The sequence below is a fragment of the Sphingomonas sp. 8AM genome, from assembly GCF_902506455.1.
GTDB lineage: Bacteria > Pseudomonadota > Alphaproteobacteria > Sphingomonadales > Sphingomonadaceae > Sphingomonas.
Genome location: NZ_LR733844.1, coordinates 2,287,242 through 2,342,804 on the forward strand (window position 1 = coordinate 2,287,242; position 55,563 = coordinate 2,342,804).

Consider the following 55,563-nt stretch of genomic DNA (forward strand, 5'->3'; position numbering starts at 1 on the left):
TCAGCCTCAACGTCACCAACATCACCGACAAGAAGGCCTATTCGACGATCAGCGTCGGCGCGGCATCGGGGACGTACAATTTCTTCCCGCTCGCGCCGCGTCAGGCGTTCGTCACGCTCAGCGCAGGCCTCTGAGCGTGATGACCCGCCGCGCCGCGCTCGGCTCCGCGATCGCGCTGGGGGTGGCTTCCACCGCCGGCGCGGCGTCGCCCGCGAAGAAGCCGCTGGTGTTCGCGCACCGCGGCGCGTCGGCGCTGCGTCCCGAACACACGCTCGGCGCCTATGCCAAGGCGATCGCGGACGGTGCCGACTTCATCGAGCCCGATCTGGTCCCGACGAAGGACGGCGTGCTGGTCGCGCGGCACGAGAACAACATCGTCGAGACGACCGATGTCGCCGACCACCCCGGATTTGCATCGCGCCGCACGACGAAGACGATCGACGGCGAGCCGCAGACCGGCTGGTTCACCGAGGATTTCACGCTCGCCGAGCTGAAGACGCTGCGGGCGAAGGAACGGCTCGGCACGGTGCGCCCCGAAAGCCGCAGCTATGACGGCCAGTTCCAGATCGTCACGCTTGACGAGGTCATCGACTTCACCGCGGCCGAGGCGGCAGCACGCGGGCGGACGATCGGGCTGGTCCCCGAGCTGAAACATTCGACCTATTTTGCCGGGATCGGGCTGCCGGTCGAGGACCGCTTCCTCGCGGTGATCGCCGCGCACGCCTACACCCGCCGCGCCCCGGTGCAATTGCAGTCGTTCGAGGTCGCGAACCTGCGCTACGTCCGCGGCAAGCTGCCGAAGGTGGGCAACCTCCGGCTCGTCCAGCTCATCGGCGACCCCGCGCAGAAGCCGGCCGATGTGGTGAAGGCCGGCGGCACGCTCGACTATCGCACGATGGTGTCGCCCGCCGGGCTGCGCGAGATGGCGCGTTATGCCGATATCGTCGCGCCGAACACGCGGATGCTGATCCCGCTCGCCGCCGACGGGCGGCTTGGTGCGCCGACCACGTTGGTCGCCGACGCGCACGCTGCCGGCCTCGAGCTCTGCCCCTGGACCTTCCGTCCCGAAAACCGCTTCCTCGCCGCCGACTTCCGCAGCAATGCCGGACCGGACGCGCGTCATGACGCCGGATCGGTCGCCGAGATGCGCCGCTATATCGCGCTCGGTGTCGACTCGTTCTTCACCGACGATCCGGCGCTTGGGCGACTGGCCGTGGACGGCACCCGATAAAGCGGTTGCGCCAACGCCGTCCGGCTCGTATATTGGGATGCGGCTGGTGTAGTCTTTCGCTTCATCGGCTTTCCCGACGGCTCCGCAGCGATGCGGGGCCGTTGTGCTTTGCGCCGGTTTCGGCGTTGTCGTTCCCCAAGGAGAATTTCGCAGCATGGCAGGTTACAAGGCCCCGGACTTCAACCAGCGCGCCGCCTCTGCCCGCGACGCCAAGGCACGCGCGCTTGAGGCGTTGAAGAACAAGGCCGCCCCCGATCCTGCAGAGGTCGCCGCCCGTCTCGCCGCGCGTGAGGCCAAGGAAGCCGCCGAGGCGGAAAAGCGCGAAGAGCGCAAGGCGGCGATCGCCGCCGAAAAGGCCGCCAAGGAAGAGGCGCGCGCGCAGGCCGCTGCCGAGGAAGCCGCTGCCGCCGAAGCCGCCGCTGCCGCCAAGCGCCCACCGGTCATGCCGACCGCGGCCGAGATGAAGGCGGCGCGCGACGCCCGCTACGCCGCGCGCAAGGCTCGCCAGAAGAAGTGATCCGCCCCGAACTGCTCGGCGTCGCAGAGGTGCCGGGCGGGCCGCCGCTACGTCTGTTCCGCCGCGGCGCGGACTTCATGATCGTGCTCGAACGCAATGAACTGATGAGCACGCGGATGAGCGGCTCGGAAGTGGCGCTCGGCACGATGACGTGCGACCGGCTGGCGGACAATCCCGCGCCGCGGCTGCTGATCGGTGGCTACGGTATGGGCTTCACGTTGCGTGCGGTGCTCGCCCGGCTGGGTGCAGCGGCGCAGGTCACGGTCGCCGAGCTGGTGCCCGGCATCATCGAATGGGCGTGCGGGCCGATGGCGGCGCTTACCGACGGCTGCCTCGACGATCCGCGCGTAACGCTCGAGATGGGCGATGTCGGCGCGGCGATCGCCGCGGGCAGCGGACGCTATGACGCGATCCTGCTCGACGTCGACAACGGCCCCGACGGGCTGACCCGCCCCGCCAACGATGGCCTGTACGGCCCGCGCGGACTGGCCGCGGCGCGTGCCGCCCTGCGGCCCGGCGGCGTACTGGCGGTCTGGTCGGCCGCGCCCGACCCCCGCTTCGCCCGCCGCTTCGCCGACAGCGGATTCGCGGTCGACGAGGTCAAGGTCCGCGCGCGCGAGAACGGCAAGGGCGCGACCCACGTCATCTGGTTCGGGACCCGGCGTTAGGCCCGGCCGGCGCTGCTAACCTGACCCGTCATTGGAGCGTAGCGAAGCAATCCAGAGCCGAATCAGGACGCCCTGGATTGCCGCTGCGCTCGCAATGACGAGTGGCATATTCTTCCGCACCTCATCATGATTTAAAGCCAGGCCTCACCCCGGTAGAAGATGCGGTGCCGGGTAGATCAAACCTTCGCGACCAACCCCTGCCAACCGACTGTCACCCGCCGCAGCCTGATGGTAGAGGCCGCCGCATGGGTCACGGGCACAACCACCACCACAATCACGATCACGGCCATGATCACGGCCATTCCCATGCACACGCCACCCCGCCCGAGCGCTGGGACCATGTGTTCGCGATCGGGATCGCACTGAATCTCGTTTATGTCGTCGCGGAAGGCGTCGCCGGCTGGCTGTTCGATTCGGTCGCGCTACTCGCCGACGCCGGGCACAACCTGTCCGATGTCCTCGGGCTCGCGGTGGCATGGGGCGGCGCGGCACTGGCGCGGACCGCACCGTCGAAGCGCTTCACCTACGGGCTGAAGGGATCGACGATCCTCGCCGCGCTCGCCAACGCGCTGCTGCTGCTGGTCGCGATCGGTGCGATCGCACTGGAGGCGGTGCACCGCTTTGGGTCCGCGCCCGCCGTGCCGGGGCTCACCGTCTCGGCGGTCGCCGCGCTCGGCATCGTCGTCAACGCGATCACCGCCTGGCTGTTCGCGCGGGGGCGCAAGGGCGACGTCAACGTGCGCGGCGCCTATCTCCACATGCTCGCCGACGCGCTGGTCTCGGCCGGCGTCGTCGCTGCGGGGGTCGTCATCTGGCTGACCGGTGCGGCGTGGATCGACCCGCTCGTCAGCCTCGTCATCGCGGTGGTGATCTTCTGGCAGACGTGGGGGCTGCTGCGCGAGACGATCGAGATGTCGTTGTCGGCGGTCCCGCGCGGGATCGACTATGACCGGGTCAAGGACGCGCTCGCCGCGCTGCCCGGCGTCGAGGCGGTCCACGATCTCCACATCTGGCCGATGTCGACCACCGAACCGAGCCTGACCGCGCATCTGCGCATCCCGGCGGGGCATCCGGGCGACACGTTTCTGGAAGGCGTGCAGGCAATGCTGCACGAACGCTTCGGAATCGGCCATACGACGGTACAGATCGAAACCGGTACCGCCTGTGCGCTCGCCGATGAGCGCACCGTCTAGGCTATTTTCGCATCAGTTCGCGTCCCAGGAACGCATTCAGCAGCGCCGCGCGGCGCGCATCTTCGGCGTGATCGGCCCCGACCGAATGGCCGCCCTCCAGATATTCGTGGAAGTAAACGGTGTTGCCGTTCTGCTTGAGCAACGCCGCCAGCTTGCGCGCATGCCCCGGGTGAACCCGGTCATCCTTGGTAGAAAGATAAAAGAACACAGGCGGATAGCAAACGCCGGCCTTGACGTTCTGATACGGTGAATACCGCCGGATGAACGCCCAGTCGGCCGGCTTGTCGGGATCGCCATATTCATCGATCCACGACGCCCCCGCGGACAAATGCGAATACCGCCGCATATCCTCCAACGGCGAGCCCGCAATCACCGCGCCATACAGGTCAGGCCGCTGCTGCATCGCCACCCCGACCAGCAATCCGCCGTTCGAACGTCCTGAAATCCCGATCTTTCCTTTGGTCGACACGCCGGTGCGGACCAGATCGTCGCCGACCGCATGAAGGTCATCGAACACGTTCTGACGCTTTTCACGCAGCCCTGCCTGATGCCAGCGCGGCCCATATTCGCCGCCGCCGCGCAGGTTGGCGAGCACATAGGCCCCGCCCTGCTCGACCCAGAACAGTGCCAGCGGCCCGGCGCGATATGGCTGTTCGGTGAGATAAGTTGGCGTCTGCGCGGCCCGGAAACCGCCATAGGCGTGGATCAGCGTCGGCGCGGGAGCGGTCACGCCCTTCCTGGTGACGAGGAAATACGGCACGCGCGTCCCGTCACGCGATGTCGCAAAGCGTTGCACCACCTGATATTTCGTCGCGTCGAACCGTGCCGGGAGCGCCTGTACCGCGCGCGGCTTCTCGCCCGTGCGCACCGCATAGAGCGTCGGCGGGGTGAGCATCCCCTCGACGGTGACGAACGCCTCATCGCTCTTGCCCGTCGTCGCGCCGAGGTGGAGCGTGCTGTTGCCGGGCAGCGCAACCGACGTTTGCGCCCAGCGACCATCCGCCTGTCGCCGCAACGCGAGCAGCCTGCCGGACACGTCGTCGAGCAACTTGACCCACAAGACATTGTCGCTGGCCGAAACTTCCTCGATCGCCTGCGTCGCGCCCGGTGCCATCACCAGTTCGCCCTTGGGGTGGCGCCCGGCGACAATATCGGGGAGCGACCAGGCGACGAGCGCGCCGGCCGGGAAGCCGTCCGCAGGCTTGTTGAGCTTCGCGATCGCGCGTCCGCCGATCACGTCGGTGACGTCGGCGCCCTTGGGCAGCCCCAGCGGAATGAACCTGCCATCCGTCGCCTGCACCAGCAATTCGCGCTCGAAGAAGGTGTGGCCGACGCTGACCATCGGCCAGCGCCGCTGCGCGTCGACAAAGGGTGCCGCGCCGACCTCCACCGCGCTTGCGGGGGACTCGTGAACGGTCGTCGCGGCCGCTAAGGGCGTGCCGCGCCTCCACAATTTCGCGATGCGCGGATAGCCCGAGGTGGTGAGCGCGCCCGCGCCCCAGTCGGTCGCGACCAGCAATGTATCACGATCGACCCACGCCACGTCGCTCTTCGCCTCCGGTAGCGTGAAGCCGTCGTTGACGAAACGGCCGGTGGTCAGGTCGAACTCGCGGACGACCTGCGCATCGGTGCCGCCGGGGCTGAGCCGGACGAGGCAGCGCGCGTAATCGGGCTCGAGGCAGCTCGCGCCGTGCCAGACCCAGCTCTTGCCCTCCGCCTTGCCGAGCGCGTCGACGTCGATCAGCGTGCGCCATTGCGGGCGACCGGCGCGATAGTCGGCGAGCGTCGCGACACGCCACAGCCCGCGGGGATTTTTCGCGTCGCGCCAGAGGTTTGTGACGCGGTCGCCGAGTACCGTGTCGACGTCGGCGATCTGCGCCTCGTCATCGAGGATCGCCTTGGCGCGGGCGCGATCCTGCTCGAAACGCGGGCTTTTGGTGAGCTGCGCCTCGGTTTCGGCATTCCACGCCTTGACCTGCTGGAGCGCGCGGGAGCCTTCGATGTCCTCCAGCCAGAGGTAGGGGTCGGCGGCGGGGGCGGCGGCGAGGACCAGCGGGGCGAGCGCGAGCGGGAGCAGACGTTTCATCGGGGATCAGCGTAGCGGGCAGCGCGGGGGATAGGAAGCGCGGGGGCGGATGTTGGCGATGGTTGCGCCAGACGCGGGGGAGATGCGCGCGTGCGGTTTGAAGCGCACTGACAAGATGCGTGAATGTTGGCTATCGTGGTTTGGAAAGTGTTGTCGATGTTTGCAGTGTGGTGCGCGGTTTGTCGCGGTTGCGCAGGGAAGAAGCAGGATCCCGGGTCAAGCCCGGGATGACGGCGTCAGCCCCCGCGCCGTCGCCCCTGCGGAGGCAGGGGCCTATGGCTGTTTCGTCCGGGTGGGCGGGTTGACACAGGCGCTCCGGTCTTCGTGGCGGCGTTGCGCGCGACGAGACCGACATGGGCCCCTGCCTCCGCAGGGACGACGGCACCGTCCGTCAGTCGCCCGTCACTTTCGCTGGACCCAGGTCGCCCTGCCCGACGGTCGTGCTCGCCATTTCCAGCATTGCGTCGAGGCTCTTCTTGGCCTGCACGCGCAGCCCTTCGTCCATCTCGATCCGCGGGGTGAGATCACGCAGCGCGACGTAGAGCTTTTCCAGCGTATTGAGCGCCATGTACGGGCAGATGTTGCAGTTGCAGTTCCCGTCCGCGCCCGGCGCGCCGATGAAGGTCTTGCCCGGCAGCGCCTTTTCCATCTGGTGGATGATGTGCGGCTCGGTTGCGACGATCAGCGTGTCGCCCAATCCCTGCTGCTCCATCGCCATCGCATATTCGAGAATGCCACGCGTCGAGCCGACATAGTCGGCATGGTCGAGGATCACCGCCGGGCATTCCGGATGCGCGACGATCGGCGCGTTCGGATGCTGCGCACGCAGCTTGAGCAGCTCGGTTTCGCTGAACGCTTCGTGAACGATGCACACGCCCGGCCACAGGATCAGGTCGCGCCCGGTCTTGCGTGCGAGATAGCCGCCGAGGTTGCGGTCGGGGCCGAAGATGATCTTCTGCTCGGGCGGGATCCTGGCGAGGATCGTCTCGGCCGAGGAGGAGGTGACGATGACGTCGCTGAGCGCCTTCACCGCCGCCGAGCAATTGATGTAGGTGAGCGCGATCGCATCGGGATGCTGCGCGCGGAAGGCGGCGAATTGCTCGGGTGGGCAGCTGTCCTCGAGACTGCACCCGGCGTCCATGTCGGGGAGGATCACCGTCTTGTGCGGCGACAGGATCTTGGCGGTCTCGGCCATGAAGCGCACGCCGCAGAAGGCGATGACGTCGGCGTCGGTGGCCTGCGCCTTGCGGCTGAGGTCGAGGCTGTCGCCGACGAAATCCGCGAGGTCCTGGATCTCGGGCTTCTGGTAATAATGCGCGAGGATCACGGCGTTGCGCTCCTTGCGGAGGCGGTCGATCTCGGCGCGCAGGTCGAGGCCCGTCAGGTTCGTCGGCTGTTCCATGCCGCAGCAGATGGCCCGTGTGCGGGGCGCAATCAAGCGAATCAGTGCGGGGCGTCTTGCATCGACAGGCTCAGCACGAACGGTTGGCCATTATCCGCGCGGATCAGGACATACTCCCACGTCCGTCACCCCGGACTTGATCCGGGGCCCCGCTTCTTCGGCGCTGCCCATAGACGAAGAAGCGGGATCCCGGATCAAGTCCGGGATGACGGGTTGAAGGAGGTGGCCGGTAGCGCGGTTTTGCCTACCGCGCGTTGCCGAGCACTTCCTCCAGCGAGCGCGTCAGGTCCCATTGGTCGCGATTGTCGGGGCGCGCCTCGCCGGCGAAACGCACCTCGACGTTGACCGGCAGATTGGCGGCCTCCAGCGTGCCCTCGAACAAGCGTTCGAGCGCGCTGCGGGCGTTCTCGCGCGCCTTGTCGATGTTCTCGGGCTCGCGCGCCTTGGCCGCGACCACTTCGGTCGCCTTGGCCGACACCTTCTTCTGCAACTCGGCCATCGCGCCGCGCGGCGGGAGGACGCCGGTGGTGGTGTCGATCGTCACGCGGCTCTCGTCGATATTGGGCGCGCCGACCGTCACGTCGGGAACCTCGACCAGCAAGCGGCGGCGGCGCCCGTCGTAGCGGAAGTCGCGCGGGCGCAAGCTGCCCAGCGGGACGAAATAATCGACATCATACGGCGCCTTGATGACGCGGACGTATTTCAGCCAGCCCCACATCCGCGTCGCCGCGGCGGTCGACTGGACGGTGCCCGACAGATGGCTGACGCGCAGCTCGTTGCTGCCGTACAGGCGCCCGGCGACGACGCGTGCGACCGCGACGCCGCTCGCATCGGTGGCCACGGTGTATTTCTCGGTGACATAGCGATAGCCGACGAAGGTCGCGACGAGGATCGCGGTCGCGATCGCCAGCGATACCAGCAGCTTGCCGAGCCCGGTCAGATGCTCCGCCATGCGTCCCCGTCCTCCACCACCAGCCCGCGCCGCGCGAGATCGATCAGGTGCGCGAGCACCGAGCGCGACGCCGCGCCCAGCAGCCGCGCGTCGAGCCCGACGTACATGCGCGCGACCATCGCCGCGATCGGCTGCGGCCCTTCGCGCAGCAGCCGCAGTATCTGCCCCTCGCGCTGCTTGCGATGCCCGAGCATCCCGCGCACCAGCCGCTGCGGGCGCTCGACCGCCTCGCCGTGACCGGGGTAATAGATGCGGTCGTCGCGCAGCAGCAGCTTTTCGAGGCTTGCCATGTAATCGCCCATGTCGCCGTCCGGCGGCGAGACGACGCTGGTCGCCCAGCCCATCACATGATCGCCCGAGAAGAGCGCGTCGGTCTCGGCGAGCGCGAAGGCGAGATGGTTGGCGGTGTGACCGGGGGTGGCAATCGCCTGAAGCGTCCAGCCGTCGCCGGCGACCTGCTCGCCGTCCGCGAGCACGCAATCGGGGGCGTAGGCGGCGTCGAAGGCGGCATCCGCTTGCTCGCCGGCGTCGCGCACTACCAGCGGGGCGCAGCCGACGATCGGTGCGCCGGTCTCGGCGGCGAGCCGGCGCGCGGCGGGGGAATGGTCGCGATGGTGGTGGGTGATGAGGATCGCGCGGAGCGGGCGACCGGCGATCGCGCGCACAAGCGCGGCGTGGTGCGCGTCAACGGCGGGACCGGGGTCGATGATTGCGAGATCGCTGGTGCCGACGAGATGCGTCTGCGTGCCGGTATAGGTGTAGGCGGAAGCATTGGGGGCGAGCACGCGCGTCACCAGAGGTTCCAGCGTTATCGCCACGCCGGTGGGGAGGTCGTCTGCCATCTGTGCTTCACATGGCGGCGGGGCGCGGCGGGTGCAAGGGTTGCGGGCCGCTCACTCCCCCGCTCTTCCTCTTCGTCATTGCGAGCGTAGCGAAGCAATCCAGGGTACCGCGCGGAACACTGGATTGCTTCGCTGCGCTCGCAATGACGGAAACTGGTCCTTTAGCCGCCCGTCGGAACGACGCGTCAGTCGCGCTCGGCGATGCGGCGGCGCATATTGGCGAGTTCGCGGTCGAGCGAGGCCATCGCCTCGGTACGTTGCGTATCGCTGAGGTCGCGGTTGCTCGCCAGCCCGGCGCGCGCCTGCTCCAGACCGGCCAGCGCGGTGCGCAGCGACTGGCGGCGCAGATTGTCCGCATCGAGGCGCACCCGCATCGCCTCCATCCGCGCCGCGTAACGCGCCGTCGCGGCGGCCTGACGTTCGATACGAGCCGAGTCGAAGGCGGCGTTGCGCTGGATCTGCGCAGCCTGGCGCTGAAGGCGCGCGGCGTCGATCGACGCGAGCCGGGCGGCGTTGCGCCCCAGTTCGGCGGCATGCGCATTTAGTTCGGCGAGGTCGGCGTCGCCCGGCACCGGCGGAACCGGCGGTATCGGCGGCACCGGGGCGGTGTTCGGCGCGGGAGGCGCGGGCGGTGCCGGGGGCATCGGCGCGGGGTGCGCGGCGAGGTAACGCTCGGCCGCCTCGCCGGTGTAGGTGGTGGTGCGGCCATCGGTCGTCACGGTGACCGTCGTCTCGCGGCCCTTGTGCTGCTGGACGGCGATGTGACGGGTTCCTGGCGCGGTAGCCATGTCCGGCATCGGCGGCATCGGCGGCACTTCCGGAATCTCGGGCAGTTCCGGCAGTTCCGGCATGGTCATCTCGATCCCCGTCGCATCCTCCATCCCGGCGCGGACGCGCTCGGCCGCCTGCGTGCCGGAGGCCGTGAAGGCGAGGCCGCCGATCGCCAGCGCCACGATCGCCATGCTGCCGGCCGCCGTCTGCGTGCGGGTGGCCTTCTTCTTGCCGAGCATCTTCAGTCTCCCTTTCAGATCCTTGACGGTGTTGAGGTGGCAGGCCGGCGACACCGCACGACCGTGCGCGGCCTTGACGATCGCGCAGCCATAAGCGTGGCGCGCCGCGCCGTCGGCGCGCGCCAGCACGCGGGCGTCGTTGGCCATTTCCTGATCGGCGCGGAACGTGCGGAAGGCGGCCCACGCCAGCGGGTTGAACCAGTGGAGCGCGAGCACCGCCAGCGCGACCCAATTGGCGACCAGATCGCCGCGCGCATGATGGCCCAGCTCATGTTCGAGCGCGAGCGCGCGTTCCTCGGCGTCGAAGCGCGCCGCGAAGTCGCGCGGGAAGGCGACGACGCGGTCGAAGACTCCGAAGGCGAGCGGACCGTCGGTGGCGGCGCTTTGCACGACGGTGATCGAGCCGACGCGGTCGACCGCGATCCCGAGCCGCAACACGTTGTAGCGGAAGCGAAGATACCCGACCGCTTGCCACGCGAGCAGCAGCGCCGCCCCGCCCAGCCACAGCGCCAGCGCGATCAGCGGCCAGCCCAGCGCGGTGTGGGTCGTCTCGACCGGCAGGGTGGCGACCGGCTTGCCGAGCATGATGACGAGTGGTTCGGGCGCGGGCAGCACCGGCAGCGCCTCGCCGCGCCAGCCCTCGGGCAGCGGTGGCATCACCATCCGCAGCGCGGGCAGTGCCCAGAGCGCATAGGCGACGCGCGCGCCGAACGCGTTGCGGACCGGCCCGCGCAGGACCATGACGGTCAGCATCAGCAACGCCGACGCCAGCATCGCTTCGAGTGCCCAGCCGGTCATTGCTTGAGCGCCTTCAGGAGGGCTTCGATCTCGCTGATGTCCTGATCGCTGAGCGCGTCACGCTCTGCAAGGTGCGCGACGAGCGGGGTCAGCCGGCCGCCGAACAGCCGGTCGATCAGCCGGTCGGATTCGCGCGCGACATAATCCTCGCGGCGCACCGCCGGGCTGTAGAGGTAGCGCCTCCCGTCGACCTCGTGGCGGACGGCTTCCTTGCCGAGCAGCCGCCCGAGCAACGTCTTGACGGTGGCGGCGCTCCAGCCGCGTTCCGGGTCCACCCGTTCGGCCACATCCTGCGCGGTGAGCGGGCTTTCGTCCCACAGCACCTCCATGACCGCATGTTCGGCATCGCTGATCCGTTCGACCACGACTCGCTCCTTCGTCACGCTCTTCGACTACAGGTGTAATCAAACCGATTACGGTTGTAGTCAATAGCGGCGCGCGAGGGCTGTGGCGTTTTTTCCCTACAACTTGCGCTGCTTGATCGCGGTCAGCGTGGTCGCGGGGGTGATCTGCTCGATATCGGTGCGGCAGTGGAGCAGCCGCACGCCTGATACGGCGCGCAGGCGGTCGAGCGCCGGGGCGAAGTCGGCGGTATGCTCCACCGTCTCGGCGGTCGCGCCGTACGCGCGGGCGAGCGCGGCGAAATCGGGGTTGTGGAGCCGGGTCGCGGCGGGGCGATCGGGATATTCGCGCTCCTGATGCATCCGGATCGTGCCATAGGTGCCGTTGTCGACGACGATCACCAGCAGGTCGGCATTGTGCTGGACGGCGGTGGCCAGTTCCTGTCCGTTCATCAGGAAGTCGCCGTCACCCGCCAGCGCGACGACGCTGCGCCCCGGCCGGCGCAGCGATGCGGCAACCGCGGCGGGCAGGCCATAGCCCATCGCGCCCGCGGTCGGCGCAAGCTGCGTGCCCGGCCCGGCGTAGCGCCAGTAGCGATGCCACCAGCCCGAGAAATTGCCCGCGCCGTTGCAGATGATCGTGTCGGCGGGCAGCGCCGCGCGCATCGCCGCGACGCACGGGCCGAGATCGAGCGCGACGCCGTCGCGCGGCTGCGGCGCTGCCCACGCCTCATAGTCGCGACGCGCCTCGGCGGCGTGCGGGTGCGCGCCGCCGTCGAGCGGGACCAGCGCCTCGGCGAACTCCGCCATCCCCGCGCAGATCGCGAGGTCGGTGGCGTAGACGCAGTGCAGCTCCTGCGGGTCGGGATGGACGTGCACCAGCCGCTGGCCGGGGTGATCGGGGGTGACGAGCGCATAGCCGTCGGTGGTCGCCTCGCCGAGCCGCGCGCCGACGACCAGCAGCAGATCGGCGTCGCGGACGCGCGCGACCAGCGCCGGGTTCGGGCCATAGCCGAGGTTGCCGGCATAGGCCGGGCAGTCGTTGGCGATCGCGTCCTGCCGGCGGAAGGCGGCGGCGACCGGCACGCCGGCGCGCGTCGCCCAGTCGGCGAAGGCGGCGGCGGCGGCGGTGTCCCACCCCGCCCCGCCGACGATCGCCAGCGGGCGTTCGGCGGTGGCGAGCAGGTCGCTCAGCCGGTCGAGCGTGTCGGCATCGACGTCCTGCGACACCCGGTCGACGCGCGCGCGATCGGTCGCCTCGACCGCGTCGAGCAGCATGTCCTCGGGCAGCGCCAGCACCACCGGGCCGGGCCGGCCGCTCACCGCGGTGGCATAGGCGCGCGCGACATATTCGGGGATGCGGCGCGCATCGTCGATCCGCGCCGCCCATTTGCACATGGGCGCGAACATCGCCGCGAAGTCGATCTCCTGAAACGCCTCGCGGTCGCGGGTGCCGCGGTCGACGTCGCCGATGAACAGGATCATCGGTTGCGAGTCCTGATGCGCGACATGGACGCCGATCGCGGCATTGGTCGCGCCCGGCCCGCGCGTCACGAAGGCGATGCCGGGACGATGCGTCAGCGTACCGTCGGCGCAGGCCATGAACGCCGCCCCGCCCTCCTGCCGGCACGTCACCACCTGGATCGCGGGCGTGTCGTGGAGCGCGTCGAGCACCGCGAGGAAGCTCTCCCCCGGTACGGTGAACACGCGGTCGCAGCCCTGTGCGACGAGCTGGTCGACCAGAATACGGCCGCCGGTTCTGAGGCTTGTCATGGGCGCGCAGCCTATCGTGTAGCGAACGACTCGCAAGGGGGTTGTGGTCTAGCCCTGCCACGCCGTCGCCCCGGACTTGATCCGGGGCCCAGCTTCTTCCTGTCGAGCGGGCAGAAGAAGCGGGATCCCGGATCAAGTCCGGGATGACGGAAGAGGCGGCGGGGCCGTTGCCTTCGCCAAGCGCGGCGCTAAGGAGCGGGGTGTGCGCACGGGGCACCGTGGACGCGCGCGATCTGAGGGCCGGACGGGAGTGGGCAAGCCGTGGTCAACAAGGTGTACGACGATGCCGCCGCCGCGCTGGACGGGCTGCTGTTCGACGGGATGACGATCTGCGCCGGCGGATTCGGGCTGTGCGGCATCCCGGAACGGTTGATCGACGCGATCCGCGACGCCGGCACCAAGGACCTGACGATCGCGAGCAACAATGCCGGGGTCGACGGCGAAGGGCTCGGCAAGCTGCTGCGCACGCGGCAGGTGAAGAAGATGATCTCCTCCTATGTCGGCGAGAACAAGGAGTTCGAGCGGCAATTCCTGTCCGGCGAGCTGGAAGTGGAATTCTGCCCGCAGGGCACGCTGGCGGAGCGGTGCCGCGCGGGCGGCGCGGGCATTCCCGGCTTCTACACCAGGACCGGCGTCGGCACGCAGGTGGCCGAGGGCAAGGAAGTGAAGGTCTTCGACGGGGAGGAATATATCCTCGAACGCGGCATCCGCGCCGACCTGTCGATCATCAAGGGCTGGAAGGCCGACGAGAGCGGCAATCTGATCTTCCGCAAGACCGCGCGCAACTTCAACCAGCCGATGGCGACCGCCGGCAAGGTCTGCGTCGCCGAGGTCGAGGAAGTGGTGCCGGTCGGCAGCCTCGACCCCGATCACATCCATCTGCCCGGCATCTATGTGAAGCGGATGATCGTCGGCGCGCCGTACGAGAAGAAGATCGAGTTCCGCACCACCCGCCCGCGCGTGCAGGCCCCGCTCGTGCAGACGGCGTGAAGCGCGCGGGCGTCCTGCTGGCGCTCGCCGCGACGCTCGGCGGCTGCGCGGCGCAGCGGCAGGTGCTGCTGGGGCGGCCGAGCGCGCCGCCGCCCGCGGTCGACCCGCCCGCGCCGCCGGGCGTGCCGCCCGCAATGGCGTGGCTTTATGGTTCGGGCGAGGCGGCGGCTTTGTCGGAGCAAGCGTATAACGGCATGGTCCGCTATGTCCGCGACGTGCTGACCGCCGCGCGTGACCGGCGCGGTCGACTGCCGTCGCAGCGCGCCGCGGGCACGCTACCGCGCTGGCCGGCCTCGGTGGTGCTGGCGCCGGGCGCGACCGCGGCGAGCGCCGAAATGATGCCGTGCGGGACGCTGCCGCCCGCGGTGGTGCTCGACATGGACGAAACCGCGGTGCTCAACCTCGGCTATGAATATGACGATGCACAAACCGCGCGCGGTTTCGACCAGAAACGCTGGGAGCGTTGGGAGAAAGCGGGTGCGACGCGCGTGACTGCGGTGCCGGGCGCGGTAGCGGCGTTCCACGCGCTGCGCGCAATCGGCGTGACGATGGTCATCAACACCAACCGCTCGATCGGCAATGCCGAAGCGACCGCGCAGGCACTGGCGAACGCCGGGCTCGGCGAATTTCGCCACGGCGAGACTTTGTTCCTGAAGGGCGATGCCGACGGCAAGTCGGGCAAGGACGGGCGGCGCGCGGCGATCGCAGCGAAATATTGCGTCGTGGCGCTGGCGGGCGACCAGCTCGGCGACTTTGCGGATCTGTTCAACCCGCCCGGCCCAGCCCCGGCGATCGGGCGGCGGATGCTGACCGCGGTCGCGCCGATCGAGGCACGCTGGGGCAATGGCTGGTTCGTACTGCCCAACCCGGTCTACGGCACCGGGCTCGGCAGCGGCTGGGACGAGACGTTCCCGGCCGACAAACGCTGGAAGGACGTGCCATGACCGACGAACCCACGGGGGCGATCTCGCTGGAGCATGGCGACGTGCTGACCGACCGTTCGGCGGAGGTTGCGCGCATCTGGGTCACCGACGGCGCGGGCGCGTCGGTGTGGATCAACGCGGGTGTGCTGGGTGACGCGCAGGTCTTCGGATATCTTATGGCCGACACGATCCGCCACGCCGCGCGCGCCTATGCCGCGAATTACGGCATGACCGAGAACGAGGCGTTGCAGGCGATCGTCGCCGGGCTGAGCGAGCAATTGCGCGAGCAGGCCACCGAGATCACCACCATCCAGAACGGGAGCCTGAACTGATGTCGCAGGAAGCGAATGCCCCGGAAGCCCGGGGCTGGGATCGCAACGGCATGGCGGCGCGCGCCGCGCGCGAGCTGAAGGACGGTTATTACGTCAACCTCGGCATCGGCATCCCGACGTTGGTCGCGAACAACATCCCCGCGGGGATGACCGTGACGCTCCAGTCCGAAAACGGGATGCTGGGGATCGGGCCGTTCCCTTACGACGACGAGGTCGACCCCGACCTGATCAACGCCGGCAAGCAGACGATCAGCGAATTGCCCTCCTCGGCCTATTTCGGCAGCGAACAGAGCTTCGCGATGATCCGCGGCGGCCATATCGACCTGACCGTGCTGGGCGCGATGGAAGTGTCCGAAGGCGGCGACATCGCCAACTGGATGATCCCCGGCAAGATGATCAAGGGAATGGGCGGCGCGATGGATCTGGTCGCGGGCGTCAAGAAGATCATCGTCGTGATGGAGCATGTCTCGAAAGACGGCAGTCCGAAATTCCTGCCTGCCTGTTCGCTGCCGCTGACGGGGAAGAATGTCGTCGACATGATCGTCACCGATCTGGCGGTGTTCCAGCGCCCGGACCATGACTCGCCGTTCCGGCTGGTCGAGCTGGCGCCGGGCGTCACCGCGGACGAGGTCGCGGCGAAGACGGCGGCGCATTACGAGGTCTGACGCGGATGGCCTACACGCTGATCACCGCGAACCGCAATTATTCGAGCTGGTCGCTGCGCCCGTGGGTGTTGATGACCACGCTCGGCATTCCGTTCGAGGATTGCATCGAGCCGTTCGTGTCGATGGACAATTACGACGCCTTCCGCGCCTTCTCGCCGACCGGGCAGGTGCCGGTGTTGATCGACGGCGCGCGGACGGTGTGGGATTCGCTTGGGATCGCGCTGTATCTGGGTGAGCGGCATGACGGCGTGTGGCCGGTCGATGCGGGCGCACGCGCCTGGGCGATGTGCGCCGCGACCGAGATGCACGGCGGGTTCGGCGCGCTGCGCAATGAGCGGACGATGACGGTCGGGCAGCGGGTGACGCCGCACGACGTGTCGCCCCGACTCGCGCGTGACGTGGCGCGGCTGGCGGAGCTGTGGGACGAGGGGCTGACGCGGTTCGGCGGGCCGTTTCTGGCCGGCGACCGCTTCGGTGCGGTCGATGCGTTCTTCGCGCCTGTGGTGTTTCGGGTGCGGACCTATGGCATCGACGTTGGTTTGGCAGGCGCGGAATGGGTCAGGCGGATGCTGGCGGAGCCGGCGATGCGCGCTTGGGAAGATGCTGCTTTGGCGGAGACGTTCCGCGAGGACTCGCATGAGGCGGAGGTTGCGGCGGTCGGCGAGGTGATCGAGGATCGTCGCGCGTCGCCGTCGTAAGAGGTTGGAAGTCGGGCCCTCCACGCCGTCATTGCGAGCGTAGCGAAGCAATCCAGGGCGTCCTGGTCCGGCTCTGGATTGCTTCGCTGCGCTCGCAATGACGGATATCTCGAACGTGACCACCTCAGCCGCGCCATTTTGTTACGCCCAACCTTGGATGCGCGATGCTTTTCGGTTAACAGCCGCGGATTATGTCCTCCGCTCCCCGCACATTGTACGAGAAGGTCTGGGACGCTCACGTGGTCGAGCGTCGCGACGATGGTTCCTGCCTGATCTATATCGACCGGCACCTCGTCCATGAGGTGACCAGCCCGCAGGCGTTCGAGGGCTTGCGCGCCGCCGGACGGCGGGTGCGGCGCCCCGACCTGACGCTCGCGGTGCCCGACCATAATCTGCCGACCACCGCGCGGGTCGATGCGGACGGGCACGAGCTGCCGATCGCCGACCGCGAAAGCGCCGAGCAACTGGGGGCGCTGCGCCAGAACGTCGCCGAATTCGGCGTGCCCTATATCGACGCGCTGTCGGCGAAGCAGGGCATCGTCCATGTCGTCGGGCCGGAACAGGGCTTCACGCTGCCGGGCACGACGATGGTGTGCGGCGACAGCCATACCTCGGCGCATGGCGCATTGGGCGCGCTGGCGTTCGGGATCGGCACCAGCGAGGTCGAGCATGTGCTCGCGACGCAGACGCTGATCCTGTCGCCGTCGAAGACGATGGAAGTGCGCGTCGACGGCACGCTTGGCTTCGGCGTCAGCGCCAAGGACGTCGTGCTGGCGATCATCGGCAAGATCGGTGCGGCGGGCGGGACGGGCTATGTCATTGAATTCACCGGCGAGGTGATCCGCAACCTGTCGGTTGAGGGGCGGCTGACGGTCGCCAATATGTCGATCGAGGGCGGCGCGCGCGCGGGGATGATCGCGCCCGACGAGACGACCTTCGCCTATCTCAAGGGCCGGCCGCTCGCGCCGCAGGGCGCCGATTGGGACAAAGCGGTCGCGTGGTGGCGGACGCTGCCGAGCGATGCGGGCGCGCGCTACGACAAGAGCGTGGTGCTCGACGCCACCGACATCGCGCCGTCGCTGACCTGGGGCACCAGCCCCGAGGACGTCGTGCCGATCACCGGGTTCGTGCCCGCGCCCGACAGCTTCGCCGATCCGTCGAAGCGCGAGGCGGCGCGGAAGTCGCTCGACTATATGGGGCTGACCCCGGGGATGCGGATGCAGGACGTGCCGGTCCAGCATGTCTTCATCGGCAGCTGCACCAACAGCCGGATCGAGGATCTGCGCGCCGCGGCGGGCGTCGCGAGCGGGCGGCATGTCGCCGACGGCGTGCGCGCGATGGTGGTGCCGGGCTCGGGGCTGGTCAAGCGGCAGGCCGAGGCCGAGGGGCTCGACCGCATCTTCACCGCGGCGGGGTTCGAGTGGCGCGAGCCGGGCTGCTCGATGTGTCTGGCGATGAACCCCGACAAGGTGCCGCCGGGTGAGCGCTGCGCCTCGACCAGCAATAGAAATTTCGTGGGACGTCAGGGACCTGGCGCCCGCACCCATTTGTTGTCGCCGGCAATGGCGGCGGCGGCGGCGGTCACCGGCCGCCTCGCCGACGTACGCGAACTGATGGGCTGAGGATAAGGGGACGCGACATGAAGAAGGTATTCGTTTTCCTGATCGCCGGTTCGGTGCTGAGCGGGGTCGCCGCCTATGCCGCGATCGCGCGCCCCGCGATCCCGGCCAGCCGTCCGGCGCGCTGATGGAACCCGTCACGCGCGTTTCGGGCACCGCTTATCCCTGGGGTGCCAAGAATATCGACACCGACGTCATCATCCCGGCGCACTGGCTGAAGACGATCAAACGCTCGGGGCTGGGCAAGGGCGCGTTCGAGACGGTGCGCGCGCAGCCGGGCAATATCTTCGACGATCCGCGCTATGCCGGCGCGCCGATCCTGGTCGCGGGCGACAATTTCGGCTGCGGATCGAGCCGGGAACATGCCGCTTGGGCGCTGGGCGACATGGGCGTGAAGGCGGTGATTGCGCCGAGCTTCTCCGACATCTTTTCGGGCAATGCGTTCAAGAACGGCATCGTCGCGGTGGTGCTGCCGCAGGCGGCGGTCGACCGGCTGATCGAGGTAGCGAAGACCGATCCGGTCACGGTCGATCTGGAGACGATGACCGTCACCACCCCTTATCAGGACCGCTTTCCGTTCGAACTCGACGCGTTTCGGAGGCGGTGTCTGATGGAAGGGCTGGACGAGGTCGGGCTGACGCTGGCAAAGGATACCGCGATTTCGAAATTCGAGGAGCAGCTCGACGATGAGCGGCCCTGGATCAGGAGAGATGCGGCACATGCGGGCTTTGCTGTCGAGGGCGCCGGGCGGACCTGAAACTCTGGAGGTCGGAGAGCTGCCCGATCCCGTCGCTGGGCCGGGCGAGGTGGTGGTCGCGATCAAGGCATGCTCGATCAACTATCCCGACGTGCTGGTGATCGAGGATCGCTACCAGTTCCAGCCGCCCCGCCCCTTCGCGCCCGGCGGTGACATCGCCGGCATCGTCGCCGAGGTCGGCGCCGGGGTGACGCAATGGCGCGTCGGCGACCGCGTGATGGGCACGGTGCTGATGGGCGGGCTCGCCGAGCGACGCGCCGTGTCCGCCGATGCGCTCTACCCGCTGCCCGAGCGGCGCGGGTTCGAGGAAGGCGCGGCGCTGCTGCTCACCTATGCCACCAGCATCCATGCGCTGGTCGATCGCGGGCGTGTCGCGGCGGGTGACCGCGTGCTGGTGCTCGGCGCGGCGGGCGGCGTTGGCCTCGCGGCGGTCGAGCTGGCCAGGGCGTTCGGCGCGCAGGTGGTCGGCGCGGTGTCGAGCGAGGACAAGGCGCAGGCGGTGCGCGAGGCCGGGGCCGACGAGGTGATCGTCTACCCGCACGCGCCGTTCGACAGGCCGGCCTCCAAGGCGCTGGCGGAGCGGTTCAAACAGGCGGGCGGCGCGCAGGGCTTTCAGGTCATCTACGACGCGGTCGGGGGCGATTATGCCGAGCCGGCGCTGCGCGCGATCGGCTGGGAGGGACGCTATCTGGTGGTCGGCTTCCCGGCCGGCATCCCCAAGCTGCCGCTCAACCTGACGCTGCTGAAAAGCTGTGACGTGTGCGGGGTGTTCTGGGGCGCGTTCGCCGCGCGCGAGCCGGACGCCAATCGCGCGCATATCCTGCACCTGCTCGACCTGTGGGAGGCCGGCCGGATCGCGCCGCGCGTCACCGAGGTCTTCCCGCTCGAACACGGCGGCACGGCGATCGCCCGACTGGGTCAGCGCAGCGCGATCGGCAAGCTGGTGGTGCGCGTTGCCGATTGAGCGACGTTGCCCATTGCCTGACGTTGCCCATTGCCTGACGTTGAATGTCGGCGGCCTGCGCACTATCCATCGGTGATAGAGCACTGGAGCCAGCATGACCCTTTTCGACGATCGTGAACGCGCGTTCGAGGCCAAGTTCGCCCGCGACGAGGAAGTGGCGTTCCGGATCATCGCACGCCGCAACCGGCTGGTCGGGCAATGGGCGGCGCAGCTGATGCAGCTGACCCCCGCCGAGACCGACGCTTACGCCAAGGCGGTGGTGCAGGCCGATTTCGAGGAAGCCGGCGACGAGGACGTGGTCCGCAAGGTCTATGGCGATCTGGTCGCGGCGAATGTCGACGTCGACGAGGCGGCGGTGCGGCAGGCGCTGGCGGACCAGTCCGTCGAGGCGCGCCGCCAGTTGATGCAGCCGGAGTAAGCGCGATGCCGATGGAAGGAACCGAGATCGCGGCGCTCATCAAGGCCGGCATTCCCGATGCCGAGGTCGAGATGACCGATCTGGCCGGCGACGGCGATCACTGGTCGGCGCGCGTCGTGGCGGCATCGTTCGCGGGGATGCCGCGCGTCAAACAGCATCAGGCGGTCTATGCCGCATTGGGCGGGCGGATGGGCGGCGTGCTCCATGCCTTGCAGTTGACGACCGCCGTTCCGAAGTAAGCGCGCAGCGCACGACCGCATTCGCAAGGAAGACGATATGACCGACGATACCAACGCCCGCATCGACGCGCTGGTGAAGAGCAACCCGGTGGTGCTGTTCATGAAGGGCTCGCCGCTGTTCCCGCAGTGCGGCTTCTCGAGCCGCGCGATCGCGATCCTCGAGCGGCTGGGCGTGCAGTTCGAGAGCGTAGATGTGCTGCAGGATCAGGCGATCCGTCAGGGCATCAAGGGTTATTCGGACTGGCCGACGATCCCGCAGCTCTATGTCGGCGGTGAGTTCGTCGGTGGATCGGACATCATGATGGAGATGTACGAGGCCGGCGAGCTGGCCGAGCTGTTCCAGAAGGCAGGCGCGGCGCCGGCCCCGCAGGCTTAAGCGGCCTTCCCCGGCCGGAGCTGGTGGTTGTTGCGGTGGCGGCGGCCCGGATCGGCCGGCGGGGGTTGCGGCGTGAAGGGGACAATGCCCGTCCGTCATTGCGAGCGCAGCGAAGCAATCAAGGGCGTCCTCGCCCGGCTCTGGATTGCTTCGCTGTGCTCGCAATGGCCGGGTTGATGCGATTTCCCCAGATTATTGCGACTGTCCAAGGGACAATCGACATTCAGGGTTTCGAGGCTGACCGCCCTGATTTCCGATCGAGATACCCCCCCGTTCGTCGCCCCGGACTTGATCCGGGGCCCCGCTTTTGCCGACAGAAGGAAGAAGCGGGACCCCGGATCAAGTCCGGGATGCCGAAAGAAGGCAGGTGATCCGTGAAGGTCGATCCGCCCCAGATCGTTACTGGACCAGGTTGGATCATCGCCATCGCCCTGCGTGCGACCGCTGTGAGGCGAGGCGCTTCTGCCGTGATGCGGCGTTGCTCGTCGGTCACGATGCCTCGGCATCGCTCCCTCCTCACGCCTCGCATCACGCCAAAATCACCTCCGCGCCATGATCCAACCTGATCCCGCAACGCCCCAAGAGCCAATCATCTGCCTTCGTCCGTCATCCCGGACCTGGCTTCTTCCTTGAGTGGTCGAGAACAAGCGGGGCGCCGGATTAATTCGGGGCGACGAGGGTCGCGGCTGGAGCGAACAAGCGGATCGCCGTGAAAGCGGCGTATGAGATCGCAGGCCCATCCTGCACTTACCCACACAAAGAAAAGGCCGCCTCGTCTTTGACGAAGCGGCCTCCACTCATATCAGGCGTAGGTACGATCAGATGTCGTCGCCGAGCGCGCCCTTGACCTTACCCTTGAATTGCTCGCCCTTGCCCTCGGCCTGCTGGGCCTTGCCTTCGGCGGCGAGATCGGTGTCGTGGTTGTGGTCGCCAATGGCTTCCTTCACCTTGCCGATCGCTTCGTTGACATTGCCCTTGATCTTGTCGGTCAGCTCGCCCATCGTCGATCTCCTTGTTTGAAACCCTGTGACGACAGAACGGTGCTGCAACGACGCGGTTCCGTAACGGCGGGACAATCCTTACTTTAGATCAACCCCGACAGCGGGCTCGACGGGTCGGCGTAGCGACGTTTGCCCATCCGGCCGGCGCGATAGCTCATCCGCCCGCCCTCGACCGCGGCCTTCATCGCCGCCGCCATCAGCACCGGGTCCTTCGCCTCGGCGATCGCGGTATTCATCAGCACGCCGTCGCAGCCCAGCTCCATCGCCACCGCCGCGTCGCTCGCCTGCCCGACCCCGGCGTCGACCAGCACCGGCACGCCCGCGCCCTCGACGATCAGCCGGATCGTCACCTGATTCTGGATGCCGAGCCCCGAGCCGATCGGCGCGCCGAGCGGCATGATCGCCACCGCACCGGCCTCCTCAAGCTGCTTCGCGGCGATCGGATCGTCGACGCAATAGACCATCGGCTTGAAGCCCTCACGGACGAGCACCTCGGTTGCCTTCAACGTCTCGCGCATGTTGGGATAGAGCGTCCGCGCCTCGCCGAGCACCTCAAGCTTGACCAGATCCCAGCCGCCCGCCTCGCGCGCCAGCCGCAGCGTGCGAATCGCATCCTCGGCGGAAAAACAGCCGGCGGTGTTGGGGAGGTAGGTGACCTTCTTCGGATCGATATAGTCGGTCAGCATCGGCGCGCCCGGATCGCTGACGTTGACGCGACGCACCGCAACCGTGACGATTTCCGCGCCCGACGCCACGACCGCCGCGGCATTCTGCGCGAAGTCCTTGTACTTGCCGGTGCCGACGATCAGCCGCGAATGGAAGGTGCGGCCAGCGACCGTCCACGTATCGTCGGTGATCGGCTGACGCTGGTTGCTGCCGGTCTCGACGGCCGGGTGATCGCCGCCGCCAACGAAGTGGACGATTTCCAGCTCGTCGCCATCCTCGACCACCACCTGTGTCAGCGTCGAGCGCGGCACGACCTCGAGGTTGCGCTCGACCGCCACCTTCTCGGGCACCAGCCCGAGCGACTCCGCGAGCGCGGCAAGGGTGATCCCGGCGGTCACGCGCTTGTGCTCGCCGTTCACGGAAATGGTGATGGTGCCGTCAGTATGTGCCATCCGGCCCATCTAGGCGCGCGGGTGCCGCGGGGCAACGTTGCGCGGCTTCGCGCCGGGTGCGATGGTGCGCGGCGATGACCGATATTGTCTATGTCCTCAACGGACCGAACCTGAACCTGCTCGGCGTGCGCGAGCCCGACATCTATGGGCATGCCACGCTCGACGACATCGCCGGCGCGCTGGAAGACCGGGCGCGCGAGCTGGGGCTGTCGATCGACATGCGCCAGTCCAACCACGAGGGCCATCTGGTCGACTGGCTGCACGAGGCGCAGGCGCATGACGCGCGCGCGGTGCTGCTCAATGCCGGGGCGTTCACGCATACGTCGGTCGCGCTCCACGATGCGATCAAGTCGATAAAAACGCCGGTGATCGAGGTGCATCTATCGAACCCGCACACGCGCGAGGCGTTTCGGCACGTGTCGTTCGTCGGACGCGCCGCGAAGGGCAGCATTGCCGGTTTCGGCGCACTGTCGTACCAGCTCGCGCTTGAAGCCGCGGCGCGCTTCTGACAGGAGCCGCGACCAAAGGTCAGGGATAATCGGGGTTCAATGGCTGACATTTCACACAATAGCGGGTCGATGCAGGTCGACGTCGATCTGGTCCGCCAGCTCGCCGAGCTGCTGGATACCACGCAGCTGACCGAGATCGAGGTCGAGGACGGCGATCGCAAGATTCGCGTCGCGCGCAAGGCGGCGGCGGTGAACGCCGCGCCGGCGATGCATTATGCGCCGGCTCCGGCCGCGCCCGCAGCGCCGGCCGCGCCGCAGGTCGATGTCGCCGGGCCGTCGGCGCCGTCGGACGCCAATGCGGTGCGCTCGCCGATGGTCGGCACCGTCTATCTCGCCGCCGAGCCGGGCGCGAAGCCCTTCTCCACCGTCGGGCAGACCGTCGCCGCGGGCGACACGCTGCTGATCGTCGAGGCGATGAAGGTGATGAACCCGATCACCGCGCCGTCGGCCGGTGTCGTCAAGGCGATCCTGGTCGACAACGGCCAGCCGGTCGAGTTCGACCAGCCATTGGTGGTGGTCGAGTAAGCGGATGCCGCAGATCAAGAAACTGCTGATCGCCAATCGTGGCGAGATCGCGCTGCGCATCCACCGCGCGTGCCACGAAATGGGCATCAAGACCGTCGCGGTCCACTCGACCGCCGACGCCGATGCGATGCACGTCCGGCTGGCGGACGAGGCGATCTGCATCGGACCGCCGGCCGCGGCGGACAGCTATCTCAACATCCCGAACATCATTTCGGCGGCCGAGATCAGCGGCGCGGATGCGATCCATCCCGGCTATGGCTTTCTCAGCGAGAACGCCAAATTCGCCGAGATCGTCGAGCTGCATAATCTGATCTTCGTCGGGCCGAAGCCCGAGCATATCCGCGTGATGGGCGACAAGGTCGAGGCCAAGCGCACCGCGGGCGCACTCGGGCTGCCGCTGGTGCCGGGCTCGGACGGCGCGATTCATGACGTCGCCGAGGCGCAGGCGCTCGCCGAAGAGATCGGCTATCCGGTGATCATCAAGGCCGCGAGCGGCGGCGGCGGGCGCGGCATGAAGGTGTGCCAGTCCGCCGACCAGCTCGAAACGCTGATGCAGCAGGCCGGCAGCGAGGCGAAGGCGGCGTTCGGCGACGCGACCGTCTACATGGAAAAGTACCTCGGCAACCCGCGCCACATCGAGTTCCAGGTATTCGGCGACGGCAACGGCCATGCCATTCATCTGGGCGAGCGCGACTGTTCGCTCCAGCGCCGCCACCAGAAGGTCGTCGAGGAGGCCCCCTCGCCCGTCATCACCGCCGAAGAGCGCGAGCGGATGGGCGGGATCGTCGCCAAAGCGATGGCCGACATGGCGTATCGCGGCGCGGGGACGATCGAGTTCCTGTGGGAAAACGGCGAATTCTACTTCATCGAGATGAACACCCGACTGCAGGTCGAGCATCCGGTGACCGAGGCGATCACCGGGCTGGATCTGGTGCGCGAGCAAATCCGCGTCGCCGAGGGGCATCCGCTGACGCTGCGTCAGGAAGACGTGGTGTTCCGCGGCCATGCGATCGAATGCCGCATCAACGCCGAGGATCCGCGCACCTTCACGCCGTCGCCCGGGCTGGTGAAGCAGTACCACGCACCGGGCGGGATGCATGTCCGCGTCGATTCGGGGTTATATGCGGGCTATAAGGTGCCGCCCTATTACGACAGCATGATCGCCAAGCTGATCGTCTATGGCACCACCCGCGAGGGCGCGCTGCGCCGCCTGCGCCGCGCGCTGGAGGAGTTCGTGATCGAGGGGATGAAGACCACCATCCCGCTGCATCAGGCGCTGCTCGACGATCCCGAGTTCCGCGAGGGAGCGTATACGATCAAGTGGCTTGAGGAGTGGCTGGCCAGGCAGGGGTGAGGTGCGGGCGGGCATTTGCCCGCCCATTGTTGGTTCGTAAGCCACTCACCAATCTGCGTCGCCCCGGGCTTGACCCGGGGCCCCGCTTCCTCTTCCCCTCCGCTATGGTTGGCGGGTGGGTCTACATCATGGCGGGTAGGTACCGCGGCACGATGTACGTCGGGGTCACCACTGATCTGATCTTGCGGGTTGCGCAGCATCGGACTGGCAAGGGCTCCGAGTTTTGCGCGCGTTATGGATTGACCCGGCTAGTATGGGCGGAGTCCAGCGAGCAGATCGAAGCCTGCATTGAACACGAAAAGCGCCTGAAACGCTGGCGACGCGAGTGGAAGTTCGCGCTGATCGAGCGGGACAATCCTGACTGGCTCGATCAGTTCGAGCGTTTCGCCTGAAGAAGCGGGTCCCGGATCAAGTCCGGGGCGACGAAGAAGGCTAGGTCCGGGGTAACGGCTTGGGTGAGGTCAGCCTTGCCCTTCAACCAGCCCCAACAACCGGTCACGCTTGTCGAGCAGCGCCGCCATGTCGCCGGTCGCCGCCACGCGTCCTGCCATCGTCCGGTCGAGCCGCTCCCGCGCCGCCGGCGTGATCTCCCCGAGCCGCGCCGCGATCTCCTCCATTTCCGCCATCCGCGCCCAGCAATCGAGCACCACGTCGCATCCCGCCGCGATCGCACCCGCGGCCTTGTCGCCCGCCGAGCCCGACAGCGCCTTCATGTCGATGTCGTCGGTCATCAACAGCCCGTCGAAGCCGATCCGCCCGCGGATCACCTCCTCGATCACTACCGGCGACAAGGTCGCGGGGCGCTCGGCGTCCCATGCCTGATAGACGATATGGCTCGTCATCCCCATCGGCGCGTGCGCCAGCGTGCGGAACGGCGCGAGATCGTCCTCCAGCTCAGCCGCCGAGGCGGTGACGGTCGGCAGGTGATAATGGGTGTCGACCAGCGCGCGGCCATGCCCCGGCATGTGCTTGACCACGCCAACCACGCCGCCGGCCGCCAGCCCCTCCAGCGTCGCACGCCCCATCGCCGCGACGCGCAGCGGTTCGTGCCCGAAAGCGCGACAGGTGATCGCCTCGGTCGTCTCCGGGCGCGCCACGTCGAGGATCGGGTGGCAGTCGACCGTGATCCCGACCTCCGACAGCATCAGCCCCAGCGCATGACCATTGGCGCGCGCCGCCTCGATCCCCGACATCGGCGCCAGTTCGTAGAGCCGGTCGAAGTCGGGACCGGCAGGAAACGCCGGCCATTCCGGCGGCCCGAGCCGCGCGACGCGTCCGCCTTCCTGATCGACGAGGATCGCGACGTCGTCGCGCCCCTCCAGCTCGCGCAGCGAATCGGTCAGCGCGCGCACCTGCGCGCGGGTCTCGACGTTGCGGCGGAACAGGATGTAGCCGGCGGGGCGCACCGCGTGGAAAAAGGCGCGTTCCGCCGCGGTGAGAACGGGGCCGGACAGGCCGAAGATCACAGGCTTCATGCGCGCGCTTCTAGGGCGGAACGCGCGACGGAGGAAATGACTTTGGAAGTCCGGGCGTCCGGCCTAGCTATGGGCCGATTGCAGGAGAAGACGATGCACGTTTCGGGTTGCCTGGCTTGCCTCTTGGTCGCTGCCCTGCCGCACGCCGCGCTGGCGCAGGATGCGCCGCCGCCGGCCGATCCGGGCGCGCTGCAATCCACCACGCCCGAGGACGTCCCCCCGCCGCGCGTTCCGATGCGCGTGCAGGTCGCCGCCGGACCGCAGTGGCAGCCGTGGTTCCCGGGCGACGACCAGCGGCGGCTGAGCCCGTGGTTCAGCCTCTCGCGCACCCGCGGCGACACGCCGTTCGCATTCGGCGCGCCCGACGACGGGACCAACCTGACGCTGGTCCGCCGCGGGCGAACCGAATATGCGATCGCGCTGCGCCGCGAAGGGCGGCGGCGCGGCGGCGATCTCGTGCCCGGCTTGCCGGGCATCGGCCGGACGCTGGAACTGGGCGGCTCGATCGAAACATGGACCGGCGATCAGGTCCGCTGGCGCGGCGACGTGCGCAAGGGCGTCAACGGCCACAACGGCTGGATCAGCCAGCTCGGCATGGATTATGTCCGCCGCGACGGCGACGACTGGCTGGTGTCACTCGGGCCCCGTGTGCTGCTCGGTGACGGGCGCTACCAGCGCGCCTGGTTCGGGGTCGACGATCGCGCCGCCGCCGCCACTGGATTGCAGCGCTACACGCCCAAGGCCGGACTGCGCTCGGTCGCGCTGACCGGCAGCGCCTCGAAGGAGATTTCCCGCCACTGGGGGATCGAGGCGCAGGCCACCTATGAACGGCTGGTCGGCGACGCTGCCGACTCGCCGATCATCCGCCGTGTCGATTCGGCCACGCAGCTGCAGGTCGCGATCGGGATGCACTACACCTTCTCGGTACGGCTGCCCGATCGCGGCGTGTTCCGGCTCATCCGGTAACGAAACAGCCCTCGCCGGCCAGCTTCAGCCGCGCGCAGAGATCGGCGGCGGTGGCAGCGTTGCCGGCGTTGACGCGCAGGCGATAGACGGTGCGGCCCTTCACCACCGCGGGCTGCACGACCTTCTCCAGCGTCGCGACATAGCCGAAGCGGCGTGCGATCTGGCTCCATGCGCCGTTCGCGACCGCCTGGCTGGGGAAGGCGCCGAGCTGGACCATCGCCCCGCCCGATGACGCGCCCGACACCTGCGTCGCGGGCGCGCTGACCGGGCGCTGTGCCCGCAGCGGCGCAGCGGCTTGCGGGACCGCGACGCTGGCGGTCGGCGCGCCGCTAGCGGTCGTGCTGGCGCCCGGCACCGGCGTCGTCGCGCGTGCCACGGGCGCTTCGGGCACCTGCGCGAGATCGATCGCGGCATCGGTATGGCTGCCCGCGCTGGCGGCAATTGCCGAATCGCCCTCGCCGATCACTTTCATGCCGCCGGGCTCGTCGGGGCGGACCTTATAATCGCCAGCTGGCGCGGCGATCAGCCGCCCGTCGCCGCCACTGCCTGCAAACTGCCAGCGGTACAGTCCGAACAGGATCGCACCGAGCACCAGCAGCCCGATCGCAACCAGCGCAACGATCCGCCCCACCGGCACCGCATAGGGATCATCGGCCTCGACGGTGTCGAGCCACGGCAGGCGATCCGCGTCGCTCATCCGGCCGATCGGCTCCCCCTCACGCATCAGTGCATCTCCGCCACCGCCTCTACCCCCATGATGGCGAGGCCGTTTCGAATAATCTGGCCGATCGCGGCGGCCAGGGACAGCCTCGCTGCGGTGACGGCGTGATCGTCGGGTACGAGAAAGCGGCGATCGGGGCGATCGTTGCCGGCATTCCAGAGCGAGTGGAATTCGGCCGCCAGATCATAGAGATAAAAGGCGATGCGATGCGGTTCGCGCGCCGCCGCGGCGGTTTCCACGACGCGCGGGAACTGGCTGGCGAGCCGAACCAGCGCCAATTCTTCCGTGTCGAGACGGGACAGATCGGCATCCTGGGCCGAAATACCTGCCTCCGCCGCGCGGCGGTGCAGCGAATGGACGCGGGCGTGCGCATATTGAACGTAGAAAACGGGGTTTTCCTTCGATGCCTCGACCACCTTGGCGAAGTCGAAGTCCATCTGCGCATCCGAGCGCCGCGTCAGCATCGTGAAGCGCACGACGTCCTTGCCGACCTCGCGCACCACATCGGCCAGCGTCACGAAATTGCCCGCGCGCTTCGACATCTTGACCGGCTCGCCGCCGCGCAACAGCCGCACCATCTGGACGAGCTTGACGTCGAAGCGCGTCTTGCCCTCGGTCAGCGCAGCGACCGCAGCCTGGATGCGCTTGACGGTGCCGGCGTGGTCCGCGCCCCAGATGTCGATGAGCTGATCGGCGCTTTCGGCCTTCTGGAAGTGATACGCCATGTCGGCGCCGAAATAGGTCCAGCTGCCGTTCGACTTGCGGATCGGGCGATCCTGATCGTCGCCGAACTGCGTCGAGCGGAACAGCGGCAGCTCGACCGGCTCCCAATCCTCGGGCGTCTCGCCCTTGGGCGCTTCGAGCACGCCGTCGTAGATCAGGTCGCGCGCGCGCAGCACCGCCTCGGCCGCCTCGGGCTTCTTCGCCGCCTGCAACTCGGCCTCCGACGAGAAGAGGTCGTGGTGGATGCCGAGCAGCGCGAGATCGTCCTTGATGAGCACCAGCATCGCCGCGACCGCGCGGGTGCGGAACAGCGCCAGCCACTCGCCCTCGGGCGCGGCGGCGTAGCGGTCGCCGAATTCCTGCGCCAACGCCTGCCCGACCGGGATCAGATAATCGCCCGGATACAGCCCCTCCGGCACCGCGCCGACCGCCTCGCCGAGCGCCTCGCGGTAGCGCAGGTGCGTCGAGCGTGCGAGCACGTCGACCTGCCCGCCGGCATCGTTGACGTAATATTCGCGAATGACCTTGTTGCCCGCGAACTCGAGCAGGCTGGCGAGCGCATCGCCGACCACCGCGCCGCGGCAATGCCCCATGTGCATCGGCCCGGTCGGGTTGGCGGAGACATATTCGATGTTCACCGACACGCCCTGCCCGCGCGTCGAGCGGCCGTAGTCGCCACCCTCGCCAATGATCGTCGCGATCTCCTTGCGCCACACGTCATCGTGGAGCCGCAGGTTGATGAACCCCGGCCCGGCGACCGACACCTCGGCGACCTCGGGCAGTACGCGCAGCTCGCCCGCGAGCGCCTCGGCGAGCGCGCGCGGGTTCGTACCGGCCGGCTTGGCAAGCACCATCGCGGCGTTGGTCGCCAGATCGCCATGTGTTGCGTCACGCGGCGGCTCGACCGTGACGTTGCGGCGGTCGAGATCGGCCGGCAGCGTGCCGGCAGCGGTCAGCGCGTCGAGCGCGGCATCTACATGGGCGGTGAAACGGGTGAAGAGCGTCATGCGCGCCGCTTAGCCCAAGGGGCGCGCGGACGCAAAATGCGCGGCGCGGCGGCTAATTGCAGCAATCGCAACCACGAATGTCCGACCAGCAATTGCGCTGTTGCAGCGCAGCATGGATGCTGCACCGCATCATCTCCACACAAGGAACCGACCCATGCGCTCCTCGATCGCCATCGTCCTGACCGCCGCCGCGCTGATCCCCGCCGTTGCCGCCGCCGCGACGTCCGAGCGCAGCTTCACCCGCGACGGGCACACCTATGTCTACTCGCTGACCCCGAACCAGGACGGCACCACGCTGATCCAGGGTCATGAAGTCGGCAGCAGCGCCGGCCGCTTCCGCCTGACCGTCAAGGGTACGCGCGTTTCGGGCCAGGCCAACGGACGCGACGTGTCGTTCCGCACCGCCCGCCCGCTGGCGCCGGTGTCGGTCGCCGCGAACTGATCTGAGGTCTTTGTCGTCCCGGGCGTGACCCGGGAGGCGGACGGCTGAAATAGCCCGTCATCCCGGGCCTGACCCGGGATCCCGCTTCTACCGGCGCGGCCAGAAGAAGAAGCGGGGTCCCGGATCAAGTCCGGGACGACGAGAGGTTCACGTCATTGCGAGCGTAGCGAAGCAATCCAGGGCGTCCTGATCCGGCCTTGGATTGCTTCGCTACGCTCGCAATGACGCTGTGCTTAAAAGCCCTCGGGCAGATCGATCTCGCCGACCGTCTCGCGATAGCGGGACACCGCATACCGATCGGTCATCCCCGCGATGAAGTCGGCGATATGGCGGCTGACCCCGGGCTCGCTTTCGGGCAGCCGTTCCCGCCACTCCTCCGGCAACAGCCGCGGATCGTCGCGATAGGCGGCGAACAACCCCGACACCACGCGCTGCGCCGCGGTCGCCGCCGCCAACTGCAGCGGGTGATGGTAGAGATTGGCGTACATGAAGCGCTTCAGCTCGCGCTCGGCGGCCGCCATCGCCGGCGAGAAGCCGATCAGCGCGCGTCCCGCCGCGCGCACGTCCTCGACGCTCGCGACCCCCGTTTCCGCGATCCGGGTTTGCGACTCGGCGATCAGGTCGTTGACCATCGCGCCGATCTGGCTGCGGATCAGCTCGCCGGCCAACCGGTCACGCGGCAGATCGGGGAAGCGGGCGGTCACGCGCCGCCAGCCGTCCGCCACCAGCGGCACCGCCGCGATCTGGTCGAGCGTCAGCAGCCCGGCGCGCAAGCCATCGTCGATGTCGTGATTGTCATAGGCGATGTCGTCGGCCAGCGCCGCGACCTGCGCCTCCAGCGACGCATGGCTCGTGAGGTCGAGCGCCGCCTCCGCATCCGCCTCGGCCAGCGCCCAGGCGGGCACCGCGATCGGGCCATTGTGCTTGGCCAGCCCCTCCAGCGTCTCCCACGTCAGGTTGAGCCCCGGCCAGCGCGGATAGGGCCGTTCGATCAGCATCAGCGTGCGCAGCGTATGGCCGTTGTGATCGAACCCGCCCGCTGCGCCCATCGCCTGCCGCAGCGCATCCTCGCCGGCATGGCCGAACGGCGGGTGGCCGATGTCGTGCGCGAGACACAGCGCCTCGGTCAGATCCTCGTTGAGCCCCAGCACGCGTGCGATCGTCCGGCCGATTTGCGCGACCTCGAGGCTGTGGGTCAGGCGGACGCGGAAATGGTCGCCATCCGGCGCGAGGAACACCTGCGTCTTGTGCCGCAAGCGGCGGAAGCTGATCGAATGGATGATCCGGTCGCGATCGCGCTGGAATGCGTCGCGCGGGCCGCGATCGGCACTTTCCTCGGGGTGGAGCCGCCCGCGGCTGCGCGCCGGATCGGCCGCCCACGGCGCCAGCGCGGCCATGTTACTTGCCGCCAAGTTTCGTCAGCTTCTGCCCGGCCTCACTGGTGAAGGTGAAGGCGGACAGTCCCTGCTTCTTGAGCGTGTTGACCATCGCGCGCGCCTCCGCCTCGGTCTTGTACGGCCCGGTGACCAGCCGGTTCGTCGCGCGGTTCGACACCGAATAGGCGCGCTTGCCGGCGAGCGCGTCGGCCTTGCCCTGCGCGTTCTTCCACGCCTTGGGCAGATCGCCTTCGTTGGCGCCGCTGGCAACCTGCACCCAGATCCGCTCGGGCTCGGCACGCGCAGCCTTCTTCTCGGCGGCTTCCTTGGCGGCAGCCTCCTTTTTGACCTTTTCGGCGGCGAGTTCCCTAGAGCGCGCCTTGCGATCGACCGGCTTGGCGGCTGGCTTCTCCGCATTATCTTCCGCAGCGACCTGCTTGCGCCCCTTCTCCGCGACGAGTTCCTTCGCGCGCGCCGCCCGACCGGGCGGCTTTGCAGCGGGCTTCTCTTCCGGCTCCTCCGCGGCGGCGATTGCCTTTTGCGAGAGGCGCTTGGCGGCGGCAAGCTTGGGGCGCTTCTGCTCGTCCGCCGCGGCGTTGCGTTCGGCGGTCTGCGCGGCCTCGTCGAGCGTCGCGGCGGCGGGCGCCGGCGGGGCGACCACGGGGACGCGCTGCGCGCCCGGCATCGGCGCGACCCCCAGCTCGGCCGCCGGGACCGAGATGCCGGCGACGATCCGCGCGAGGATTGAATCCTCGCTGATCCGCGGCGGACTGACCCGCAGCGGCGGGGCGCGGTGCGTTACCGCTGGCTGCGGCGGCGTGATGTTCGCGGCGGCGAGTTGCGGCGCCGGCGCCAGGGTCCGCGTTGGAAGTGGCTGGGTCTGCGCCACGGCGACCGGCGCGGGCGTCGGTGTCTGCGGCTGCGGCTGCGGCTGCGGCGTCGCGATCGGCGTCCGTGCTACCTGCGGCGCGGGTGCGGGCGTCGGGATCGACCGCGGGGTGATCGCGGCAACGACTGGCGCAGACGTCTGAGTCGGGATGGGGGTCTGCGTCGGGACCGGCGCGCGCCGGTTCGCCGCCGCCAGCTGCGCCTCCGCGCGATCGCGACGGCGCTGCTCGCTGCGCGACAGCTTCCTCTGCGGTGCCGACAGCGGCTGGACGGTCGGCGCGACCGATGCGACCTGCGTGCGGGCGGGTGTGCCGACCAGCGGCGTCATCGGCGGGACCATCCGCGCGTCCGCCAACCGCGCCGCGGTCGGCGCGACCTCGCCGAAATGCACCGCAAAGGCGCGGTCGACCGGCGACAGCGTCGGCAGCCGCTGGAAGAATGCCGCCAGCCCGCCCGCCATGCCGCGTGGCATCATGCTGGAGGCGATCTTGTTCGCCCCCGACACGTCGCCGTTCATCGCCAGGATGAAGGCCCGCGCGCGCCACGCGCCGCGATCCTGACGGCGCAGCAACGGCTCGATCTGCGCCAGCGCTTCTTCCTGACGCCCCGAAATGCCGAGCGACAACGCGTAGCGGCGGCGGATCTCGTCATCCTTCGCCGCCTCGCGCCCGCTCTGCGCCAGCGCGAGGCGATAGTCCTGCTGCGCGCGCTCCTGCTCGCCGATCAGATCGTAGGCGAGGCCGCGGTCGTCGGCATATTGCGGCATCGGCGCACCGTGGCGCTGCGCCTGCTCAAAATAGCGCAATGCCTCGCCCGGCCGCTCACCGTTGACGAGGATGCGCGCGATACCGGCCTTTACCCGGCCGTCGTTGGGGTCGACCGCCTCCGCCCGCTTGTACAGCGCCGCGGCAGCCGTAGCGTCGCCGAGCGCGAACGACAGGTCGCCCGCCTCGATCAGCGCGGACAGATCGCGCGGCGCGCTGCCCAGCCGGCGCACGACGTCGGCGAGCCGATCGGCATCGGGATTGGGCGTGGCGACCACCTCTTGCGCCGCCGCCGACACCGCCATCGTCATCGATCCGGCGGCGAGCACCACGGCAAGGCAGTTGGCGAGGTAGAAGCGTCCCGATCGCGATCGAGCGACATGGGTCATGCGTAAAGCTCCCCGCCACGACCCACGAGCAGGCCGGACGGACCGGAAGAAAGAAATGTCGAAACCCTCCGCAGCGCCTTCATCCCCCGAAAGGCCGCACGCCCGGCGGCAACAAGGATGAACGGACGAGCGATCATCGCGCCATAGAGCCGTTCGGCGCTGAACCGGCAATGACACGGCCCGTCCGCCTGCGACGAAGCGAGCCTGAACGGCGGCGCACGGTCGAGCCGCGCACCGCCGATGACTAGATTACTGGTTGTTCTGGCGGTGCAGGAAGCGCGGCAGGTCGCCCGGCTCGCGCCCGTCGTCCTCGGCCGCACGGCCACCGGCGTTGCGGGTGGCGTTCTGCATCCGCTCGAACAGCGTCCCGCCCAGCTTGACGCGCGGCGCGGCCGGCGCCGGCGTTTCTTCCTCGGGCGTGCCCGGCGACAGGAAGCGGCGGCGCTGCGCGTCGCCGGCCGGCGGGGTCGCGGCGGCCGCGGGCATCAGCGACTCGGCGCCCAGCACCAGTTCGTCCTCGGCCGGACGCGCCGGCGACGGGTCGATGCCGGCACCGGCATTGGCGGGCGGCACGCCCTCGGCCATCGCGCTCGCGGCGGCGCCGCTCGGCTGCTGCGGCGGGACCGCCGGAGTCGGCTCATAGGCGACCGGCTGCGGCACGGGCGTCGGGACCGGCGCGGGGGCGGCGGCCGCCGGTGCAGGCGCAGCCTCGTTGCGGCGCGGCGCGGAGAAGCTGAAGGTGCGCGGCGGCTCGGACGGTGCGCTGGCGGCGGCAGGGGCGGTCGCCTGACCGACACTCTCTATACCGGTCGCGACGACCGAGACGCGGATCTTGCCTTCCAGCTCCGGGTTGAACGCCGAACCCCAGATGATGTTCGCGTCCGGGTCGACCAGCTCGCGGATGTGGTTCGCCGCCTCGTCGACTTCCAGCAGGCGCATGTCGTCGCCGCCGGTGATCGAGACGATCACGCCCTTCGCACCCTGCATCGACACGCCGTCGAGCAGCGGATTGGCGATCGCCTTCTGCGCCGCGATCAGCGCGCGGTCGTCGCCTTCCGCCTCGCCGGTGCCCATCATCGCCTTGCCCATCTCCTGCATCACCGAGCGGACGTCGGCGAAGTCGAGGTTGATGAGGCCCGGCATGACCATCAGGTCGGTGATGCCACGCACGCCCTGTTGCAGGACCTCGTCGGCCATTTCGAACGCCTGCTTGAACGTGGTGTTCGCATTGGCAACCAGGAACAGATTCTGGTTGGGGATCACGATCAGCGTGTCGACGAACTTCTGCAGCTCCTCGATGCCGGCGTCTGCCGACTTCGAGCGGCGGTTGCCCTCGAAGCTGAACGGCTTGGTCACGACGCCGACCGTCAGGATCCCCATGTCACGCGCCGCCTTGGCGATGACCGGGGCCGCGCCGGTGCCGGTGCCGCCGCCCATGCCCGCGGCGATGAAGCACATGTGGCTGCCCTCGAGCAGGCGGCCCAGCTCCTCGATCGTCTCTTCGGCGGCGGCACGGCCGATCTCGGGGCGGCTGCCCGCGCCCAGACCCTGGGTGATCTTCGCGCCGAGCTGGATCTTCTGCTCCGCCTCCGACTGCTTCAGTGCCTGCGCGTCGGTGTTCGCCACCAGGAAGTTCACGCCCTGCACGTCCGCGCGCATCATGTTCGCGATGGCATTGCCGCCGGCCCCGCCGACGCCGATCACGGTGATCCGCGGGGTCAGGTCGTCGAGATCGGGCGTGATGAATTCGATGCTCATCGCAACATTACTCCGTCCGCCCGCGTCGCTGGTTTCATAACGGGCCGTTTACACCGATGTGCAACATGCGGGCGCGCGGTGAAAGAGGAAACACCGTGAAACGCCCTGTTGTCGCGTCAATAATTCGCCTTTGCGGCCTGAACGAGCTTCCAGAAGCCCCGCAGACCGCGCTGGCGGTGGACCATCTGCTGCGTCGGCGCGAGGCCGCGCAGGTCGATGGGATCGCTCGCGGCGAAGAACGCCAGACCGGCCAGCGTCGCAAAGCCGGGACCGGAATGCGCCTCCGGCAGGCCGGTCAGCCCGCGCGGGCGTCCGATCCGCACCGAGCGGCCCAGCGCCTGCTGCGCATAGTCCGCAATGCCCTTCAGTTCCGCGCCGCCACCGGTCAGCACCACCTGCCGACCAACCGGCCCCTCGAACTTCAGTTCCTTCAGCGCGCTCTGGATCTCGCCGACCAGATGCTCCAGCCGCTGGCGGATCACCGCAATCAGCGCCGCCTTGGTGATCTGGAGCGCCTCCGAATCCTCCTCCTGCGTCCGCTCCCGAATCGTGACCATCTCGTGATTGTCACGCGGGGACGCATTGGCCGAGCCGTGGAAGCATTTGATCCGCTCGGCCTGCAACCGCGTCGTCCCGAACGCGGAGGCGATGTCGTCGGTGATATCGGCGGCGCCGAACGGGATCGACTTCAGCCCGACCAGCATCGAGCCCGCGAACAGCGAGACGTTGGTGATCCCCGCGCCGATCTCGACCAGCGCGACGCCCAGATCGCGTTCCTCATAGGTGAGACAGGCCAGCCCGGTCGCGACCGGCGAGGCGATGATCGACTTCACCTCCAGATGCGCCGAGCGGACGCACAGGTCGAGGTTGCGCACCGGCGACCCATCGGCGGCGATGACATGGATATGGACGCCGAGCCGGTCGGCATGGAGCCCGAGCGGCTTCTTGACCCCGGTCAGCCCGTCGAGCGTGTAGAGCGCGGGCTGCGCATGGAGCACCATCCGCCCCTGCGGGTCGATCGACTGCCGCCCTTCGTGGAGCAAGGCGTCGATATCGGCCTGTTCGATGCGCATCCCGCCCAGCTCGGCCTCGATGAACGCCTCGTCGCTGACCAGCCCGCCCGCAGAGAAGCCCGCCCAGACGTTCTCGATATTGAAGCCGGCGATCCGCTCCGCCTGTTCGACCGCCTCGCGCACCGCCACCTCGGTCGCGCCCATGTCGGCGATATAGCCGCGCTTGACGCCGCGGCTCTCGCGCTGGCCGGTGCCGAGCACGTTGAGTTCGCCGCCGTCGCCTTTCTGCGCGATCATCGCCGATACCTTGGACGATCCGATGTCCAGCGCAGTAATCAGGCCGTCGGGTGCCACCTTCGCCATCGCTCTACCCCCTCATGCTTCGCCGGAGCGCAACGCTTCCCCGGCGCGCGCCTCGATCGTTCGGTCGTTGTCGCCGATCACGTTGTTGCCCGTCGCCGCCGCGGCATCGGCGGGCGGATCGTTGCGGCCGTCATCCGCGACCTGTTGCTTGTCCTGCCCGGCGCGGCGCGCATACATCTTGGCGGGATCGCGCAAGTCGAACCGCAGCCAGCCCTTGCCGAGCAGCGTGTCCGCGCCATCCATCTGCGCGAACTTGATGAGCGCCTGCGGCGCGCCGTCCTGCGGCAGCGCCAGCGTCTCGCCGGTTGTGAAGGTCAGGTCCCAGCGGCGGTTGCCGACCCAGGTCGCAGCGCGAATGCGCGGGCGCAACGCGGGTGCGGCGGCGAGCAGCGCCTGATATCCCGGCTCCTGCTGGTTCGCGCCGGGGCCGATCACCAGCGGCAGATCGGGCATGTGCGACGGCGCGACGGGCGCGAGCAGCCGCCCGGTCGCGTCGATCAGCGTCAATTGCCCCTTGTCCTGCCAGATCGCCGCCGGCTCGCGCTCGGTGATGTGGATCACCAGCCGGTCGGGGAGCCGCCGCGCGACATAGGCATCGGATATCCAGCCATAGGCGAGCAACCGGTCGCGGACACGCTCCAGATCGACCCGCAGCATCGCGCGCGACGACTGATCCTCCAGCGCGACCGCATAGACCGTCTCGCGGTCCATGCGCTTGAGCCCGGTGATGTCGACCTGTTCGACGCGCAGACCGGCACGTCCCGCCGCCTCGGCGACGCCCGCGCCGATCGCCTGCGGCACGCCGAGCAGATTGGCGACGAACAGCGTCGCGATGCCGACGCCGCCCAGCACCGTCCACGTCACCGCCCTGCGCAGCGTATCCTCGCTGATCGGCATCCTGGCGAGCAGCCGGTCGCCGAGCGACGCCTTCGGCACGCGGCGGCGGTTCGGCGTCGGGCGGCGGCCCGGCGGCGCAGCGCCGCGCTTGATCGTGCGGCTCATGAGCGTAGCGCCTCATCGACGATCGCCTGCACCAGCTCGGGGTAGCTCAGGCCGATATGCCGCGCCTGTTCGGGGACGAGGCTCAGCGGGGTCATGCCCGGCTGGGTATTCACTTCGAGCAGGAACAGTCCGTCGACGCCGCGCTCGTCATCCCAGCGGAAGTCGGATCGGCTGGTGCCGCGGCAGCCGAGCACGCGATGCGCCTGCAACGCCAGCGCCATGCACGCCTGCGTGATTTCGTCGGGGACCTCGGCCGGGAAGATATGCTCGGTCATCCCGTCGGTATATTTGGCGTCGTAATCGTACCAGCCCGACTTCGGGCGCAGTTCGGTGACGCCGAGCGCACGGTCACCCAGCACAGCGGTGGTCAGCTCGCGCCCGCGAACATAGGGCTCGGCGAGCAGCTCGTCGAATTCCTGCCACGGCCCGGTCGCGTCACGCGCGATCGGGTTGCCGTAATTGCCTGCATCGGTGACGATCGCGACCCCGACCGACGAACCTTCGTTGACCGGCTTGAGCACATAGGGGCGCGGCAGCGGATCGGCGCCGTGGACGTCGGCGCTTTTGACGATCCGCCCGCCGGGCATCGGCACGCCAGCGGGGACGAGCACCTGCTTGGTCAGCACCTTGTCGATCGCGATCACCGAGGTGGCGAGCCCGGAATGGGTGTAGCGCAGCCCCATCAGGTCCATCAGCCCCTGCACGCTGCCGTCCTCGCCGGGCGTCCCGTGAAGGGCGTTGAAGACCAGATCGGGTGCGGCCGCCGCAAGCTTCGCGGCGACGTCCGGCCCCATGTCGATGCGGGTCACGCGGTGGCCAAGCGACTCGAGTGCGTCGGCGACGCCGTTGCCCGAGGAGAGCGACACTTCGCGCTCCGCCGACCAGCCACCCATGAGGACCGCGATGTGAAGCGCAGTCATGCTGCCCCTCCGTGATCGGACGCCACGCCCACGCGCTGGATCTCCCATTCCAGTTCCACCCCGCTCGCCGCCTTCACGCGCGCGCGGACATCCTCACCCAGCGCCTCGATATCGGCGCTGGTCGCGCTACCGAGGTTGAGCAGGAAATTGGTGTGCTTCTCGCTGACCTGCGCGTCACCGCGCCGCAAGCCGCGACAGCCGGCTTCATCGACCAGCGCCCACGCCTTGTGCCCGTCGGGGTTCTTGAAGGTCGACCCGCCGGTCTTCGAGCGCAGCGGCTGCGACGCCTCGCGCGCGGCGGCGATCCGGTCCATCTCCGCCTGGATCGCTGCGGATTCGCCGGGTTGTCCGCGGAAGGTGGCGGCGATCACCACCGCGCCCTCCGGCAGGTTGGAGTGACGATAGGTGTAACCGAGGTCGGTCGCTGCCAGCGTCCGCCGCTCGCCCGAGCGCAGCGCCACCTCGGCCTCGACCAGCACATCGGCGGTCTCGCGCCCGTACGCGCCACCGTTCATCCGCACGAACCCGCCGACCGTGCCGGGGATCGAGCGCAGGAACTCCAGCCCGGCTACGCCGGCATCGCGCGCGGTCGAGGACACCAGAATGCCGCTCGCTCCGCCCCCGCAGCGCAGCGTCACCTCGTCGAGCGCGGTCGCGGTGGCGAACGGCTTGCCGAGCCGGATCACCACGCCCGGCACGCCGCCGTCGCGGACGATCAGGTTCGAGCCGAGCCCGAGCGGCAGCACCGGCACCGCCGGATCGAGCGCGGCGAGAAACGCGCACAGATCGTCGGCATCGGCAGGCTCGAACAGCCACTCCGCCGCGCCACCCGCCTTGAACCAGACGAGCGGTGCCAGCGGTGCGTGCGGCGTCAGCCGCCCGCGGACCTCGGGGAGCGCGCTCACCACGGCCCGGCCCGCCACAATTGCGCCCGTGCCTGCCACGCCGCCAAATTCGCCTCGCCCGCACGCCGCGTCGCCTCCTGCGCCGCGATCAGCGCCGCACCCGCGTCGGTGACCTGCCGGCCGGCGTCCAGCGCGTTGCGCTGCGTGTCGAGCAGCTGCTTCTGCCAGCCGATCGCGGCGTCGAACCAGTTGGTCATGCGCGGTCACCGATAGCAGTGGCGAGCCCGGCCGCCCATTTGGTGATGTCGCCCGCGCCGAGGCAGATCACCTGATCGCCCGTGCGCAATTCGTCCGCCAGCACCGCGGCGAGCGCGGCGGCGTCCGCCACCACCGACGCCTGACGATGCCCGCGCTCCTGCAACCCCGCGACCAGCGCCTCGGCATCTACCCCGGGGACCGGTGCCTCGCCCGCGGCATAGACCGGGGTGACATACACCTGATCCGCGTCGTTGAACGCGCCGCGGAAGTCCTCCATCAAATTGCCGAGCCGCGAATAACGATGCGGCTGGACGACCGCGATCACGCGCCCCTGCGCACTCTCGCGCGCGGCGGCGAGCACCGCGCGGATCTCGACCGGATGGTGGCCGTAATCGTCGATGATCGTCGCGCCACTTACCTCACCGACCTTGGTGAAGCGGCGCTTGACGCCCGAGAAGCGCTCGAAGCCCTTCTGGATCGTCGCGTCGTCGATGCCCAGCTCCAGCGCGACGCCGATCGCGGCGAGCGCGTTCTGGACGTTGTGGCGGCCGGGCATCGGCAGGTCGATCCCCTCGATCGAGCGCACCGCACCGTCACGCGACCGGATCAGCGCCTCGAAGCGGTTGCCGCCCGGATAGGGCGTGACGTTGACCCCGCGCACATCCGCCGACGCCGCGAAGCCATAAGTGACGATCCGCCGGTCGCGGACGCGCGGGATCAGCGCCTGCACCTCGGGGTGGTCGAGGCACAGCAGCGCCGCGCCGTAGAAAGGCACGTTCTCGACGAACTCGACATAGGCGTCCTTGGCGCGGTCGAAGCTGCCGTAATGGTCGAGATGCTCGGGATCGATGTTGGTGACGACCGCGATCGTGCCGTCGAGCCGCAGGAAGCTGCCGTCGCTCTCGTCGGCCTCGACCACCATCCAGTCGCTCGCGCCGAGCCGCGCGTTCGAGCCATAGCTGTTGATGATCCCGCCGTTGATGACGGTCGGATCGACACCGCCGGCATCGAGCAGCGCGGCGACCATCGAGGTCGTGGTGGTCTTGCCGTGCGTCCCCGCGACCGCGACGGTCGACTTCAGCCGCATCAGCTCGGCGAGCATCTCGGCGCGGCGCACGACGGGGATGCGGTTGCGCAGCGCCGCCTCGACCTCGGGGTTGCCGCGCTTCACCGCCGTTGAGGTGACGACCACCGCGACGCCCTCGACGTTGGCGGCATCATGCCCGATCGTCACGGCGATGCCGCGTGCGCGCAGCCCCTCGATCACATAGCCCTCGGCGACGTCCGAACCCTGCACTTTATAGCCGAGATTGTGCATCACCTCGGCGATGCCCGACATGCCGATCCCGCCGATCCCGACGAAGTGGATCGTCCCGATGTCGGTGGCGACGCCTTTCATGCGAACGCCTTCCGCGTCTGTGCCTTGCCGACCATCACCCGCGCACGAGGCGCGTCGAGGCTCTCGACAAGATCGGCGAGGTCGGTGACGGCATTGGGCGCGCCGCACGAACGCGCGCGCGTGGCGGCGTTGCCGAGCGCTTCGGGATCGAGTCCGAGTTTCTGCATCTGCTTGGCGAGTTCCGTCGGCGTGAAGGCGGTTTGTTGAATCGTGCGCGCGCCGCCCGCGGCGGTGATCTCGCGCGCATTGGCGGTCTGGTGATCGTCGGTCGCGGACGGGAGCGGCACGAGAATCGCAGGGCGACCGGCGGCGGTCAGCTCGGCGATCGTCGACGCGCCAGCGCGCGCGATGACGAGGTGCGACCAGCCGAGTTGCTCCGGCAGGTCGGGAAGATAGGTGGCGAGATCGGCGGCGATGTCGAGGCTCGCATATCGCTCGCGCACCGCGTCGATGTCCTCGATCCGCGCCTGATGCGTCACCTGCAGGCGGCGGCGGAACGCGACCGGGAGCAGCGCGAGCCCGTCGGGCACCACCTGGCTCAGCACCGACGCACCCTGGCTGCCGCCGGTTACCAGCACGCGGAAGATCCCGTCCTCGTCGGGGACCGGATAAGGCTTCGCGCGCAACGCCAGCACGCTTTCGCGCACCGGATTGCCGATCAGATGCGCCTTGGCGCGGTGGCGCGGGGTGAGCCGTTCGGTCTCGGCATAGCTGGTCGCGATCGCATCGACGCGCCCCGCCACCAGCCGGTTGACGCGCCCCAGCACGGCATTCTGCTCGTGGATCGCGGTCGGGATCTTCTCGGCGAACGCCGCCGACAGCGCCGGGAAGGCGGGATAGCCGCCGAACCCGATCACCGCCGCGGGCTTGAAGGTGCGGTACAATTCACGCGCCAGCGCCCGCCCCTGCACCATCAGCCGTGCCGCCTTCGCCCAGCCGAGCGGCCCGCCCGCGAACCGCCCGGCGGGGATGATGTGCGTCTGCACGCCCTCGAACAATCCGGGGAAGCGTACCCCCCGTGCGTCGCTGACCAGCGCGACGCGGTGGCCGCGCTTCATCAGCTCGGCGGCGAGCGCGGCGGCGGGCACCATATGCCCGCCGGTGCCGCCGGCGGCGAGCACGTAATGGCGGGGGCGGAAGTCGCGGACCTGCGTCATTCGGCGCTCCAGCGTTGCTGCGCGATATACGGGCTGCGCAGCAGGAACGGGTTGCGGCGTGTGAACGCGAGCAACAGCCCCATCCCCATCGACAGCGCGACCATCGACGATCCGCCGTAGCTGATGAACGGCAACGTCATGCCCTTCGACGGCGCCAGCCCGGTGTTGACCGCCATCGAGATCAAAGCCTGCGCGCCGAACTGCACCGCCAGCCCCGAGGCGGCGAGCAGGCGGAACGGGTCCTGCTCGTCGAGCAGCTTGACGAATACGCGCACCACGATCGCGAGGAACGCCAGCCCGACGATCATGCACGCCAACAGCCCGAATTCCTCACCGATTACCGAGAAGATGTAATCGGTATGCGCCTCCGGCAGCCCGTATTTGACCGTCCCCGCGCCCGGCCCGGTGCCGAACCAGCCGCCCGAGGTCAACGTGTTGTGCGCGGCATTGGTCTGGAAGTGATCGGCGGCGCCCTCGCCCTCGACGCCGGGGAACAGGAAGGCGTCGATCCGCTTCCGCGCGGTGCTGTAGAACAGATAGGCGGCGATCAGCGCGATCGGCACCATCGACAGGAAGCCGACAATGACGCGCGTCGGCGTCCCGGCGATCGTCACCAGCGCCAGCCAGATGACGCAGAACATCACGGTCTGTCCGAAATCGGGCTGCAACATCAGCAGCATCGCGATCAATCCGGTCAACGCCGCGGTGATCGCCGTCACCGGCAACTCGGCATCGCGCGACTTGAACGACAGCAGCCACGCGACCGTCACGACGAAGAACGGCTTGAGGAATTCGGACGGCTGGAATTGCGCGAAGCCGAACCCGACCCAGCGCCGCGCGCCGTTGACGCTGACGCCGACGAACGGCACCAGCACCATCAACGCGACGCACACCGCCGCACCGATCAGCGACATGCGCCGTGCCATCGTCAGCGGCAGCATCGACACGCCGAACAGCACCGGCAGCGACACCGCCACCCACATCACCTGCCGCCAGAAATAATGCAGCGGCGCGAAATGGAGATGCTCGCCCGAATAGCGCGTCGCGCTGACCGGCGAGCCGGCGGCGACCGCGATCAGCCCGATCGCGATCAGGAAAAGCGCGAGCAGCAACAGCACGCGGTCGATGTCCCAGAACCATGTCCCCAGCGGCGACGGATCGCCGCGCCCGCCGCGATTGCGCAGCGATACGCCGGGACGCGCCGGCTCGGTTCGGGTCGCGCTCATGCCAGCTCCTCCACCGCCGCGCGGAACGCGGCGCCACGCTGCTCGAAATCGCGGAACTGGTCGAACGAGGCGGCGGCGGGCGACAGCAGCACGACATCGCCGCGCTCCGCCTCCTGCGCCGCCAGCTTCACCGCGCGCTCCAGCGTCTCGACCTCGGCGACCGGCACCTGTCCGCGCAGCACCGCCGCGAAGCGCGGGCCGCCCTCACCGATTGTATAGGCGCGCACGACGTTGCCGAGGTGCGGCACGCACGCGTCGAGATCGTCGCCCTTCACCTTGCCGCCGACGATCCAGTGGATGCGCGGGAAGGCGGCGAGCGCGGGGGCGGCGCTTTCGGGATTGGTCGCCTTGCTGTCGTTGATCCACGCCACGCCGTTCAGCGTCGCGATCCGCTCCATACGGTGCGGCAGGCCGGTGAACGTTTCCAGCGCGCGCTCGATCGTCTCCGCATCGACGCCCAGCGCCTCGGCGACCGCGACCGCGGCCCTGGCATTCTGTTCGTTGTGCGGGCCTTGCAGCGACGGCCAGCGCGCCTGCTCACCGGGCAGCGGCACGCCGTCGATGAAGCGGACGTTGAGCCCCGCGGGCGCGTCGGCGAGCACGTCATGCTCGGCCTCCGCCTCGTAATCGACCACCGCGACATGCGCGGGCGACTGCATCGCGAACAGCCGCGCCTTGCTGGCGGCGTAGGCGTCGAAGCCGTCGTAGCGGTCGAGATGATCGGGGGTGATGTTGAGCAGCACCGCGACATCGCAATCGAGCGTCTGCGTCAGGTCGATCTGGTAGCTCGACAGTTCAAGCACATAGACGCCGCCCTCCGGCAACGGCTCCTGCGCGAGGATCGGCAGCCCGATGTTGCCGCCCATCCGCGCGGGGATACCGGCGGTGTCGAGGATGTGGTGGATCAGCGCGGTGGTAGTCGACTTGCCGTTGGTGCCGGTGATCCCGACGACCTTGTGCGCGGGCAGGTCGGCGCTCGCCTGCGCGAACAGCTCGATGTCGCCGATGATCGGCACGCCCGCCGCGCGCGCCTTTGCGGCGAGCGGATGGGTGTTGAGCGGCACGCCCGGCGAAACGACGAGGGCGTCGACAGTGGCGAGGTCGAATGTGTCGAGATCGGCGAAGGTCGCGCCATCAAGATCGACCCGCTTCTCCGCATCGCTATCCCACGCCGTCACCCGCGCCCCGCCCGCGACGAGCGCACGAACGGTCGCGGCGCCCGAGCGTGCCAGCCCGAGCACCGCATGATGTTTCCCCGCCCAGGCGCGCGCGACGATCATCGCAGCTTCAACGTCGAGAGCCCGGCCAGCGCCAGCACCAGCGAGATGATCCAGAAGCGGATCACCACGGTCGGCTCGCTCCACCCCAGTTGCTCGAAATGATGGTGGATCGGCGCCATGCGGAAGATGCGCTTGCCGGTCCGCTTGTACCAGAACACCTGGATGATGACGCTCATCGCCTCGACCACGAACAGCCCGCCGATGATACCCAGCACGATCTCGTGGTGCGCGACCACCGCGATCGTGCCGAGTGCGCCGCCGAGTGCAAGGCTGCCGGTATCGCCCATGAACACCGCCGCGGGCGGCGCATTATACCACAGGAAGGCCAGCCCCCCGCCGATCACCGCCCCGCAGAAGATCGCCAGCTCGCCCGCGCGCGGCACGTGCGGGATGCCGAGATAGTCGGCGAACTTCACGTTGCCGGCCAGATAGACGATCAGCAGGAATGCGACGCTGGCGATGATGACCGGCATCGTCGCGAGGCCGTCGAGCCCGTCGGTCAGGTTCACGGCATTGCCGAACGCAACGATCGTGAAGGCGGCGAAGATCGGGTAAAAATAGCCGAGGTCGATGAAATAGCGGCTGGTGAACGGGAAATAGAGGCCGGAGCCATTCTCCTGCATCACGATCCACGCCGCCACACCCGCGATGGCGAATTCCAGTAACAGCCTGACGCGCCCGGAGACGCCCGCAGTGCTGGCTTTACGCACCTTGTCGTAATCGTCGAGGAAGCCGATCGCGCCGAAACCGAGCGTGACGAACAGGCACGCCCAGACGAACGGATTGCGCAGGTCCATCCAGATCAGCACCGACAGCACGAGGCTGGTGAGGATCATCAGACCGCCCATCGTCGGGGTGCCGCGCTTGGCGAGGTGCGTCTGCGGGCCGTCGGCGCGGATCGGTTGCCCCTTGCCCTGCCGCACGCGCAGCCAGCCGATGAAGCGCGGGCCGATGATCAGGCCGATCAGCAACGCGGTCGCGATCGCCGCACCGGCGCGAAACGTCTGATAGCGGATCAGGTTGAACCCGCCCGCGAAACCGAGTTGTTCGGCGATCCAGTACAGCAACTCAACTCATCCCGTTGGCAAGACCGCTGACCAGTCGCGACAGGCCGACGCCGTTCGATCCCTTGACGAGCAATGTGTCGCCCGGCCGGATCAGCGCCCGCACGCGCTCGAGCGCCTGGCCGGCATCGGGCACATGGACGAAATCCACCCGCCCCTCAAGCGCCGCGGCCAGCGGGCGCATCGCCTCGCCGACCAGTACGGCCGCTTCGACGTGCGCGGCGACGACGTCGTCGGCCAGCCCGGCATGGAAATCCGCCGAGCCCTCGCCCAGCTCGCGCATCTCGCCGAGCACCGCCACGTGCCGCCCCGCCGCCTGCGCCAGCACCGCCAGCGTCGCGCGCATCGATGCCGGGTTGGCGTTGTAGCTCTCGTCGATCACGGTCGCCTCGCCGTCGCCGACGCGCACCGTCAGCCGCGCGCCGCGTCCCGGCAGGCCACCCAGCTCGCCGAGCGCAAGTCCGGCAAGCGCCAGATCGGCCCCGACCGCGTCCGCCACCGCCAGAACGGCGAGCGCATTCGACACCCAATGCCGCCCGGGCTGCGCGATCGTGAAACTCAGGTCACGCCCGCCGACGCGCGCGGTGACGAACGTGCCGCCGCTGCGCACCACCATTGCGTCGCTGGCGCCCACATCGGCCTCGCGGTCGATCCCGAACGTGATGATCCGACCGGCATACGGCTTTGCGGCCTCTATCAGACGGTCCCGGTGGGGGCTGTCGTACGGCACGATCGCGATACCGCCGGGCACCAGTCCGCGAAAGATTTCGCCCTTTGCGTCCGCGATTGCGCTTTCGTCGGGGAAGAATTCGGTGTGCGCGGGCGCGATCGCGGTCACCAGCGCGACATGCGGTCGGACCAGCGTGGTCAGATGTGCCAGTTCGCCGGGATGGTTCATCCCCATCTCTAACACCGCGAAATCGGTATCGGCGGGCATCCGCGCGAGGCTGAGCGGGACACCGGTATGGTTGTTGTAGCTCTTGACCGAGCGATGCGCGCGGACGCCGGGCGCACGGTCGAGCGCCGCGAACAGCGCCTCCTTGGTCGAGGTCTTGCCGACCGATCCGGTCACGCCGATCACCTTGCCCGCCACCCGCGCGCGGGCAGCACGGGCGAGGTTTTCGAGCGCCGCGAAGGTGTCATCGACGCGCACCGCCGGATGCGCGGTGGGCTGCGACGCGATCGCGCCCCCCGCCCCCTGCGCGAACGCCTGATCGAGAAAGCGATGGCCGTCGGTCGTCTCGCCGGTCAGCGCGACGAACAGGTCACGCTCGCCGACCTCGCGCGAATCGAACGCGACTCCATCGACGGTAAAGTCGGTGGAGGCGGTACCGCCGGTGGCGGAGGCGATCTCCGCGGCGGTCCACAGCGTCATGCCGACACCTCGCGCGCGACCGTCACGTCGTCGAACGGCAGCACGAGGTCGCCGACGATCTGCCCCTGTTCATGACCCTTGCCCGCGATCAGCACGATGTCGCCGGCCCTCGCCTCCGCCACCGCTGCGGCGACCGCGGCCCGCCGGTCGCCGATCTCGCGCGCGCCGCGGGCACCGTCGAGCACCGCGTGGCGGATGACCGCCGCGTCCTCCGTCCGTGGGTTGTCGTCGGTGACGATCACCAGATCGGCACTCGCCATCGCGACCTGCCCCATTGGCACGCGCTTGCCCGCGTCGCGGTCGCCGCCGGCCCCGAAGACGAGGATCAGTCGCCCCTCGACATGCGGGCGCAGCGCGGCACATGCTGCCTCGATCGCATCCGGCGTATGCGCGTAATCGACATAGACCGGCACGCCGTCCGCGGTGATCGCGGCGCGCTCCAGCCGCCCGCGAACCGGCTGCAACCGGGCAAGCCCCGCGAGCGTCGGCGCGACGTCGCCCCCGGTCGCGATCACCAGTCCCGCCGCAATCAGCGCATTGGCCGCCTGGTAGCCGCCGATCAGCGGCAGCGCGACCCGGTGATCGACACCCTTGGCGCGGATCGTCAGCCCTTGTCCCAGCAAGGTCGGATCGCGCGCGACCAGGCGCAGGTCGTCGCCATGTTCGCCGACGGTAAAGACGCGATTGCCGCGCTCGCGCGCGATGTCGATCACGCGTTCCGAATTGGCGTCGTCGACCCACACCACAGCGGTGCCGTCATCCGCCAGCACCTGCGCGAACAGCCGCAGCTTGGCGGTAAAATAGGCCGCCATATCGCCATGATAGTCGAGATGATCGCGGCTGAGGTTGGTAAAGGCCGCCGCGCGCACCGGCAGCCCCTCGGTACGATATTGGCTCAGCCCGTGGCTCGACGCCTCGAAGGCGAGATGCGTGACGCCCTCGCGTGCCAGCCCCGCGACGTTCGACAGGAAGGTGACGACATCCGGGGTGGTCAGCCCGGTCACAACGCGCTCGTCGGCCGTGGCGACGCCCAGCGTTCCGATCGAGGCAGCGTGATGCCCCGCCATCCGCCATAGCTGCCGCGTCATCTCAACGGTCGAGGTCTTGCCGTTCGTGCCGGTCACCGCGACCGCGGTCTCCGGGAAGGGCGCGAAGAACCGTGCCGCCAGCCGCGCAAAGGCCTCGCGTGGCGTGTAGTCGCGGATGTGCAACGCGCCCTCGACACGCGCGCCGGGTCGCGCGACCACCGCCACCGCGCCGGCCTCGATCGCGGCCGGGATGAAGTCCTCGCCATTGACGCGCGCGCCCTCGAACGCGCCGAAGATCGTGCCCGGTGCGACCTTGCGATGGTCGATCGCGAACCCCGTGACCGCCTGCTCGCCGCCGCCCTCGACCAGTTGCGACAGCTTCATGCCACGATCCTCACTGCCCGCCGCTCTTCGGCGCGCGATCCGGATCCTGCCACAGCGTCGGGACGATGTCCGAGACGTCGATGTCGTGGTGGTCGTCGGGGGTCACGCCCAGAATCGCGCCGACACGCGCGATCGTGCGACCGACGACCGGGGCGACGTTCCACGCGGCGGTCTTCAACCCGAAGGTCTCCTTCGTTCCAAGCGGCGAGTCGAGCATTGCCACCACCACATAGCGCGGCGCGTCCATCGGGAAAGCCGCCGCGAAGGTCGCGACGTTCCGCGACCGGTCGTAGCCGCCCGCCACCGCCGCCTCGGCGGTGCCGGTCTTGCCACCGACCCGGTACCCCGGCGCGTCGCCCTTGCGCCCGGTGCCGCGCAGCACGACCAGTCGCAGCATCTGGCGCATCCGCGCGCTGGTCGCCTCGCCGATGACGCGCCGTCCCGCAACCTCGTGGCCCGGCTGCACCTTGAGCAACGTCGCCGGGCGCCACGTCCCGCCGTTGACCAGCGCGGCATAGGCGTTGGCGAGGTGCAGCGGCGTCACCGCAATACCGTGGCCGTAGGCGGTCGTCATCGTCGTGGTGCGCGCCCAGAAGGTGGGCCACAGCGGACGACCCTTCTCGCGGATCTCGATGTCCGGGCGGGTATCGAAACCAAGCTTGCGGAACATCTTCTGCATCCGCTCCGGCCCGACCTCGTCGGCGACCCGCGCGGTCGCGACGTTCGAGGAATAGATCAGCGTTTCCGCCATATTGAGCCAGCGCTTCGGATCGCCGCGCTCGTCATGGATCGTGTAGCGACCAACCTGCAATGGATGCGTCGCGTCGAAGCGTCGCTCCATCGAGGTGACGACGCCATTGTCGATCGCCGCCGCCATCGTGATCGGCTTGAAGGTCGAGCCCAGTTCGAAGACGCTCTGCGTCGTGATGTTGCGGAGCTGCTCGCTGCCCGACATGCCGACGCGATTGGGGTTGAAGGTCGGCAGCGACACCATCGCGACCACCTCGCCGGTGTGGACGTCGAGTACGACCCCGCCGCCGCCGCGCGCGGAGAAGGTCGTCATCGCGCGACCCAGCTCGCTCTCCATTGCCGCCTGCACCCGCGTGTCGATCGACAGCGTCACCGGCTGGTTGATCGTCGCAGGATTGGTGAGCCGCTCGTCGAGCGCGCGCTCGATCCCGCTCATCCCATGCCCACCAGTGATGAAGCCGAGCACATGCGCGCCGAGCGTCGATTGCGGGTAGAGGCGCTGCGTCTCGCGTTCGAAGACGATGCCGGGCTCGCCGATCGCGTTGACGGCCTCGACCAGCGCGGGGCTCGCGCGGCGATTGAGATAGGTGAAGCTGACCGGACGCGTGATCTGCGCATAGAACCACGCCTGATTGCCGCGATCCGGCATCAGGTCGGCGAGCTTCTGGGCGATCTGCGACGGGTCGCCGAGCAACTTTTTCGGATGGACGCCGATCGTCCACGCGTCGATCGTCCGCGCGAGCGGCGCGCCGTTGCGGTCGACGATATCGCCGCGCGGCGCGGCCAGCACCGGCGCGAAGCCGCGCTCGCCACCCTCGGTCAGCCCGAGCATGGCCAGTCGCCCGATCACGATCAGCACCGCCGCCGCGAACAGCAGCATCAGCATCATCAGGCGCAGATGTTGCGTCGCCAGCATCTGCTGGCGCTGGTCGCCCGAACGGCCGGCGCGAAGGGGTCGGGCGACCAGGGTGGTCACCGCAGGCGGCTCCGTTCGACGCGCGCGCCGCTCAGCAGGTCACCCAGCGTATTGTCGCTGAGCAGACCGCGATCGAGCATCGCCACCTTGGCAACCTTGACCGGCGCGGCTGCAGCGCGGGTCGCCACCCGCGTGGCGGCGGCCGGGGTGGCGGCGGCGGCGACCTGCACCGCGGCAACCTTGACGATGGCAGGCGTGGCGGTCGCGGTGCTGGCGGTGGCGACGGCGGGGACAATGGCGGCGACCGGCGCGGCAGGGACGATCAGCTGCGCGGTCTGCACCGGCACGTCACGGCCGGGAGCAGGCAGGCCCGGCAGCGGCGACAGCGCCGCCAGCGCACGCTCGTTCGCCACGAATTGCTGCGCGGTCGGCACGGTCAGCGCCAGCGTGTTGCCGTTCCAGCGTTCGAGTTGCGCGAGGTTGGCGCGCACGTCGAACTCGGTTTCGAGCGCACGGATGTCGCGCTCGGCCGAGGAGATACGGCGGTCGACCTGCTCGAGCCGCTTGCGCTCCGCCGCGACCTGCGACGACACGAGGTAGAAGCCGATCGCCACGATCGCGCAGCCGCTCAGCCACCCGAGTCCCTTCAACCGATATATCGCCGCCATCGTTACGCCTCCAAACGCCAAGGTGCCGCCCCGGTACGCCGGGCAGTGCGAAGTGTGGCGGAGCGGGCGCGCGGGTTTGCGGCCAGCTCCGCATCGCCCGCACGGATTGCGCGGGCAGTGATCTCGAAGGTCGGTTCGCGCACGGGCGCGGTGACCGGCATATGCCGCGACCCGCCGGGTGCCGCCCCCGACCGGTCGCGCAGGAAGCGTTTGACGATGCGATCCTCCAGCGAGTGGAAGGTCACGATCGCCAGCCGCCCGCCGGGCTTCAGCACGCGTTCGGCGGCCTCAAGCCCCTGCGTCAGCTCGTCCAGCTCGCCGTTGATGTGGATGCGCACCGCCTGAAAGGCCCGGGTCGCCGGGTCCTTCTTGTCATGCGGGCGATGACCGAGCGCCTTGCGAACGACGTTCGCGAATTGCGCGGTGGTTTCGAGCGGGCGCGCCGCGACCACCGCGCGCGCGATCCGCCGCGACTTGGGCTCCTCGCCAAAGCGGTAGAGCACGTCGGCGATCGCTTCCTCATCGGCCTCGTTGAGGAAGTCGGCGGCGGACATGCCCGCCTGGCTCATCCGCATGTCGAGCGGGCCGTCCGTCTGGAAGGAAAAGCCGCGCGCCGCCTGATCGAGCTGCATCGACGACACGCCGATATCCATCGTCACGCCGTCGACCGGCACCGCATCGCGCGCCGCCAGTTCCGCCTCCAGTGCCGAGAAGGTCGCCGCCACGAGCGTCAGGGCGGCTTCTTCCTCCAGCGCGCGACCGCTGGCGATCGCATCCGGATCGCGATCGAACGCGATCACCGCCGCGCCGGTCGCGAGGATCGCGCGGGTATAGCCGCCGGCGCCGAAGGTCGCGTCGACGTGGCACTCACCGGGGGCAGGGGCGAGCGCGGCGACGACTTCGTCGAGCAGGACGGGGATGTGCGGGGCGGCGGCGCTGCTCATGACAGGGGGATCCCCTTGTCCTCGCAGGTGAATTCCACATACTCCTTGAGGAAGGGGTCGATCCCCGGCGTCTCGATGAGGACGTTCGGGGCCCAGATGGTGATCCAGTTGAACGCGCCCAGAAACACCGCCGCGCCGTGGATACGGGCGTAGCGGCGCTCGAACGTCGGCATGATGAAGCGGCCCGAGCCGTCGAACGGCAAAGGCTCGGCCCCGCCGGCGCGGTCGAGGATGTTGTAGTCGGTGCGGCCGCTGGTCGCGAATTGCGCGGCATCCAGCGCCTCAAGCTTGGCCTTCCAGAACGGCACGAAGCCGGGATCATAGGCAATGAGGCAGCGATGTTCGGGGTGCGGCGCGATGATGACGGTGCCGCCATCCTTGCCGTCTTCACGCGGGGCGTTCTTGGCCAGCGTCGCCCGCAGGGTGTTGGGAATCGCGACCCGGCCCTTGTCGTCGACAAGACCGAGACCCTTTCCCTGATAATCCACCCTGTCGACCACGCCCACCTCGCACCCGGAGCGCACAACCACCCTGCCCGACGCGCGGCCATCGCCGCACGCCGACGTTGCTGTCAGCAAACAACAGTGGTTCTGCCCCCAATGTCGTCGAGGATAGGTAACAGGGTTGAGTGGGGATGAGAAGGGATTTTAGGGGAAATTCGGGGACAAGCTACGTTGCTGTCGGAATTTCCCCGGATTCCATGGCGGAGCATGGGCGCGCCGCCGCAACAGCGGCGGGCCAACCGCATCAACGCGGGCGACGGGCCGAAATTTTGCTTAACGAGGGGCGAATTCCCCGGAATTCCCCGGCACCGCCGCCACAAGCGGACCGCCTGCGCGGGCGAGCGAACCGCCTCCACGATGGCTGCCGGGCGAATCGGCGAGCGGCACGTAACGGGTCGATCTACCGCGGGCGCGGGCCGCGGCGCGGCGCTCACAACATGCCGTTGGTCGAGGACGAGTCCGGCGCGGGTTGTTGCTGAGCGGGCGATTCGGCGGCCGAGGGCGTCGGCGCCGCGCCGGGGGTGACACCCATTTCGGCGAGCGGCTCGTTCGGAGGCGCAGCGGTCGGCGCAGATGCCGGCGCGCTCATGTTGGCGACCAGTTCCGGTTGCGCGGCACCGCTCACGCTGACCGGCTGCTGCTGATTGACCGAAGAAAAGATCGCACTTGCCAGACCGATCAACAGCACGACCGCCGCCAGACCGATCATTCCGACGCGCACGCGCTGCCGGGTCTGTTCCGCCTGTTGCCGTTCGACGGCGGCCTTGTCTTTGATAGGAGCCTTCATCGGTCACGCAATTCTAACCGATCGTCGCGGGAGTGTCGATCAATTCGTTAACGGCCGATCGTGCACCTGGCCGCGCACCAGCCCCTTCGAGGCCAGCCAAGCCGGATCGTAGAGCGTCGAGAGATAGCGGAACCCGGTATCGCACAGGATCGTCGCGATTCGCTTGCCGGGCCCGAGCTGCCGCGCCAGCCGCACTGCGCCCGCGACATTGATCCCCGACGACAGGCCGAGGCACAGCCCCTCCTCGCGCAGCAGCCGGTCCGTCCAGTCGAGCCCTTCCTGATCGGGGATGCGGAACTGCGCGTCGACCGGCGCGCCCTCCAGATTGGCGGTGATCCGCCCCTGCCCGATCCCCTCGGCAACCGACGAGCCTTCGGCGCGCAGCTCGCCACACGCATAATATTCGTAGAGCGCCGCGCCGTGCGGGTCGCTGAGCGCGATGCACACGTCCGGGTCGTGCGCCTTCAACCCCAGCCCGACCCCGGCGAAGGTGCCGCCGGTGCCGACCGCGCAGGTGAAGCCGTCAATCCGGCCATCCATCTGCGTCCAGATCTCCTCGGCAGTGCCGACGATATGCGCGCGCCGATTGGCGATATTGTCGAACTGGTTCGCCCAGATCGCGCCCGGAGTCTCCTCCGCGATCCGCCGCGACGTATGGACGAAATGCGCCGACGACGAATAAGGGGCGGCCGGCACCGTCACCAGCTCGGCACCGAGCGCGCGCAGCGTGTCCATCTTCTCCTTGGACTGGGTGTCGGGCATCACGATGATCGTGCGATAGCCCTTGGCATTGGCGACCAACGCCAGCCCGATGCCGGTATTGCCCGCCGTCCCCTCGACGATCGTCCCGCCGGGCGCGAGCACCCCGCGCTCCTCGGCATCGGCGACGATGAACAGCGCGGCGCGATCCTTCACGCTCGCGCCCGGATTGGCGAACTCGCACTTGCCGAAAATGTCGCAGCCGGTGGCCTCGCTCGGCCCCTTCAGCCGGACGAGCGGCGTATTGCCGATCAGGGCGAGGGTATCGGTGGTCGTATGCATGGCGGCGTAGATGCGGGCGCGCCGGGCGATGCGCAAGCGATTGAAACTATCTGTCGCCCTCTCCCGCCTTCATCGCGCTCGCCAAGCCACGATTAAGCTGTCATGTTCTCGTTTCGTTTTCTCAGCCGAGTCGCCCCAAGTCGCCCATGCCCGACCTGCCGCCCCGACCGCTGCGCTGGCTGTTCCTCGACCTGAACAGCTATTTCGCGAGCGTCGAGCAGCAGTTGCAGCCCAGTCTGCGCGGGCGGCCGGTGATCGTCGCGCCGGTCGGCACCGACACGACGGTGGCGATCGCCGCCTCGGTCGAGGCGAAACGCTACGGCATCTCGACCGGCACGCCGGTGTGGGAGGCGAAGCAGCGCTGCCGCGAACTGGTCGTCACCCCGGCGCGGCACGAGCGCTATGTCGAATTCCACCATGCGATCGTCGCCGAGATCGAGCGGCACATTCCGGTCACGAAGGTCTGTTCGATCGACGAGGTCGCGTGCCGGCTGCTCGACAACGAGAACAATCGCGCGCACGCCGAGGCGCTGGCGGTGCGGATCAAGCGCGGCATTCGCGAGAAGGTGGGCGCGTGCCTGACCTCCTCGGTCGGGATCGCGCCCAACCGGCTGCTCGCCAAGCTCGCCTCCGACCTGCAGAAGCCGGACGGATTGGTGGTGTTCGAGGCAGCCGATCTGCCGCACGCGCTCTATCGCCTGTCGCTGCGCGACATCAGCGGGATCGGCGCGAAGATGGAACGGCGGCTGGCGCGCGACGGGGTCAACGATATCCAGCAATTGCTCGCGCGGCGGCCGCGCGATGCCGGTCATGCCTGGGGCGGCACCAAT

Annotated in this window: 56 protein-coding genes (2 of these 56 running past the window's edge); 23 read left to right on the forward strand and 33 right to left on the reverse strand. The window is 68.9% G+C overall.

Annotation, left to right across the window (positions count from 1 at the left end):
• From BACI71_RS10645 to BACI71_RS10665, 5 genes are all read left to right on the forward strand, one after another.
• Nucleotides 1-134 carry the 3' end of a TonB-dependent receptor gene (locus tag BACI71_RS10645; RefSeq protein ID WP_159758428.1) on the forward strand. The gene continues 2,290 nt to the left of window position 1, outside the view, so the window shows 134 of its 2,424 coding nt (coding positions 2,291-2,424); the start codon falls outside the window, past its left edge; the stop codon is at nucleotides 132-134.
• A 5-nt stretch (nucleotides 135-139) separates the two neighbouring features.
• Nucleotides 140-1,231, forward strand: coding sequence for a glycerophosphodiester phosphodiesterase (locus BACI71_RS10650; RefSeq protein ID WP_159758430.1), 1,092 nt, complete (start codon nucleotides 140-142; stop codon nucleotides 1,229-1,231).
• A 154-nt stretch (nucleotides 1,232-1,385) separates the two neighbouring features.
• Nucleotides 1,386-1,748 (forward strand): DUF6481 family protein, encoded by a 363-nt coding sequence (locus BACI71_RS10655; RefSeq protein ID WP_159758432.1) that lies wholly within the window; start codon nucleotides 1,386-1,388, stop codon nucleotides 1,746-1,748.
• Entirely contained in the window at nucleotides 1,745-2,416 is a 672-nt protein-coding gene (locus tag BACI71_RS10660; protein WP_159758434.1) for a spermidine synthase, read from the forward strand. The genes BACI71_RS10655 and BACI71_RS10660 overlap by 4 nt, the downstream gene beginning before the upstream one ends.
• Nucleotides 2,417-2,661: 245 nt before the next feature.
• Nucleotides 2,662-3,609, forward strand: a complete 948-nt coding sequence (locus BACI71_RS10665) for a cation diffusion facilitator family transporter (protein WP_159758436.1) — start codon at nucleotides 2,662-2,664, stop codon at nucleotides 3,607-3,609.
• Between the two features lies 1 nt (nucleotide 3,610).
• Here the strand turns inward: BACI71_RS10665 and BACI71_RS10670 are convergent, their stop codons facing one another.
• The 7 genes from BACI71_RS10670 to BACI71_RS10700 form a co-directional block, all read right to left on the reverse strand.
• On the reverse strand, nucleotides 3,611-5,695 hold the full coding sequence (locus BACI71_RS10670; RefSeq protein WP_159758438.1) for a prolyl oligopeptidase family serine peptidase: 2,085 nt from the start codon (nucleotides 5,693-5,695) through the stop codon (nucleotides 3,611-3,613).
• A gap of 391 nt (nucleotides 5,696-6,086) precedes the next feature.
• Nucleotides 6,087-7,097, reverse strand: coding sequence for a quinolinate synthase NadA (nadA, locus tag BACI71_RS10675; RefSeq protein ID WP_159758440.1), 1,011 nt, complete (start codon nucleotides 7,095-7,097; stop codon nucleotides 6,087-6,089).
• A 244-nt stretch (nucleotides 7,098-7,341) separates the two neighbouring features.
• The gene (locus BACI71_RS10680) at nucleotides 7,342-8,049 is read right to left on the reverse strand and encodes a DUF4230 domain-containing protein (RefSeq protein ID WP_159758442.1); all 708 of its coding nucleotides are present in this window, start codon (nucleotides 8,047-8,049) and stop codon (nucleotides 7,342-7,344) included.
• Nucleotides 8,034-8,891, reverse strand: a complete 858-nt coding sequence (locus tag BACI71_RS10685; RefSeq protein ID WP_159758444.1) for an MBL fold metallo-hydrolase — start codon at nucleotides 8,889-8,891, stop codon at nucleotides 8,034-8,036. Before BACI71_RS10685 ends, BACI71_RS10680 begins: the two co-directional genes overlap by 16 nt.
• Before the next feature lie 185 nt (nucleotides 8,892-9,076).
• Nucleotides 9,077-10,699 (reverse strand): M56 family metallopeptidase, encoded by a 1,623-nt coding sequence (locus BACI71_RS10690; RefSeq protein ID WP_159758446.1) that lies wholly within the window; start codon nucleotides 10,697-10,699, stop codon nucleotides 9,077-9,079.
• A complete protein-coding gene (locus tag BACI71_RS10695) occupies nucleotides 10,696-11,064 on the reverse strand; it encodes a BlaI/MecI/CopY family transcriptional regulator (protein ID WP_159758448.1) in 369 nt (122 codons plus the stop codon). The genes BACI71_RS10690 and BACI71_RS10695 overlap by 4 nt, the downstream gene beginning before the upstream one ends.
• 96 nt (nucleotides 11,065-11,160) lie before the next feature.
• Nucleotides 11,161-12,813, reverse strand: a complete 1,653-nt coding sequence (locus tag BACI71_RS10700) for a thiamine pyrophosphate-binding protein (RefSeq protein ID WP_159758450.1) — start codon at nucleotides 12,811-12,813, stop codon at nucleotides 11,161-11,163.
• 261 nt (nucleotides 12,814-13,074) lie between these two features.
• Between BACI71_RS10700 and BACI71_RS10705 the strand changes: the two genes are divergently transcribed.
• The 11 genes from BACI71_RS10705 (at nucleotide 13,075) to grxD (ending at nucleotide 20,794) form a co-directional block, all read left to right on the forward strand.
• Complete coding sequence (locus tag BACI71_RS10705; protein ID WP_159758452.1) at nucleotides 13,075-13,803, forward strand: CoA transferase subunit A; 729 nt, start codon at nucleotides 13,075-13,077, stop codon at nucleotides 13,801-13,803.
• Nucleotides 13,800-14,747, forward strand: coding sequence for a 5'-nucleotidase, lipoprotein e(P4) family (locus BACI71_RS10710; RefSeq protein WP_236552952.1), 948 nt, complete (start codon nucleotides 13,800-13,802; stop codon nucleotides 14,745-14,747). The genes BACI71_RS10705 and BACI71_RS10710 overlap by 4 nt, the downstream gene beginning before the upstream one ends.
• Nucleotides 14,744-15,058: a DUF5076 domain-containing protein gene (locus BACI71_RS10715; protein WP_159758454.1), complete on the forward strand. Its 315-nt coding sequence runs from the start codon at nucleotides 14,744-14,746 to the stop codon at nucleotides 15,056-15,058. Before BACI71_RS10710 ends, BACI71_RS10715 begins: the two co-directional genes overlap by 4 nt.
• Nucleotides 15,058-15,723, forward strand: a complete 666-nt coding sequence (locus BACI71_RS10720) for a 3-oxoacid CoA-transferase subunit B (RefSeq protein ID WP_159758456.1) — start codon at nucleotides 15,058-15,060, stop codon at nucleotides 15,721-15,723. Before BACI71_RS10715 ends, BACI71_RS10720 begins: the two co-directional genes overlap by 1 nt.
• A 5-nt stretch (nucleotides 15,724-15,728) precedes the next feature.
• Nucleotides 15,729-16,421 carry a glutathione S-transferase family protein gene (locus BACI71_RS10725; RefSeq protein ID WP_159758458.1) on the forward strand — a complete coding sequence of 231 codons (693 nt, stop codon included), beginning with the start codon at nucleotides 15,729-15,731 and terminating at the stop codon, nucleotides 16,419-16,421.
• Nucleotides 16,422-16,612: 191 nt separating this feature from the next.
• Nucleotides 16,613-18,043, forward strand: coding sequence for a 3-isopropylmalate dehydratase large subunit (gene leuC / locus BACI71_RS10730; RefSeq protein ID WP_159758460.1), 1,431 nt, complete (start codon nucleotides 16,613-16,615; stop codon nucleotides 18,041-18,043).
• Nucleotides 18,044-18,167: 124 nt separating this feature from the next.
• On the forward strand, nucleotides 18,168-18,797 hold the full coding sequence (gene leuD / locus BACI71_RS10735; RefSeq protein ID WP_159758462.1) for a 3-isopropylmalate dehydratase small subunit: 630 nt from the start codon (nucleotides 18,168-18,170) through the stop codon (nucleotides 18,795-18,797).
• Nucleotides 18,760-19,761, forward strand: coding sequence for an NADPH:quinone oxidoreductase family protein (locus tag BACI71_RS10740; protein WP_201297357.1), 1,002 nt, complete (start codon nucleotides 18,760-18,762; stop codon nucleotides 19,759-19,761). Before leuD ends, BACI71_RS10740 begins: the two co-directional genes overlap by 38 nt.
• A 94-nt stretch (nucleotides 19,762-19,855) precedes the next feature.
• A complete protein-coding gene (locus tag BACI71_RS10745; protein ID WP_159758464.1) occupies nucleotides 19,856-20,179 on the forward strand; it encodes a DUF1476 domain-containing protein in 324 nt (107 codons plus the stop codon).
• 5 nt (nucleotides 20,180-20,184) lie between these two features.
• Nucleotides 20,185-20,418, forward strand: a complete 234-nt coding sequence (locus tag BACI71_RS10750; protein WP_159758466.1) for a BolA family protein — start codon at nucleotides 20,185-20,187, stop codon at nucleotides 20,416-20,418.
• Nucleotides 20,419-20,455: 37 nt separating this feature from the next.
• The gene (gene grxD / locus BACI71_RS10755) at nucleotides 20,456-20,794 is read left to right on the forward strand and encodes a Grx4 family monothiol glutaredoxin (RefSeq protein ID WP_159758468.1); all 339 of its coding nucleotides are present in this window, start codon (nucleotides 20,456-20,458) and stop codon (nucleotides 20,792-20,794) included.
• 818 nt (nucleotides 20,795-21,612) lie between these two features.
• Here grxD and BACI71_RS10760 read toward each other — a convergent pair.
• A complete protein-coding gene (locus BACI71_RS10760; protein ID WP_159758470.1) occupies nucleotides 21,613-21,795 on the reverse strand; it encodes a CsbD family protein in 183 nt (60 codons plus the stop codon).
• A gap of 83 nt (nucleotides 21,796-21,878) precedes the next feature.
• Nucleotides 21,879-22,913 (reverse strand): sulfur carrier protein ThiS, encoded by a 1,035-nt coding sequence (gene thiS / locus BACI71_RS10765; protein WP_159758472.1) that lies wholly within the window; start codon nucleotides 22,911-22,913, stop codon nucleotides 21,879-21,881.
• A 74-nt stretch (nucleotides 22,914-22,987) separates the two neighbouring features.
• Between thiS and aroQ the strand changes: the two genes are divergently transcribed.
• The 4 genes from aroQ (at nucleotide 22,988) to BACI71_RS10785 (ending at nucleotide 25,693) form a co-directional block, all read left to right on the forward strand.
• Nucleotides 22,988-23,422 (forward strand): type II 3-dehydroquinate dehydratase, encoded by a 435-nt coding sequence (aroQ, locus tag BACI71_RS10770; protein ID WP_159758474.1) that lies wholly within the window; start codon nucleotides 22,988-22,990, stop codon nucleotides 23,420-23,422.
• A 39-nt stretch (nucleotides 23,423-23,461) separates the two neighbouring features.
• Nucleotides 23,462-23,947 (forward strand): acetyl-CoA carboxylase biotin carboxyl carrier protein, encoded by a 486-nt coding sequence (gene accB, locus BACI71_RS10775; RefSeq protein WP_159758476.1) that lies wholly within the window; start codon nucleotides 23,462-23,464, stop codon nucleotides 23,945-23,947.
• Nucleotides 23,948-23,951: 4 nt separating this feature from the next.
• Nucleotides 23,952-25,301: an acetyl-CoA carboxylase biotin carboxylase subunit gene (gene accC / locus BACI71_RS10780; protein WP_159758478.1), complete on the forward strand. Its 1,350-nt coding sequence runs from the start codon at nucleotides 23,952-23,954 to the stop codon at nucleotides 25,299-25,301.
• Nucleotides 25,302-25,405: 104 nt separating this feature from the next.
• Entirely contained in the window at nucleotides 25,406-25,693 is a 288-nt protein-coding gene (locus BACI71_RS10785; protein WP_159758480.1) for a GIY-YIG nuclease family protein, read from the forward strand.
• Between the two features lie 69 nt (nucleotides 25,694-25,762).
• Here the strand turns inward: BACI71_RS10785 and BACI71_RS10790 are convergent, their stop codons facing one another.
• Entirely contained in the window at nucleotides 25,763-26,776 is a 1,014-nt protein-coding gene (locus tag BACI71_RS10790; protein ID WP_159758482.1) for a glycoside hydrolase family 3 N-terminal domain-containing protein, read from the reverse strand.
• Nucleotides 26,777-26,899: 123 nt separating this feature from the next.
• Here BACI71_RS10790 and BACI71_RS10795 point away from each other — a divergent pair, with 123 nt between their 5' ends.
• Nucleotides 26,900-27,742 carry a MipA/OmpV family protein gene (locus BACI71_RS10795; RefSeq protein ID WP_159758484.1) on the forward strand — a complete coding sequence of 281 codons (843 nt, stop codon included), beginning with the start codon at nucleotides 26,900-26,902 and terminating at the stop codon, nucleotides 27,740-27,742.
• Here the strand turns inward: BACI71_RS10795 and BACI71_RS10800 are convergent.
• Nucleotides 27,732-28,466 (reverse strand): SPOR domain-containing protein, encoded by a 735-nt coding sequence (locus tag BACI71_RS10800; protein ID WP_236552954.1) that lies wholly within the window; start codon nucleotides 28,464-28,466, stop codon nucleotides 27,732-27,734. The two genes, BACI71_RS10795 and BACI71_RS10800, sit on opposite strands and share 11 nt — an antisense overlap.
• Nucleotides 28,466-30,193 (reverse strand): arginine--tRNA ligase, encoded by a 1,728-nt coding sequence (argS, locus tag BACI71_RS10805; RefSeq protein ID WP_159758486.1) that lies wholly within the window; start codon nucleotides 30,191-30,193, stop codon nucleotides 28,466-28,468. Before argS ends, BACI71_RS10800 begins: the two co-directional genes overlap by 1 nt.
• 154 nt (nucleotides 30,194-30,347) lie before the next feature.
• Between argS and BACI71_RS10810 the strand changes: the two genes are divergently transcribed.
• Complete coding sequence (locus BACI71_RS10810; RefSeq protein ID WP_159758488.1) at nucleotides 30,348-30,635, forward strand: hypothetical protein; 288 nt, start codon at nucleotides 30,348-30,350, stop codon at nucleotides 30,633-30,635.
• A 233-nt stretch (nucleotides 30,636-30,868) separates the two neighbouring features.
• Here BACI71_RS10810 and BACI71_RS10815 read toward each other — a convergent pair whose 3' ends face one another.
• The 21 genes from BACI71_RS10815 to BACI71_RS10915 form a co-directional block, all read right to left on the reverse strand.
• Nucleotides 30,869-32,032: a deoxyguanosinetriphosphate triphosphohydrolase gene (locus BACI71_RS10815; RefSeq protein WP_159758490.1), complete on the reverse strand. Its 1,164-nt coding sequence runs from the start codon at nucleotides 32,030-32,032 to the stop codon at nucleotides 30,869-30,871.
• A gap of 1 nt (nucleotide 32,033) precedes the next feature.
• A complete protein-coding gene (locus tag BACI71_RS10820; protein WP_159758492.1) occupies nucleotides 32,034-34,052 on the reverse strand; it encodes an SPOR domain-containing protein in 2,019 nt (672 codons plus the stop codon).
• 249 nt (nucleotides 34,053-34,301) lie between these two features.
• Nucleotides 34,302-35,810 carry a cell division protein FtsZ gene (ftsZ, locus tag BACI71_RS10825; protein ID WP_159758494.1) on the reverse strand — a complete coding sequence of 503 codons (1,509 nt, stop codon included), beginning with the start codon at nucleotides 35,808-35,810 and terminating at the stop codon, nucleotides 34,302-34,304.
• 116 nt (nucleotides 35,811-35,926) lie between these two features.
• Complete coding sequence (ftsA, locus tag BACI71_RS10830) at nucleotides 35,927-37,186, reverse strand: cell division protein FtsA (protein ID WP_159758496.1); 1,260 nt, start codon at nucleotides 37,184-37,186, stop codon at nucleotides 35,927-35,929.
• A 12-nt stretch (nucleotides 37,187-37,198) separates the two neighbouring features.
• The gene (locus BACI71_RS10835) at nucleotides 37,199-38,188 is read right to left on the reverse strand and encodes a cell division protein FtsQ/DivIB (protein WP_159758498.1); all 990 of its coding nucleotides are present in this window, start codon (nucleotides 38,186-38,188) and stop codon (nucleotides 37,199-37,201) included.
• Nucleotides 38,185-39,108 (reverse strand): D-alanine--D-alanine ligase, encoded by a 924-nt coding sequence (locus BACI71_RS10840; protein WP_159758500.1) that lies wholly within the window; start codon nucleotides 39,106-39,108, stop codon nucleotides 38,185-38,187. Before BACI71_RS10840 ends, BACI71_RS10835 begins: the two co-directional genes overlap by 4 nt.
• Nucleotides 39,105-40,013 carry a UDP-N-acetylmuramate dehydrogenase gene (gene murB / locus BACI71_RS10845; protein WP_159758502.1) on the reverse strand — a complete coding sequence of 303 codons (909 nt, stop codon included), beginning with the start codon at nucleotides 40,011-40,013 and terminating at the stop codon, nucleotides 39,105-39,107. The genes BACI71_RS10840 and murB overlap by 4 nt, the downstream gene beginning before the upstream one ends.
• The gene (locus BACI71_RS10850; protein WP_159758504.1) at nucleotides 40,010-40,210 is read right to left on the reverse strand and encodes a hypothetical protein; all 201 of its coding nucleotides are present in this window, start codon (nucleotides 40,208-40,210) and stop codon (nucleotides 40,010-40,012) included. Before BACI71_RS10850 ends, murB begins: the two co-directional genes overlap by 4 nt.
• Nucleotides 40,207-41,610: a UDP-N-acetylmuramate--L-alanine ligase gene (gene murC, locus BACI71_RS10855; RefSeq protein WP_159758506.1), complete on the reverse strand. Its 1,404-nt coding sequence runs from the start codon at nucleotides 41,608-41,610 to the stop codon at nucleotides 40,207-40,209. Before murC ends, BACI71_RS10850 begins: the two co-directional genes overlap by 4 nt.
• Nucleotides 41,607-42,767, reverse strand: a complete 1,161-nt coding sequence (gene murG / locus BACI71_RS10860) for an undecaprenyldiphospho-muramoylpentapeptide beta-N-acetylglucosaminyltransferase (protein WP_159758508.1) — start codon at nucleotides 42,765-42,767, stop codon at nucleotides 41,607-41,609. The genes murC and murG overlap by 4 nt, the downstream gene beginning before the upstream one ends.
• Nucleotides 42,764-43,993: an FtsW/RodA/SpoVE family cell cycle protein gene (locus BACI71_RS10865; RefSeq protein ID WP_159758510.1), complete on the reverse strand. Its 1,230-nt coding sequence runs from the start codon at nucleotides 43,991-43,993 to the stop codon at nucleotides 42,764-42,766. The genes murG and BACI71_RS10865 overlap by 4 nt, the downstream gene beginning before the upstream one ends.
• Nucleotides 43,990-45,273, reverse strand: coding sequence for a UDP-N-acetylmuramoyl-L-alanine--D-glutamate ligase (gene murD / locus BACI71_RS10870; protein WP_159758512.1), 1,284 nt, complete (start codon nucleotides 45,271-45,273; stop codon nucleotides 43,990-43,992). The genes BACI71_RS10865 and murD overlap by 4 nt, the downstream gene beginning before the upstream one ends.
• Entirely contained in the window at nucleotides 45,270-46,340 is a 1,071-nt protein-coding gene (mraY, locus tag BACI71_RS10875; protein WP_159758514.1) for a phospho-N-acetylmuramoyl-pentapeptide-transferase, read from the reverse strand. The genes murD and mraY overlap by 4 nt, the downstream gene beginning before the upstream one ends.
• Nucleotide 46,341: 1 nt before the next feature.
• Nucleotides 46,342-47,712, reverse strand: coding sequence for a UDP-N-acetylmuramoyl-tripeptide--D-alanyl-D-alanine ligase (locus BACI71_RS10880; protein ID WP_159758516.1), 1,371 nt, complete (start codon nucleotides 47,710-47,712; stop codon nucleotides 46,342-46,344).
• Nucleotides 47,709-49,124 (reverse strand): UDP-N-acetylmuramoyl-L-alanyl-D-glutamate--2,6-diaminopimelate ligase, encoded by a 1,416-nt coding sequence (locus BACI71_RS10885; RefSeq protein ID WP_159758518.1) that lies wholly within the window; start codon nucleotides 49,122-49,124, stop codon nucleotides 47,709-47,711. The genes BACI71_RS10880 and BACI71_RS10885 overlap by 4 nt, the downstream gene beginning before the upstream one ends.
• Before the next feature lie 10 nt (nucleotides 49,125-49,134).
• On the reverse strand, nucleotides 49,135-50,850 hold the full coding sequence (locus BACI71_RS10890) for a peptidoglycan D,D-transpeptidase FtsI family protein (protein ID WP_159758520.1): 1,716 nt from the start codon (nucleotides 50,848-50,850) through the stop codon (nucleotides 49,135-49,137).
• Nucleotides 50,847-51,458, reverse strand: a complete 612-nt coding sequence (locus BACI71_RS10895; RefSeq protein WP_159758522.1) for a hypothetical protein — start codon at nucleotides 51,456-51,458, stop codon at nucleotides 50,847-50,849. The genes BACI71_RS10890 and BACI71_RS10895 overlap by 4 nt, the downstream gene beginning before the upstream one ends.
• A gap of 2 nt (nucleotides 51,459-51,460) precedes the next feature.
• Nucleotides 51,461-52,402: a 16S rRNA (cytosine(1402)-N(4))-methyltransferase RsmH gene (rsmH, locus tag BACI71_RS10900; protein ID WP_159758524.1), complete on the reverse strand. Its 942-nt coding sequence runs from the start codon at nucleotides 52,400-52,402 to the stop codon at nucleotides 51,461-51,463.
• Nucleotides 52,399-52,908, reverse strand: a complete 510-nt coding sequence (locus BACI71_RS10905) for a division/cell wall cluster transcriptional repressor MraZ (RefSeq protein ID WP_236552955.1) — start codon at nucleotides 52,906-52,908, stop codon at nucleotides 52,399-52,401. The genes rsmH and BACI71_RS10905 overlap by 4 nt, the downstream gene beginning before the upstream one ends.
• A gap of 427 nt (nucleotides 52,909-53,335) precedes the next feature.
• On the reverse strand, nucleotides 53,336-53,692 hold the full coding sequence (locus tag BACI71_RS10910; protein ID WP_159758526.1) for a hypothetical protein: 357 nt from the start codon (nucleotides 53,690-53,692) through the stop codon (nucleotides 53,336-53,338).
• A 39-nt stretch (nucleotides 53,693-53,731) separates the two neighbouring features.
• The gene (locus tag BACI71_RS10915; RefSeq protein ID WP_159758528.1) at nucleotides 53,732-54,733 is read right to left on the reverse strand and encodes a cysteine synthase A; all 1,002 of its coding nucleotides are present in this window, start codon (nucleotides 54,731-54,733) and stop codon (nucleotides 53,732-53,734) included.
• Nucleotides 54,734-54,879: 146 nt separating this feature from the next.
• On the opposite strand from BACI71_RS10915, the gene BACI71_RS10920 reads away from it, so the two are divergent.
• On the forward strand, nucleotides 54,880-55,563 hold the 5' portion of the coding sequence (locus BACI71_RS10920) for a Y-family DNA polymerase (RefSeq protein ID WP_159758530.1). 600 nt of this gene lie beyond the right edge of the window; 684 of the gene's 1,284 nt are visible here — the first part of the coding sequence; it begins with the start codon at nucleotides 54,880-54,882; its stop codon lies beyond the right edge, outside the window.

Excerpts from the sequence above, each read along its gene's own strand:
- rsmH (WP_159758524.1), bottom strand. The coding sequence starts at position 52,402 with ATGAGCAGCGCCGCCGCCCCGCACATCCCCGTCCTGCTCGACGAAGTC.
- BACI71_RS10885 (WP_159758518.1), bottom strand. The coding sequence starts at position 49,124 with ATGAAGCTGTCGCAACTGGTCGAGGGCGGCGGCGAGCAGGCGGTCACG.
- BACI71_RS10720 (WP_159758456.1), top strand. The coding sequence starts at position 15,058 with ATGTCGCAGGAAGCGAATGCCCCGGAAGCCCGGGGCTGGGATCGCAAC.
- BACI71_RS10865 (WP_159758510.1), bottom strand. The coding sequence starts at position 43,993 with ATGAGCGCGACCCGAACCGAGCCGGCGCGTCCCGGCGTATCGCTGCGC.
- argS (WP_159758486.1), bottom strand. The coding sequence starts at position 30,193 with ATGACGCTCTTCACCCGTTTCACCGCCCATGTAGATGCCGCGCTCGAC.
- BACI71_RS10685 (WP_159758444.1), bottom strand. The coding sequence starts at position 8,891 with ATGGCAGACGACCTCCCCACCGGCGTGGCGATAACGCTGGAACCTCTG.
- BACI71_RS10820 (WP_159758492.1), bottom strand. The coding sequence starts at position 34,052 with ATGACCCATGTCGCTCGATCGCGATCGGGACGCTTCTACCTCGCCAAC.
- thiS (WP_159758472.1), bottom strand. The coding sequence starts at position 22,913 with ATGGCACATACTGACGGCACCATCACCATTTCCGTGAACGGCGAGCAC.
- BACI71_RS10680 (WP_159758442.1), bottom strand. The coding sequence starts at position 8,049 with ATGGCGGAGCATCTGACCGGGCTCGGCAAGCTGCTGGTATCGCTGGCG.
- BACI71_RS10745 (WP_159758464.1), top strand. The coding sequence starts at position 19,856 with ATGACCCTTTTCGACGATCGTGAACGCGCGTTCGAGGCCAAGTTCGCC.
- BACI71_RS10895 (WP_159758522.1), bottom strand. The coding sequence starts at position 51,458 with ATGGCGGCGATATATCGGTTGAAGGGACTCGGGTGGCTGAGCGGCTGC.
- grxD (WP_159758468.1), top strand. The coding sequence starts at position 20,456 with ATGACCGACGATACCAACGCCCGCATCGACGCGCTGGTGAAGAGCAAC.
- BACI71_RS10835 (WP_159758498.1), bottom strand. The coding sequence starts at position 38,188 with ATGAGCCGCACGATCAAGCGCGGCGCTGCGCCGCCGGGCCGCCGCCCG.
- accB (WP_159758476.1), top strand. The coding sequence starts at position 23,462 with ATGGCTGACATTTCACACAATAGCGGGTCGATGCAGGTCGACGTCGAT.
- murC (WP_159758506.1), bottom strand. The coding sequence starts at position 41,610 with ATGAAAGGCGTCGCCACCGACATCGGGACGATCCACTTCGTCGGGATC.
- BACI71_RS10690 (WP_159758446.1), bottom strand. The coding sequence starts at position 10,699 with ATGACCGGCTGGGCACTCGAAGCGATGCTGGCGTCGGCGTTGCTGATG.
- BACI71_RS10800 (WP_236552954.1), bottom strand. The coding sequence starts at position 28,466 with ATGCGTGAGGGGGAGCCGATCGGCCGGATGAGCGACGCGGATCGCCTG.
- BACI71_RS10915 (WP_159758528.1), bottom strand. The coding sequence starts at position 54,733 with ATGCATACGACCACCGATACCCTCGCCCTGATCGGCAATACGCCGCTC.
- BACI71_RS10880 (WP_159758516.1), bottom strand. The coding sequence starts at position 47,712 with ATGACGCTGTGGACCGCCGCGGAGATCGCCTCCGCCACCGGCGGTACC.
- BACI71_RS10790 (WP_159758482.1), bottom strand. The coding sequence starts at position 26,776 with ATGAAGCCTGTGATCTTCGGCCTGTCCGGCCCCGTTCTCACCGCGGCG.
- BACI71_RS10760 (WP_159758470.1), bottom strand. The coding sequence starts at position 21,795 with ATGGGCGAGCTGACCGACAAGATCAAGGGCAATGTCAACGAAGCGATC.
- BACI71_RS10850 (WP_159758504.1), bottom strand. The coding sequence starts at position 40,210 with ATGACCAACTGGTTCGACGCCGCGATCGGCTGGCAGAAGCAGCTGCTC.
- BACI71_RS10655 (WP_159758432.1), top strand. The coding sequence starts at position 1,386 with ATGGCAGGTTACAAGGCCCCGGACTTCAACCAGCGCGCCGCCTCTGCC.
- BACI71_RS10665 (WP_159758436.1), top strand. The coding sequence starts at position 2,662 with ATGGGTCACGGGCACAACCACCACCACAATCACGATCACGGCCATGAT.
- ftsZ (WP_159758494.1), bottom strand. The coding sequence starts at position 35,810 with ATGAGCATCGAATTCATCACGCCCGATCTCGACGACCTGACCCCGCGG.
- murD (WP_159758512.1), bottom strand. The coding sequence starts at position 45,273 with ATGATCGTCGCGCGCGCCTGGGCGGGGAAACATCATGCGGTGCTCGGG.
- BACI71_RS10840 (WP_159758500.1), bottom strand. The coding sequence starts at position 39,108 with ATGACTGCGCTTCACATCGCGGTCCTCATGGGTGGCTGGTCGGCGGAG.
- BACI71_RS10725 (WP_159758458.1), top strand. The coding sequence starts at position 15,729 with ATGGCCTACACGCTGATCACCGCGAACCGCAATTATTCGAGCTGGTCG.
- ftsA (WP_159758496.1), bottom strand. The coding sequence starts at position 37,186 with ATGGCGAAGGTGGCACCCGACGGCCTGATTACTGCGCTGGACATCGGA.
- BACI71_RS10650 (WP_159758430.1), top strand. The coding sequence starts at position 140 with ATGACCCGCCGCGCCGCGCTCGGCTCCGCGATCGCGCTGGGGGTGGCT.
- BACI71_RS10910 (WP_159758526.1), bottom strand. The coding sequence starts at position 53,692 with ATGAAGGCTCCTATCAAAGACAAGGCCGCCGTCGAACGGCAACAGGCG.
- accC (WP_159758478.1), top strand. The coding sequence starts at position 23,952 with ATGCCGCAGATCAAGAAACTGCTGATCGCCAATCGTGGCGAGATCGCG.
- leuD (WP_159758462.1), top strand. The coding sequence starts at position 18,168 with ATGGAACCCGTCACGCGCGTTTCGGGCACCGCTTATCCCTGGGGTGCC.
- BACI71_RS10810 (WP_159758488.1), top strand. The coding sequence starts at position 30,348 with ATGCGCTCCTCGATCGCCATCGTCCTGACCGCCGCCGCGCTGATCCCC.
- BACI71_RS10815 (WP_159758490.1), bottom strand. The coding sequence starts at position 32,032 with ATGGCCGCGCTGGCGCCGTGGGCGGCCGATCCGGCGCGCAGCCGCGGG.
- leuC (WP_159758460.1), top strand. The coding sequence starts at position 16,613 with ATGTCCTCCGCTCCCCGCACATTGTACGAGAAGGTCTGGGACGCTCAC.
- BACI71_RS10715 (WP_159758454.1), top strand. The coding sequence starts at position 14,744 with ATGACCGACGAACCCACGGGGGCGATCTCGCTGGAGCATGGCGACGTG.
- BACI71_RS10785 (WP_159758480.1), top strand. The coding sequence starts at position 25,406 with ATGGTTGGCGGGTGGGTCTACATCATGGCGGGTAGGTACCGCGGCACG.
- aroQ (WP_159758474.1), top strand. The coding sequence starts at position 22,988 with ATGACCGATATTGTCTATGTCCTCAACGGACCGAACCTGAACCTGCTC.
- nadA (WP_159758440.1), bottom strand. The coding sequence starts at position 7,097 with ATGGAACAGCCGACGAACCTGACGGGCCTCGACCTGCGCGCCGAGATC.
- BACI71_RS10670 (WP_159758438.1), bottom strand. The coding sequence starts at position 5,695 with ATGAAACGTCTGCTCCCGCTCGCGCTCGCCCCGCTGGTCCTCGCCGCC.
- BACI71_RS10740 (WP_201297357.1), top strand. The coding sequence starts at position 18,760 with ATGCGGGCTTTGCTGTCGAGGGCGCCGGGCGGACCTGAAACTCTGGAG.
- BACI71_RS10750 (WP_159758466.1), top strand. The coding sequence starts at position 20,185 with ATGCCGATGGAAGGAACCGAGATCGCGGCGCTCATCAAGGCCGGCATT.
- murG (WP_159758508.1), bottom strand. The coding sequence starts at position 42,767 with ATGACGCAGGTCCGCGACTTCCGCCCCCGCCATTACGTGCTCGCCGCC.
- BACI71_RS10700 (WP_159758450.1), bottom strand. The coding sequence starts at position 12,813 with ATGACAAGCCTCAGAACCGGCGGCCGTATTCTGGTCGACCAGCTCGTC.